Origin of the sequence: Vibrio sp. Of14-4 (assembly GCF_022347625.1) — a bacterium.
GTDB lineage: Bacteria > Pseudomonadota > Gammaproteobacteria > Enterobacterales > Vibrionaceae > Vibrio > Vibrio pristinus.
Map to the genome: position 1 here is coordinate 173,015 of NZ_JAKRGI010000007.1, position 46,139 is coordinate 219,153.

44 protein-coding genes and 4 tRNA genes (1 of these 48 cut by a window edge) are annotated in these 46,139 nt (G+C 44.1%); 32 read left to right on the plus strand and 16 right to left on the minus strand.

The annotated features are described in order from the left end of the window. From secB to cysE, 3 genes are all read left to right on the plus strand, one after another. Nucleotides 1-397, plus strand: partial view of a protein-export chaperone SecB gene (gene secB, locus MHN79_RS09500; protein WP_114785983.1) — the 3' portion only. The gene continues 71 nt to the left of window position 1, outside the view; only the last 397 of its 468 coding nucleotides appear in the window; its start codon lies off the left edge, out of view; the stop codon is at nucleotides 395-397. Nucleotides 398-601: 204 nt separating this feature from the next. Continuing rightward, complete coding sequence (gene gpsA / locus MHN79_RS09505) at nucleotides 602-1,636, plus strand: NAD(P)H-dependent glycerol-3-phosphate dehydrogenase (RefSeq protein WP_239172692.1); 1,035 nt, start codon at nucleotides 602-604, stop codon at nucleotides 1,634-1,636. Nucleotides 1,637-1,693: 57 nt separating this feature from the next. After that, complete coding sequence (cysE, locus tag MHN79_RS09510) at nucleotides 1,694-2,515, plus strand: serine O-acetyltransferase (protein ID WP_160931527.1); 822 nt, start codon at nucleotides 1,694-1,696, stop codon at nucleotides 2,513-2,515. Nucleotides 2,516-2,573: 58 nt separating this feature from the next. Here the strand turns inward: cysE and MHN79_RS09515 are convergent, their stop codons facing one another. The 3 genes from MHN79_RS09515 to argE all read right to left on the minus strand — a co-directional run bounded on the left by MHN79_RS09515 (nucleotide 2,574) and on the right by argE (nucleotide 7,481). Further along, complete coding sequence (locus MHN79_RS09515) at nucleotides 2,574-3,113, minus strand: PadR family transcriptional regulator (RefSeq protein ID WP_114785986.1); 540 nt, start codon at nucleotides 3,111-3,113, stop codon at nucleotides 2,574-2,576. A gap of 394 nt (nucleotides 3,114-3,507) precedes the next feature. After that, the gene (gene ppc, locus MHN79_RS09520; protein ID WP_239172693.1) at nucleotides 3,508-6,141 is read right to left on the minus strand and encodes a phosphoenolpyruvate carboxylase; all 2,634 of its coding nucleotides are present in this window, start codon (nucleotides 6,139-6,141) and stop codon (nucleotides 3,508-3,510) included. A 203-nt stretch (nucleotides 6,142-6,344) separates the two neighbouring features. Continuing rightward, nucleotides 6,345-7,481 carry an acetylornithine deacetylase gene (gene argE / locus MHN79_RS09525; RefSeq protein ID WP_239172694.1) on the minus strand — a complete coding sequence of 379 codons (1,137 nt, stop codon included), beginning with the start codon at nucleotides 7,479-7,481 and terminating at the stop codon, nucleotides 6,345-6,347. A 154-nt stretch (nucleotides 7,482-7,635) separates the two neighbouring features. Here argE and argC point away from each other — a divergent pair, with 154 nt between their 5' ends. From argC to argH, 4 genes are all read left to right on the plus strand, one after another. After that, nucleotides 7,636-8,640 (plus strand): N-acetyl-gamma-glutamyl-phosphate reductase, encoded by a 1,005-nt coding sequence (gene argC / locus MHN79_RS09530; protein ID WP_239172726.1) that lies wholly within the window; start codon nucleotides 7,636-7,638, stop codon nucleotides 8,638-8,640. 23 nt (nucleotides 8,641-8,663) lie between these two features. Continuing rightward, nucleotides 8,664-9,458, plus strand: coding sequence for an acetylglutamate kinase (argB, locus tag MHN79_RS09535; protein ID WP_239172695.1), 795 nt, complete (start codon nucleotides 8,664-8,666; stop codon nucleotides 9,456-9,458). A gap of 59 nt (nucleotides 9,459-9,517) precedes the next feature. After that, the gene (locus tag MHN79_RS09540) at nucleotides 9,518-10,732 is read left to right on the plus strand and encodes an argininosuccinate synthase (protein ID WP_239172696.1); all 1,215 of its coding nucleotides are present in this window, start codon (nucleotides 9,518-9,520) and stop codon (nucleotides 10,730-10,732) included. A 237-nt stretch (nucleotides 10,733-10,969) separates the two neighbouring features. After that, a complete protein-coding gene (gene argH, locus MHN79_RS09545; RefSeq protein ID WP_239172697.1) occupies nucleotides 10,970-12,844 on the plus strand; it encodes an argininosuccinate lyase in 1,875 nt (624 codons plus the stop codon). Between the two features lie 171 nt (nucleotides 12,845-13,015). Here argH and MHN79_RS09550 read toward each other — a convergent pair whose 3' ends face one another. From MHN79_RS09550 to MHN79_RS09560, 3 genes are all read right to left on the minus strand, one after another. Then, nucleotides 13,016-13,273: a DUF3624 domain-containing protein gene (locus tag MHN79_RS09550; RefSeq protein ID WP_239172698.1), complete on the minus strand. Its 258-nt coding sequence runs from the start codon at nucleotides 13,271-13,273 to the stop codon at nucleotides 13,016-13,018. Nucleotides 13,274-13,411: 138 nt separating this feature from the next. Further along, nucleotides 13,412-14,884: a dihydrolipoyl dehydrogenase gene (locus MHN79_RS09555; RefSeq protein WP_152429367.1), complete on the minus strand. Its 1,473-nt coding sequence runs from the start codon at nucleotides 14,882-14,884 to the stop codon at nucleotides 13,412-13,414. A 120-nt stretch (nucleotides 14,885-15,004) separates the two neighbouring features. Next, nucleotides 15,005-15,733 carry a glutathione peroxidase gene (locus MHN79_RS09560; RefSeq protein WP_239172699.1) on the minus strand — a complete coding sequence of 243 codons (729 nt, stop codon included), beginning with the start codon at nucleotides 15,731-15,733 and terminating at the stop codon, nucleotides 15,005-15,007. A gap of 151 nt (nucleotides 15,734-15,884) precedes the next feature. Here MHN79_RS09560 and oxyR point away from each other — a divergent pair, with 151 nt between their 5' ends. Further along, complete coding sequence (gene oxyR / locus MHN79_RS09565) at nucleotides 15,885-16,775, plus strand: DNA-binding transcriptional regulator OxyR (RefSeq protein WP_152429369.1); 891 nt, start codon at nucleotides 15,885-15,887, stop codon at nucleotides 16,773-16,775. Nucleotides 16,776-16,856: 81 nt separating this feature from the next. Here the strand turns inward: oxyR and MHN79_RS09570 are convergent, their stop codons facing one another. Continuing rightward, nucleotides 16,857-19,382 (minus strand): PBP1A family penicillin-binding protein, encoded by a 2,526-nt coding sequence (locus tag MHN79_RS09570; protein ID WP_239172700.1) that lies wholly within the window; start codon nucleotides 19,380-19,382, stop codon nucleotides 16,857-16,859. 141 nt (nucleotides 19,383-19,523) lie between these two features. Here MHN79_RS09570 and pilM point away from each other — a divergent pair, with 141 nt between their 5' ends. The 12 genes from pilM (at nucleotide 19,524) to trpS (ending at nucleotide 30,368) form a co-directional block, all read left to right on the plus strand. Next, nucleotides 19,524-20,447 (plus strand): pilus assembly protein PilM, encoded by a 924-nt coding sequence (pilM, locus tag MHN79_RS09575; RefSeq protein WP_239172701.1) that lies wholly within the window; start codon nucleotides 19,524-19,526, stop codon nucleotides 20,445-20,447. After that, entirely contained in the window at nucleotides 20,437-20,994 is a 558-nt protein-coding gene (locus tag MHN79_RS09580) for a PilN domain-containing protein (RefSeq protein WP_239172702.1), read from the plus strand. The genes pilM and MHN79_RS09580 overlap by 11 nt, the downstream gene beginning before the upstream one ends. Further along, complete coding sequence (gene pilO / locus MHN79_RS09585) at nucleotides 20,987-21,577, plus strand: type 4a pilus biogenesis protein PilO (RefSeq protein ID WP_239172703.1); 591 nt, start codon at nucleotides 20,987-20,989, stop codon at nucleotides 21,575-21,577. Before MHN79_RS09580 ends, pilO begins: the two co-directional genes overlap by 8 nt. Continuing rightward, nucleotides 21,561-22,079, plus strand: a complete 519-nt coding sequence (locus MHN79_RS09590) for a pilus assembly protein PilP (protein ID WP_239172704.1) — start codon at nucleotides 21,561-21,563, stop codon at nucleotides 22,077-22,079. The genes pilO and MHN79_RS09590 overlap by 17 nt, the downstream gene beginning before the upstream one ends. 10 nt (nucleotides 22,080-22,089) lie before the next feature. After that, nucleotides 22,090-23,448, plus strand: coding sequence for a type IV pilus secretin PilQ (gene pilQ, locus MHN79_RS09595; RefSeq protein WP_239172705.1), 1,359 nt, complete (start codon nucleotides 22,090-22,092; stop codon nucleotides 23,446-23,448). A 243-nt stretch (nucleotides 23,449-23,691) separates the two neighbouring features. After that, on the plus strand, nucleotides 23,692-24,210 hold the full coding sequence (aroK, locus tag MHN79_RS09600) for a shikimate kinase AroK (protein ID WP_152429376.1): 519 nt from the start codon (nucleotides 23,692-23,694) through the stop codon (nucleotides 24,208-24,210). Between the two features lie 31 nt (nucleotides 24,211-24,241). Beyond that, entirely contained in the window at nucleotides 24,242-25,330 is a 1,089-nt protein-coding gene (aroB, locus tag MHN79_RS09605; protein WP_239172706.1) for a 3-dehydroquinate synthase, read from the plus strand. A gap of 42 nt (nucleotides 25,331-25,372) precedes the next feature. Continuing rightward, nucleotides 25,373-26,866 carry an AAA family ATPase gene (locus MHN79_RS09610; protein ID WP_239172707.1) on the plus strand — a complete coding sequence of 498 codons (1,494 nt, stop codon included), beginning with the start codon at nucleotides 25,373-25,375 and terminating at the stop codon, nucleotides 26,864-26,866. Between the two features lie 71 nt (nucleotides 26,867-26,937). After that, nucleotides 26,938-27,765: a Dam family site-specific DNA-(adenine-N6)-methyltransferase gene (locus tag MHN79_RS09615; protein ID WP_239172708.1), complete on the plus strand. Its 828-nt coding sequence runs from the start codon at nucleotides 26,938-26,940 to the stop codon at nucleotides 27,763-27,765. Between the two features lie 114 nt (nucleotides 27,766-27,879). Then, nucleotides 27,880-28,551: a ribulose-phosphate 3-epimerase gene (rpe, locus tag MHN79_RS09620; RefSeq protein WP_239172709.1), complete on the plus strand. Its 672-nt coding sequence runs from the start codon at nucleotides 27,880-27,882 to the stop codon at nucleotides 28,549-28,551. 4 nt (nucleotides 28,552-28,555) lie between these two features. Beyond that, nucleotides 28,556-29,242 (plus strand): phosphoglycolate phosphatase, encoded by a 687-nt coding sequence (locus MHN79_RS09625; RefSeq protein WP_239172710.1) that lies wholly within the window; start codon nucleotides 28,556-28,558, stop codon nucleotides 29,240-29,242. A 109-nt stretch (nucleotides 29,243-29,351) separates the two neighbouring features. After that, nucleotides 29,352-30,368, plus strand: a complete 1,017-nt coding sequence (trpS, locus tag MHN79_RS09630) for a tryptophan--tRNA ligase (RefSeq protein WP_239172711.1) — start codon at nucleotides 29,352-29,354, stop codon at nucleotides 30,366-30,368. Nucleotides 30,369-30,437: 69 nt separating this feature from the next. Here trpS and trmL read toward each other — a convergent pair whose 3' ends face one another. The 4 genes from trmL to MHN79_RS09650 form a co-directional block, all read right to left on the minus strand. After that, on the minus strand, nucleotides 30,438-30,914 hold the full coding sequence (gene trmL, locus MHN79_RS09635; protein WP_239172712.1) for a tRNA (uridine(34)/cytosine(34)/5-carboxymethylaminomethyluridine(34)-2'-O)-methyltransferase TrmL: 477 nt from the start codon (nucleotides 30,912-30,914) through the stop codon (nucleotides 30,438-30,440). A gap of 81 nt (nucleotides 30,915-30,995) precedes the next feature. Beyond that, on the minus strand, nucleotides 30,996-31,613 hold the full coding sequence (locus tag MHN79_RS09640; RefSeq protein WP_239172713.1) for a superoxide dismutase: 618 nt from the start codon (nucleotides 31,611-31,613) through the stop codon (nucleotides 30,996-30,998). 74 nt (nucleotides 31,614-31,687) lie between these two features. Beyond that, on the minus strand, nucleotides 31,688-33,070 hold the full coding sequence (cpxA, locus tag MHN79_RS09645; protein ID WP_239172714.1) for an envelope stress sensor histidine kinase CpxA: 1,383 nt from the start codon (nucleotides 33,068-33,070) through the stop codon (nucleotides 31,688-31,690). Then, nucleotides 33,070-33,756 (minus strand): response regulator, encoded by a 687-nt coding sequence (locus MHN79_RS09650; protein WP_239172715.1) that lies wholly within the window; start codon nucleotides 33,754-33,756, stop codon nucleotides 33,070-33,072. Before MHN79_RS09650 ends, cpxA begins: the two co-directional genes overlap by 1 nt. Nucleotides 33,757-33,938: 182 nt before the next feature. Between MHN79_RS09650 and MHN79_RS09655 the strand changes: the two genes are divergently transcribed. The 3 genes from MHN79_RS09655 (at nucleotide 33,939) to pfkA (ending at nucleotide 36,706) form a co-directional block, all read left to right on the plus strand. After that, nucleotides 33,939-34,436 (plus strand): CpxP family protein, encoded by a 498-nt coding sequence (locus MHN79_RS09655; RefSeq protein WP_239172716.1) that lies wholly within the window; start codon nucleotides 33,939-33,941, stop codon nucleotides 34,434-34,436. A gap of 117 nt (nucleotides 34,437-34,553) precedes the next feature. Continuing rightward, nucleotides 34,554-35,462 carry a CDF family cation-efflux transporter FieF gene (gene fieF / locus MHN79_RS09660; RefSeq protein WP_239172717.1) on the plus strand — a complete coding sequence of 303 codons (909 nt, stop codon included), beginning with the start codon at nucleotides 34,554-34,556 and terminating at the stop codon, nucleotides 35,460-35,462. A gap of 281 nt (nucleotides 35,463-35,743) precedes the next feature. Further along, a complete protein-coding gene (gene pfkA, locus MHN79_RS09665; protein ID WP_152429388.1) occupies nucleotides 35,744-36,706 on the plus strand; it encodes a 6-phosphofructokinase in 963 nt (320 codons plus the stop codon). Between the two features lie 55 nt (nucleotides 36,707-36,761). On the opposite strand, the gene MHN79_RS09670 is transcribed toward pfkA, so the two are convergent. Together MHN79_RS09670 and epmB are read right to left on the minus strand one after the other, a co-directional pair. Then, nucleotides 36,762-38,084: an anaerobic C4-dicarboxylate transporter gene (locus tag MHN79_RS09670; RefSeq protein WP_239172718.1), complete on the minus strand. Its 1,323-nt coding sequence runs from the start codon at nucleotides 38,082-38,084 to the stop codon at nucleotides 36,762-36,764. Nucleotides 38,085-38,241: 157 nt separating this feature from the next. Then, a complete protein-coding gene (gene epmB / locus MHN79_RS09675; protein WP_239172719.1) occupies nucleotides 38,242-39,264 on the minus strand; it encodes an EF-P beta-lysylation protein EpmB in 1,023 nt (340 codons plus the stop codon). A 33-nt stretch (nucleotides 39,265-39,297) separates the two neighbouring features. Here epmB and efp point away from each other — a divergent pair, with 33 nt between their 5' ends. The 3 genes from efp (at nucleotide 39,298) to rraA (ending at nucleotide 41,493) form a co-directional block, all read left to right on the plus strand. Next, entirely contained in the window at nucleotides 39,298-39,864 is a 567-nt protein-coding gene (efp, locus tag MHN79_RS09680) for an elongation factor P (RefSeq protein ID WP_114788056.1), read from the plus strand. Nucleotides 39,865-39,980: 116 nt separating this feature from the next. Next, nucleotides 39,981-40,898, plus strand: a complete 918-nt coding sequence (locus MHN79_RS09685) for a 1,4-dihydroxy-2-naphthoate polyprenyltransferase (protein ID WP_239172720.1) — start codon at nucleotides 39,981-39,983, stop codon at nucleotides 40,896-40,898. A gap of 76 nt (nucleotides 40,899-40,974) precedes the next feature. Continuing rightward, nucleotides 40,975-41,493 (plus strand): ribonuclease E activity regulator RraA, encoded by a 519-nt coding sequence (gene rraA / locus MHN79_RS09690; RefSeq protein ID WP_152429393.1) that lies wholly within the window; start codon nucleotides 40,975-40,977, stop codon nucleotides 41,491-41,493. 12 nt (nucleotides 41,494-41,505) lie between these two features. Here the strand turns inward: rraA and MHN79_RS09695 are convergent, their stop codons facing one another. Then, nucleotides 41,506-42,858, minus strand: a complete 1,353-nt coding sequence (locus MHN79_RS09695; RefSeq protein WP_239172721.1) for an MATE family efflux transporter — start codon at nucleotides 42,856-42,858, stop codon at nucleotides 41,506-41,508. A gap of 107 nt (nucleotides 42,859-42,965) precedes the next feature. After that, complete coding sequence (tpiA, locus tag MHN79_RS09700; protein ID WP_239172722.1) at nucleotides 42,966-43,736, minus strand: triose-phosphate isomerase; 771 nt, start codon at nucleotides 43,734-43,736, stop codon at nucleotides 42,966-42,968. 250 nt (nucleotides 43,737-43,986) lie between these two features. Here tpiA and MHN79_RS09705 point away from each other — a divergent pair, with 250 nt between their 5' ends. Continuing rightward, entirely contained in the window at nucleotides 43,987-44,334 is a 348-nt protein-coding gene (locus MHN79_RS09705) for a 5-carboxymethyl-2-hydroxymuconate Delta-isomerase (RefSeq protein WP_239172723.1), read from the plus strand. A 38-nt stretch (nucleotides 44,335-44,372) separates the two neighbouring features. Here MHN79_RS09705 and coaA read toward each other — a convergent pair whose 3' ends face one another. After that, nucleotides 44,373-45,296: a type I pantothenate kinase gene (gene coaA / locus MHN79_RS09710; protein ID WP_114788062.1), complete on the minus strand. Its 924-nt coding sequence runs from the start codon at nucleotides 45,294-45,296 to the stop codon at nucleotides 44,373-44,375. A gap of 208 nt (nucleotides 45,297-45,504) precedes the next feature. Between coaA and MHN79_RS09715 the strand changes: the two genes are divergently transcribed. The 5 genes from MHN79_RS09715 to MHN79_RS09735 form a co-directional block, all read left to right on the plus strand. Then, nucleotides 45,505-45,580, plus strand: a tRNA-Thr gene (locus MHN79_RS09715). A gap of 35 nt (nucleotides 45,581-45,615) precedes the next feature. Next, nucleotides 45,616-45,700 (plus strand) — tRNA-Tyr (locus MHN79_RS09720). Nucleotides 45,701-45,735: 35 nt separating this feature from the next. After that, a tRNA-Gly gene (locus MHN79_RS09725) sits at nucleotides 45,736-45,810 on the plus strand. A 12-nt stretch (nucleotides 45,811-45,822) separates the two neighbouring features. Further along, nucleotides 45,823-45,898: transfer RNA gene (locus tag MHN79_RS09730), tRNA-Thr, on the plus strand. A 103-nt stretch (nucleotides 45,899-46,001) separates the two neighbouring features. Then, nucleotides 46,002-46,139 (plus strand): GTP-binding protein (locus MHN79_RS09735; protein ID WP_239172727.1); only part of this gene is annotated, 138 nt, incomplete at its 3' end.

Consider the following 46,139-nt stretch of genomic DNA (forward strand, 5'->3'; position numbering starts at 1 on the left):
TTTTGAAGCGCCTAACTCTCCAGGTATGTTTCAAAAAGATTGGCAGCCAGATGTAAAGCTTGACCTAGATACTCAAAGCCGTGAGCTTGGTGAGGGGGTGTACGAAGTGGTACTTCGCTTGACGGTGACAGTTAAAAATGCTGAAGAAACGGCATTTTTGTGTGAAGTTCAGCAGGGTGGTATCTTCACAGCAGAAAAAATGGAGTCAGGTCAGCTTGCTCACTGTTTAGGTGCGTTCTGCCCGAATATCCTTTTCCCATATGCGCGCGAAACTATTTCAAGCCTAGTGGTTAAAGGTACTTTCCCGCAGCTAAACCTTGCGCCTGTTAACTTTGACGCCTTGTTCATGAACTACTTGCAGCAGCAAGCTCAAGAAGAAGGTAAAGCGGAAGCTTAATCATCAAAAACGGTGACAGGGACAAAAAGCCCTAACGTTGAATTAAATGCACAGAGCAATCATGTCGATATGCACTGTGCATTTTTCATTTGCGACGTACAATATTGCTTAGCTTCTGATAACCTGTTTACTATCAGGATAAATATTTAACTTAACGACCCAAGTCTATGGCGTCATAGTCTTTAATAGGACTCAGGTACACTCATGACAGACACACACAGCATGAATAACGACAGTAAAAATATAGCCATGGCGGTACTTGGTGCGGGCTCTTATGGAACATCACTCGCGATATCATTGGCACGAAATGGTGCGCATGTGATGCTGTGGGGGCACGATCCTGAGCATATGGCACGCTTGCAATCTGATCGATCCAATCATGCCTTTTTGCCAGGAATAGAGTTCCCTTCGTCTCTGATAATAGAGCCTGATTTGGCAAAGGTGGTCAAAGCTAGTCGGGACTTGCTTGTTGTCGTACCAAGCCACGTATTTTCTGATGTACTAGCTAAAGTTCACCCTCACCTCCGCTCTGATTCTAGATTGTGCTGGGCGACCAAAGGACTTGAACCTGAGACAGGGCGTTTACTTCAAGATGTTGCCACAGAAATTATTGGCGATACCTATCCTTTAGCCGTTCTATCTGGGCCGACGTTTGCTAAAGAGTTAGCAATGGGTATGCCTACAGCAATATCCGTTGCTTCACCCGATCAAGACTTTGTTACTGATCTTCAAGACAAGATACATTGCAGTAAGACCTTTCGAGTGTATGCCAATAGCGATTTTATCGGCATGCAGCTTGGGGGTGCGGTTAAGAATGTGATTGCAATTGGAGCAGGCATGTCTGATGGGATAGGCTTTGGTGCCAATGCTCGCACCGCGCTGATCACCCGAGGGCTTGCTGAGATGACTCGACTTGGCACAGCACTTGGAGCTCAAGCGGAGACGTTTATGGGCATGGCTGGACTTGGTGATCTGGTTTTGACCTGTACCGACAACCAGTCTCGTAACCGCCGTTTTGGGCTGGCATTAGGAGAAGGTAAAGGTGTGCAAGTGGCACAGGATGAGATTGGTCAGGTAGTTGAAGGATATCGTAACACTAAAGAAGTATGGTTGCTGTCAAAAAGGGTAGGGGTTGAACTGCCAATCGTTGACCAAATATACCAAGTGTTGTATCAAGGTAAAGATGCGCACCTTGCTGCGAGAGATTTGCTTGCTCGTGATAAAAAAGCAGAAGCCTAAAGCTGGGCAATATTAAGCTTCAAGGCGCCTTGTAGTAGTCAGATGTAAGGTTTAGAAATGAAACATTGTGAGAAACAGAAAGTTTGGCAAGCGGTGGTAAGGGAGGCTCGTGACTTATCCGAGCAGGAGCCCATGCTAGCCAGCTTTTATCATGCAACCATCATTAAGCATGACAGTTTGGCTTCGGCGTTAAGTTACATCTTAGCCAATAAACTTAATACGGCTTCTATGCCTGCAATGGCTGTCCGTGAAGTGATTGAAGAAGCCTTCAGTGCTGATAGCACTATCATTGAAGCTGCCGCTTGTGATATTTGCGCGACGGTCAACCGTGATCCTGCTGTTTCCATGTATTCAATGCCTTTGCTTTATTTGAAAGGCTACCATGCACTGCAAGGGTATCGCGTGGCGAATTGGCTATGGAAACAAGGACGAGTTGCTCTAGCGACCTATTTGCAGAATCAAATTTCGGTGGCTTGTCAGGTGGATATTCATCCGGCGGCGCGCATAGGTCAGGGAATCATGCTCGATCACGCAACAGGCATTGTGATTGGCGAAACGGCTGTTGTCGAGAATGACGTATCAATCCTTCAAGATGTTACATTAGGTGGTACTGGTAAAGCTTGTGGTGATCGACACCCGAAAATACGTGAAGGCGTCATGATTGGTGCAGGGGCCAAAATTCTTGGTAATATTGAAGTTGGGGAAGGGGCTAAGATTGGTTCTTGCTCTGTGGTGCTACAACCTGTGCCGCCACATACAACTGCTGCTGGTGTGCCCGCTAAGATTGTGGGTAGGCCCAAAACCGATAAACCATCGCTTGATATGGACCAGCAATTTAATGGACGTTCACAAAGCTTTGTGGGTGGTGATGGTATCTAAACGACCATATTAATTCGATAAAAAAGGTTGGTGCTATGCCAACCTTTTTTAATCTTGCTTATGCTAGAGCTGTCAGCTCTGCAAGCACTTCTTCAGCCCACTCTACCCAAGCTTGGCGCACGAGTAGGTTACGACGAAGTGTTAAGCGCTCAAGACGCTGCTGTTTGTCGAGAGTTGCAGGTTTAGAATAGTAAGCGCTTTCAATCTCTTTGTAATGCGAGACAAGCTTGCGAGATTCCTCGACCAGCTCCGCAAGTTGTTGATGGTAAGGTGCTGAGGGCTGCACAGCGCATGCCATCAATTTGGCACAGAACTCATCGCGAACGGTTGGGTGAGCTGTTGGTTGATCGAACCATTCTCCGAGTGCGACTCGTCCCGCATCTGTGATTGAGTATACTTTGCGGTCGGGTTTGCCTTCTTGGGGCTCAAGTACGCAAGTAACGAGTTTGTTCTGAGCCATTTTGTTGAGCTCACGATAAACTTGTTGATGACTTGCTTTCCAAAAGTAGCCAATAGTGGCTGAAAATTCTTTGGTGATATCATATCCAGTGGCATCGCGTGTGCTTAGAACTGTTAGGATAACGTGTGGTAATGACATGTCTTTAATCCAAATGGTCAAATAAATACTAATAACTGCTTTGCTACTGTTGTGCTTCTTTGGCACTTATCATCAGTAGAGACACAAGCAGCGCCAACAATGTTGGCCATGTCACCTTAAAAGCCGTTTTATCACCTAGAGCGATCTGTAATTTTATTATTCATCGCAAAGGAGAAGTATTATATCTAAATAATAAGCATAAAGTAGAATAGAAGGGCCGATAATGGTAAAAAACTGATAATTAACTCAATAAATCTTTTTATCAGCATAATATTCTAAACCTTTGCTTTTTTAGTTTGTCTTTTGGTTTTTTGTTTTTATGTATTTGGTGTTTTTAGCATCAGATGCATTGGGGCTGTCGATTAAATCAGCCCCAAATCATAGTTCACTGCGACTATCCAGTGTTGCGCATTCCGGCTGCGATGCCCGCAATGGTTACCATTAAAGCCTCCTCTAGTTCAGGAGAAGCCGAGCTATTTTGGCGATTGCGGTACAGTAACTCCGCTTGGAGCATATTGAGAGGCTCAACATAGATGTTGCGTAAGCGAATGGACTCTTGCCCCCAAGGATCGCTTTGCATTAAATTTTCATTGTTTTCAACATTTAATACCGCTTTGATGTCCTTACTCAGCTGCTGGCGTAATTGTTCACCTAAAGGTTGCAATTTTTCTTCAACCAATCGCTCATCGTAATAGCGAGCGATCTCTAAATTACATTTGGTGTAGACCATTTCCAGCATACCAAGGCGGGTAGAAAAAAATGGCCACTCGCGACACATTTCTTCCAATAGAGTTTGATGTCCTTTGTCGACAGAGTGTTGAATCGCTTCACCAGCTCCTAGCCAAGCAGGTAGGACTAAGCGGTTCTGACTCCAAGAAAATATCCATGGTATTGCACGTAGGCTCTCGACTCCGCCGTTTGGATTGCGTTTTGCCGGGCGAGATCCAAGTGGTAATTTGCCTAGCTCAAGTTCTGGTGTTGCTTGACGAAAATATGGCACGAAGTCAGGCTTACCTCGAACGATATTTCTATACGCTTCACAACTGATTTTAGACAGAAGATTCATCTGATCACGCCATGCTTGCTTCGGCTCAGGTGGCGGTAGTAAGTTAGCCTCTAAAATTGCGCTTGCATAAAGATTAAAGCTATTTACCGCAACCTCTGGAAGTCCGAGTTTAAAGCGGATCATTTCACCTTGCTCCGTGACTCTTAATCCTCCTTTTAAGCTTTTAGGAGGTTGCGATAACAGAGCAGCGTGGGCTGGAGCACCGCCACGTCCAATAGTTCCCCCTCGGCCATGGAATAAGGTCAGTTCAACGCCTTCTTCTTCTGCAACTTTGACCAATGATTCCATAGCATGATATTGGGCCCAACCAGCAGACATGACGCCAGCATCTTTTGCTGAGTCTGAGTAGCCTATCATAACCATTTGATGGTTTTGGATAAAACCTCGGTATAAATCAATTCCCATCAGCTGTTTGACAACCGACTCAGCATTATTCAGATCATCAAGTGTCTCAAACAGCGGGCATACATCCATACGGTAGGGGCAACCTGCTTCTTGAAGTAATAAATGCACCGCGAGCACATCTGATGCCGTGCGAGCCATGGAAATCACATAGGCACCAAATGCTTCACGTGGCTGAGTGGCGATAATTTTACACGTATCAAGTACTTCTTTTACCGCTTCAGAAGGTTGCCAATCTCTTGGGAGCAAAGGTCTTTTAGAAGCTAGTTCATTGGTTAGAAAAGCGATTTTATCTTGCTCATTCCAATGATTGTAATCTCCAATCCCCAGATAGCGGGTTAACTCTGATAATGCATCCGAGTGGCGTGTACTTTCTTGGCGAATATCCAAACGAACCAAATGAACCCCAAAGGCTTTGATACGGCGCAGTGTATCTAGGAGAGAGCCTTCCGCTATGATGCCCATGCCGCATTGATGTAATGACTGATAGCAGGCATACAGAGGATCCCATAGCTGCTCCACTTGTTGCAGCGGCGCTTTAATAGCAATTTTTTGGCCTTTGATTTTTCCATCAAGGATGGCCTTGGTGTCGGTAAGTAGCGAACGAAGCTGTTTAAGAATGGCGCGATAAGGTTCATGTTCATCTTCACCAGCCAGTGATCGTACAGCTTCATTGCAGCGCGTCATGGAAAGCTCACTGATTAATTCATTGATATCATTGAGGTAGAGATCGGCTGCTTTCCAGCGAGATAGCAGCATGACTTCACGAGTAATGGTGTGTGTGACAAACGGATTACCGTCTCGGTCTCCCCCCATCCATGATGAAAAGTGAACGGGTCTCGCATCAATCGGCAAGCCTTCTTGTAGATACTCACGTACTTTCCCGTCTAATTCACGCAGAAAGTCTGGCACGGCTTCCCACAGTGAGTTCTCGACCACGGCGAAGCCCCATTTGGCTTCATCAAGAGGAGTAGGGCGCTGCTGACGTATCGTATCTGAGTGCCACCCCTGTGCGATTAATTGCTCAAGCCGACGTTCGGTTTTTAACCGCTCTTTACTGGAAAGTTCATTTAAATCGAGCTTTGATAAACACTTATTAATCTTGACCAGCTTGTTGATCATGGTACGACGTGTGATTTCTGTTGGATGCGCTGTGAGCACGAGTTCTATATTGAGATCACGAATAGCTTGGGCAGTATCTAGCTGACTAATACCATTTTGGTTGAGTTTTGAAAACAAAGCTTTAATGGCATCGGGTTCGTTGACATCTGTGTCGCAGTGGCGAGAAATGGTGTGATATTGCTCTGCCATGTTGGTGAGGTTGAGAAATTGATTAAAGGCGTGAGCAACAGGGGTAAGTTGGTCGTCAGGTAGGTTTTTTATTTCTTCTATTAAGCTTTCTCTGTCTGATTTATTACCGGAGAGAGCAGATTTGGAAAGCTTACGAATGGTTTCTACTTTTTCCAGAAGGGCATCACCATGAGCATCTTTGATGGTATTACCCAATAAATGCCCCAGCATGCTCACATTGCTTCTGAGAGCAGAGTATTTTTCGTTCATTATTATCCTACCTTGTAAAAAAATTACATCCATTGTTCCTTGTTGAATAGACAATCTAGCGAAAAATATCAATGAGAGTCAAATACTCTTGCATAGTAGTGCAAGGTTAACCTAGGCTCGCTAATTTCAGTATTAGGCTGCTTTTGCCCAATACTGAAAATTTATTACAAACTAGGGCCAGTGAAAAAGCGGCCTTTACTAAACTAGAAACAATATTTATGCATTGCTTTGGAGAGCACGTCTATGGTCGGTTCGATAAACTCAAAGCCAAGATACTCATCGGGTTGGTGCGCTTGTTCTATTGAACCTGGGCCGAGGACAAGTGTTGGGCAAAGCTGCTGCAAGAAAGGCGCTTCAGTGCAATAGTTAACTGTTTCACTGTCTGTTTCAGATATTTCTTCCATCCCTTTTATAAACGGATGATTATGCTGACATTCATAACCAGGAATAGGCTCATGGAGAGCGGTGATTTCAATTCTTCCGGGCCACTTTAGTTCAACTTCCTTTAACGCGCTGCGTAGCATATTGTCCAAACTATCTAAGCTAATTCCAGGTAATGGACGTACGTCGTAGTGCAGCTCACAACAGCCACAGATTCGATTAGCACTATCCCCTCCGTGTATATGACCAAGGTTGAGAGTGGGACTTGGAATGGCGAATCCTGGGTGGTGATAATCTTTAATAAGTCGGTCGCGCAGTTGCATCATGGCAAATAAGATTTCATGCATAATCTCAATCGCATTAACACCAAGAGCCGGATCAGATGAATGACCTGATTTGCCCGTCACCCGGATAGAGTTAGCCATATGTCCTTTGTGGCCACGGATTGGAACTAGGCTGGTAGGCTCACCAATAATACAGTAATCAGGTTCAATAGGACTGTTATCAGTAAAATGCCGTGCCCCGAGCATGGTTGTTTCTTCATCACATGTCGCCAGCACATATAAGGGCTTGGTTTGCTTGCTCCAGTCAACTTTTTTTACCGCTTCATAAATGAATGCGAAAAAGCCTTTCATGTCAGCAGTGCCAAGCCCATAAAAGCGATTGTCAGCTTGGGTCAGTTTATGTGGGTCGAAATTCCAACGCCCTTGGTCAAAAGGAACCGTATCACTGTGGCCAGCAAGTAGCAGTCCACCCTCGCCCGTTCCCTTTTTAGCCAGTAGATTGAATTTTCCTGCCGAGACTTTGATTACATCAGTTTCAAAGCCGAGTGATTGCATCCACGAGTCTAGTTTTTCAATCACACGTGCGTTTCCCTGATCCCAGCTTGGGTCAGTCGAACTGATTGATGAGGTGGATATCAGGCCTTGATAGACCTCGATAAAACTGGGTAGTTGCATAATTAGTTTCGCTTTGCCTGTTGACATAAATGATTAATGAAGGTAAAACACATAATAAATCAATTTAAATGAATAAAAAACCGATATTGATGGTTATTTTAAGATTTATAATCATTAGTAACTGTAATTTTTAAAGGTTAGTCGGATGTTCGATATGCTCAAAACCACAATTATTGGTGCCAGCGGTTATACAGGGGCTGAACTCGCCCTAATGGTGCATAAACACCCACAGCTTACACTATCGGGTTTATATGTTTCAGCCAAGAGTGTAGACGCAGGTAAATGTATTTCCCAATTGCATGGCAAGCTATCAGGTGTGGTGAACCATACAGTAGAAGCCTTGCACGACCCTGAGCTCGTGGCTGCTCAAAGTGATGTGGTATTTCTGGCAACCGATCACCAAGTCAGTCATGACTTAGCACCTATTTTCCTTGCCAAAGGTTGCCAAGTTTTTGATTTGTCGGGTGCATTTAGAGTTAAGCAAGAAGGTTTTTATGAGCAATTTTATGGCTTTGAGCATCAGCATCAAAATTGGTTAGAGACTGCGGCTTACGGTTTGGCAGAGTGGAACAGCGATAGCATTAAGCAAGCTCAGTTGATTGCTGTACCTGGGTGTTATCCCACAGCTTCACAGCTTGCGATAAAGCCGCTGGTTGAGGCGAAGCTTTTAGATGTTAGACAGTGGCCAGTAATTAACGCAACCAGCGGTGTGTCAGGAGCTGGTCGTAAAGCATCCATGACCAACAGCTATTGTGAAGTTAGTTTGACGCCTTACGGCGTATTTTCTCATCGTCACCAACCTGAGATTGCGACCCACCTTGGTGCAGACATTATATTTACTCCTCATCTTGGTAACTTTAAACGCGGTATTTTGGCGACAATAACCATGAAGTTAGCTCAAGGTGTGACTCAAGAATGCGTCGAAAAGGCATTTCAAATCGCCTACCAAGATAAACCTGCGGTGCGCTTACTATCTGCAGAATTACCTAGTATTCAGAATGTGGAGAATTCGCCATTTTGCGATATCAACTGGAAGGTTCAGGGCGAGCACATCATTGTTGTTTCTGCGATAGATAACTTACTTAAGGGTGCTTCGAGTCAGGCGATGCAATGCCTCAATATCCACTATGGATTTGCAGAATTAACTGCCCTTGTATAAACAAGCAGGCAAAAGGAAAAGTAATGACAGAGAACGAACAAACCCCATTAGTGATAAAGCTCGGCGGCGCTGCATTGTCGTGTTCTAAGACATTGAGTCAGGTTTTTGGTGCGATTGCAGATTATCAAAGTTCGGCTCAGCGACCGATCGTCATTGTTCACGGAGGCGGCTGCTTGGTGGATGAACTTATGGACAAGTTTCAGCTGGAAACAGTCAAAAAAGATGGCTTGCGTGTAACACCCTATGAACAAATCCCTTTGATTACAGGCGCTTTGGCTGGGACCGCGAACAAAATGTTGCAAGGCCAAGCGATCAAGGATGGTTTGAATGCGATTGGTTTAAGCCTTGCCGATGGTGGTTTGTGTCAGGTTGAAGAGTTGGATCCCGAGCTTGGCGCAGTTGGTACAGCAACACCGGGAAGCTCAACCCTATTACAAGCGGTTCTCGATAGTGGCGCTTTACCAATTATTAGCTCAATTGGCATCACGGCTAATGGACAAATGATGAATGTCAACGCCGATCAGGCAGCCGTCGCGGTTGCTGGAGCCTTGGACGCTGACCTTGTATTGCTATCGGATGTGAGTGGTGTGCTCGATGGTAAAGGGCATCTTATAAATAGCCTTGATGATAAAGAAGCTCAAAGCCTTATCAATGGCCATGTGATCACCGATGGCATGATTGTCAAAGTCAAGGCGGCATTGGAAGCTGCCAATACGCTCGGACGCTCTATTGAGGTAGCAACTTGGCGCTATCCAGAGAAGCTCGCGCAGCTATTTGCTGGGGAAAGTATCGGCACCCAGTTTTTACCGAATAATTAAAGAATTACCTACAGCACTGACCGCCATGTGCAGGGCTGAAATTTTGGAGAGAAGTAGAAATGAGTAAAGTAAAAGTCAGTAAAGTTGTTGTCGCATACTCTGGCGGTCTTGATACCTCGGTAATTATCCCGTGGCTTAAAGAAAACTATGATTGTGAAGTGGTCGCTTTTGTTGCTGATGTGGGACAAGGTGCTGAAGAGTTAGAAGGCATTGAAGCTAAAGCCAAAGCATCAGGGGCCTCTGAATGTTATGTTGCGGATCTTAAAGAAGCCATGGTTGCGGATTACATCTATCCAACCTTAAAAACAGGGGCTTGTTATGAAGGTAAATATTTACTCGGCACTTCAATGGCTCGTCCTATTATTGCAAAAGCGCAGGTAGAGGTTGCACGTAAAGTGGGTGCGGATGCTTTGTGTCATGGATGTACTGGCAAGGGTAACGATCAAGTGCGTTTTGAAGGTGCATTTGCAGCCTTAGCTCCCGATCTGCATGTTATTGCTCCGTGGCGCGAATGGGATCTTGTCAGCCGTGAAGAGTGTCTTGATTACCTTGCTGAGCGTAATATCCCATGTACTGCTTCTCTAACTAAAATCTATTCAAGAGATGCGAATGCTTGGCATATTTCAACGGAAGGCGGCGTACTTGAAGATACTTGGAATCAGCCTAATGAAGATTGCTGGGTTTGGACTGTTGACCCTGAACAAGCGCCAAATGAAGCCGAGTATGTCACCTTAAAAATTGAGAAAGGTGAAGTTGTAACGGTCGATGGTGAAAATATGACGCCATACAATACGCTTGTCTACCTGAATCAAAAAGGGGCTAAGCACGGTATTGGCCGCATTGATATTGTCGAAAACCGTTTGGTTGGCATGAAGTCTCGCGGCTGTTATGAGACCCCTGGGGGCACCATAATGATGGAAGCGCTGCGTGCAGTGGAGCAATTGGTGCTTGATAAAACCGCTTTTGAATTCCGCGAAGAGCTCGGGGTAAAAGCTTCACATCTAGTATATGACGGACGCTGGTTTACGCCTTTATGCAAATCAATTTTGGCAGCATCAGAAGAGTTGGCTCAGGATGTTAGTGGTGAAGTGGTGATCAAACTGTACAAAGGCCAAGCCACAGTAACGCAGAAACGTTCTCAAAACAGCTTATACTGTGAAGAGTTTGCAACTTTTGGTGAGGATGAAGTGTATGATCAGAGCCATGCTGAGGGCTTTATTCGCCTCTATTCTTTGTCCAGCCGTATTCGGACACTTAAACATCAGAATAAGTAATAGCAGATAATTCAAACGAGCCCATTTGCATTGCGAATGGGTTTTTTTGTTTACTTTATCTCGGCTCAAAATAAATTAACTTGAATAAATATGTATAAATAATGAATTTATACTTTATTTTTTGTTCAAATTGCCGTAACTTTGCAGCATAAGATTAAAACTGGGTTGAACCCAGAGTGACGTAGAAAACGAAGCTGTTCATCGAGCAAATGAGCACTGGTAATCAGGAGAGACGCAATGGCATTATGGGGCGGAAGATTTACCCAAGCAGCAGACACAAGATTCAAGGAATTTAACGATTCATTGCGTTTTGATTACCGATTAGCAGAGCAAGATATCGTTGGCTCTATTGCTTGGTCTAAAGCATTGCTATCTGTCGGTGTGTTATCTGAGCAAGAGCAACAAAAGCTAGAGTTAGCCTTGAATGAGCTAAAACTGGCGGTTATGGAAGATCCGCATCAGATCCTAAGCTCTGATGCAGAAGATATCCATTCTTGGGTTGAGCAGCAGTTAATTGGCAAGGTCGGAGACCTAGGCAAAAAGCTTCATACCGGCCGTTCTCGTAATGATCAGGTGGCGACTGACCTCAAATTATGGTGTCGTCAACAAGGCCAGCAGCTACTTATGGCTTTGGACCGTCTGCAATCACAAATGGTTTCTGTGGCTAAGGTGCACCAAGCGACTGTGTTGCCTGGTTACACGCATCTGCAACGTGCTCAGCCTGTCACTTTTGCACACTGGTGCCTGGCTTATGTCGAAATGTTTGAAAGAGACTATTCACGCCTGCAAGATGCAATTGAACGTTTAGATACCTGCCCTCTAGGTTCTGGCGCGTTGGCTGGAACTGCGTATCCGATTGACAGGGAAAAACTGGCTCACAACTTAGGTTTTCATCGTGCAACTCGTAATTCACTTGATTCAGTATCTGATCGTGATCACGTGATGGAGCTGATGTCAGTGGCCTCCATTTCTATGCTGCACTTATCTCGTCTGGCCGAAGATATGATCTTTTATAATTCTGGTGAGTCTAACTTTATCGAGCTTGCAGATACAGTAACCTCAGGCTCATCTTTGATGCCACAAAAGAAAAATCCAGACGCATTAGAACTGATCCGTGGCAAGACTGGCCGCGTCTACGGTTCACTTGCTGGCATGATGATGACAGTAAAAGCGCTTCCTCTTGCCTACAACAAGGACATGCAAGAAGACAAGGAAGGATTGTTTGACGCTTTAGATACTTGGAATGATTGCATGGAGATGGCTGCTCTGTGTTTTGATGGGATAAAAGTTAACGAGCAGCGCACGTTAGAAGCGGCTAAACAAGGGTATGCGAATGCGACTGAGTTGGCGGATTATCTCGTAGCTAAAGGTATTCCGTTTCGCGAGGCTCATCATATTGTCGGTGTTGCTGTCGTCGGCGCAATTGCTAAAGGATGTGCACTTGAAGAGTTATCAATCTCAGAGCTGAAAGAATTTTCTTCTGTCATCGAACACGATGTCTATGAGATCTTAACCATTGATTCATGTTTGGAAAAACGCAGTGCGTTAGGCGGAGTATCACCAAAGCAGGTCGCTCATGCTGTTGAACAAGCAGAAGGTCGTTTGATCGCCCGTGATGCCTACGCTGTGAATGTTCGTCCAGCGCGTTTGACGGATATAGAATCTTTGGAAGGTATGGTGGCGTATTGGGCAAACATGGGAGAAAACCTGCCACGTTCTCGTAGCGAGTTGATTCGTGATATTGGGTCATTTGCGGTAGCCGAGCATCACGGTGAAGTGACAGGATGTGCTTCTCTTTATGTGTATGATTCCGGATTGGCAGAAATACGCTCATTGGGTGTTGAGGCTGGCTGGCAGGGCCAAGGCCAAGGGAGTGCCATTGTGCATTACTTGGTTGAGAAAGCCCGCCAAATGGCGATTAAGAAAGTATTTGTCCTTACCCGAACCCCAGAGTTCTTTATGAAGATACAATTTTTGCCAACCTCTAAATCTTTGTTGCCTGAAAAAGTCTTGAAAGACTGCGAGCAGTGTCCTCGTCAGCATGCGTGTGATGAAGTCGCGCTGGAGATTAACCTGGTGGAGAAATCGATAGCGCGAGCGAATGTTGCATAATAAGTCGCGTAGTTTTTAAAAAGATCAAAAAAGATCGCATTTTTGTGGAACCTTATCCAAAAAGCAGGGTCTATTAAAATACCACTGCTTTTTCTTAGAATTATCTAAGAGAGCCCCAAGACCGAAATTGGTTTTGGGGCTTTTTTTCGCTTGTTGCTTCGAAAAATGAGCTCAAGTTTTGATCTTATATTTGCTTCTTCGCCAAGGGAGAATAACAAAGCGCATCCAGAGATGAAGAAAGAGTAGGGAGTGAAAAGCAAATCCTGCTACCAGTATCGATATAGATTCGATGGATTTAGGGCTGTGCTTTCCTAGATACCACCAGAGTACCCAAGTTATTATCGAAAGACAGGCTAGCTGGATCATGCAGCGCTGACATCGCCCCACCTTTTTCCAAAACCAAGGTTTCTCACAGTATTTGCATGCCATAAGGTAGATTGCTTACCAGTTTCACTAAAATCATGTGTTAGCTTAGTTGAAAGCGATTTTTGAGTAAATTTTTACCTGTGTAAGATAAAAATAAAGCGAGCCATGTGGCTCGCTAAAAATGCATTGGTTATACGAGTTCTAACAACCAGGCCCACAGTCAAGGCAGTGCTTGATCATCTCTGGCCCTAGGTGCAGTTTCGCATTGAGATCACGTAACGCAGTCCTAACACCTTCTTCTATCACTGGGTGATAAAAGGGCATATCCAGCATTTCGGATATCGTCATTTTGTTTTGGTGTGCCCAAGCGAGTAGGTGGGCTAAATGTTCGGCGTTTGGCCCAATCATCTCTGCTCCAAGGAAGCGTCCCGTCCCTTGTTCACCATAAACATGTAATAGACCTTGATTGCGCAGCATGACTCGCGAGCGGCCTTGGTTTTCAAAAGATACCGCACCGGTCGCAAAGCAGCCGCAGTTTCCTAGCCGAGTTTCAAGCTGCTTGAAACTTTCTCCTACCATAGCGATTTGAGGGTCGGAGAACACAGCCGAAATGGATGAACGGCGAAGTCCTGCGCGGATGTCTGGGTAGCGTCCGGCGTTATCGCCTGCTATGCGTCCTTGATCGGCGGCTTCGTGTAACAAAGGGATTTGGTTACTTGCATCACCAGCAATAAATATATTGTCTGCCGAGGTTTGCAGTGTGTAGTGGTCAGCCGTAGGTACACCACGTTCATCTAACTCAATGGATGTATTTTCGAGTCCAAGCTTATCCACATTTGGTCGACGACCTGTTGCGGCAAGAACGTAATCAACGATAAAGGTCTCAAGTTCACCATCATGGTTGATAAATTGGATTTCAACTTTATCTTCTTTCGAACCATCGGAAGCTGCGATACGCTTCATTTGTTCCACTTTGACGTCGGCATCCAAATAAAACTCTTGTTTAAATGCTTTATCAGCATAGCTCATCACTTCTGGGTCAGTCAGCGGACCAACTTGGCCGCCGAGACCAAACAACTTAATCTCAACACCGAGGCGGTGTAAAGCTTGGCCAAGCTCCAATCCAATAACACCAGGACCAAATACAGCAACAGATTTTGGTAAGTCATCCCAGTCAAAAACATCATCGTTAATGACTAGGCGATCTCCCAGCTCATTCCAAACATTTGGGTAAGCAGGTCGAGAACCTGTTGCAATTACAATACGCTTGGCGGTTACTTGAGTGTGTCCATCGATATTTAGCGTGTTGTTATCAACAAACTGAGCATAACCAACAATTTTGTCTTGGGCGGGTATTTCATCGACCCCTTCTAGAACAAAGCCAACGAAACGATCGCGTTCTCTTTTGACCCTGTCCATCACTTCACGGCCATTGATAGTAATATTGCCTTGTGGATGAACACCAAACTGTGGTGCTTTCTCAATTTGGTGCACACTTTCGGCTGCTGCTATCAGAAGTTTCGATGGCATACAACCGACTCTAGCGCAAGTGGTGCCGTATGGGCCACCTTCAATCATAACCACGCTTGAGGTATGCGCTTTGGCCGCGCGATAGGCACCTAAACCAGCAGTTCCACCGCCAATCACTGCAACATCGACATTAAGCTGTTTCATTTTCTATTCCTGTCAGATAAACCACCGAAGCAACTTATTGCTTCGGTGATGATATTGAGTATCGCGCTTGGCACTGGAGCTCAGAGCGCAAAAGTAGTGAGGTATACCCCCAATAGATTGTTAGCCTAGGTAAGACTCAAGCTCTTCACTGCCGCCTATATGTTTTCCACCAATGAAAACTTGTGGTACGGTTGCGCGACCTGAGATAGCACGTAAGCTGACCGTAGTAGCATCTTTGCCCAAGATAACTTCTTCGTATTGAAGATTATGGTCGATCAAACTCTGTTTTGCTTTAGCGCAGAAAGGACAGCCAGGTTTACTGAAAACAGTAATAGATTCTTGAGTCTTGTGATCAGGGGCAATATAGCCAAGCATGGTATCTGCGTCAGAGACTTTGAATGGGTCGCCAGGCTCATTCGGTTCAATGAACATTTTTTCAACCACGCCATTTTTGACTAGCATGCTATAGCGCCATGAGCGTTTGCCAAAGCCGATGTCATTTTTCTCAACAAGCATTCCCATGCCATCAGTGAATTCGCCATTACCATCTGGTAAGAAGGTGATATTGGTCGCTTCTTGATCGGCTTTCCAAGCATTCATTACAAAGGTGTCATTGACAGAAACACACAAGATTTCATCTACGCCATGCTCTTTGAACACTGGGAATAATTCATTGTAGCGTGGCAGGTGGCTTGAAGAACAAGTAGGAGTGAAGGCACCTGGTAGACTAAATACAATCACAGTCTTGTCTTTAAAAATATCGTCACTGGTGACGTTTACCCAAGCATCGCCTTGACGAGTTGGGAATGTGACTTGTGGTACTTCATGGCCTTCTTTCGATGTAAACATTACTGATTCCTTTGAAAAGATTAAAAATTGTATCAGCAGCTGATGTGCTTGATGTCGATGGAGCTATTATTTGAAATTTACTTTGATAGCTCCAATCGTTAGATGCTATGGTATCGATAGGTTTTTTCTATTTTTATGGGTAAATGAAAAAATGAATATCCGTGATTTCGAGTATTTGGTGGCTCTGGCAGAACATAATCATTTCCGTAAAGCCGCGGAAGCGTGCTTTGTCAGTCAACCGACCTTGAGTGGCCAAATTCGTAAATTGGAGGATGAGATAGGCACGGCCTTATTAGAGCGAAGCAGTCGGCGCGTTTTATTCACTGATGCTGGCCTTCAGTTGGTTGGGCAAGCCAAGCGAGTTTTATCTGAGGTGAAGACCTTCCGTGATATGGCGAGCGGCCAAGGAAAAGCCATGACAGGCCCTATGCATATCGGCTTTATCCCAACCGTTGGTCCTTACTTACTGCCTAAAATTGTCCCTGTACTAAAAGAGCAATTTCCTGAGCTTGAATTGTTTTTACATGAGGCTCAGACTAATCAACTGGTTAGGCAGTTAGAAGATGGTAAGTTAGATTGTTTAGTTTTGGCTTCTGTAGCTGAAACCGAGCCATTTAAGGAAATTGAAGTTTATGAAGAGCCACTGAGTATTGCCGTTCCTTGTGATCATCCATGGGCAAAGCTAGATAAAGTCGATATGTTGGAGTTGAATGGTAAAACGGTATTAGCTTTAGGTGATGGGCATTGTCTTAGAGATCAAGCACTAGGCTTTTGTTTTGCTGCTGGAGCAAAAGATGATGAGCGTTTTAAAGCGACCAGCCTTGAAACATTGCGTAACATGGTCGCTGCAGGTGCGGGTATTACCTTGTTACCTGAATTATCTTTACCCAAAGAAAAATATAAAGATGGGGTTTGTTATGTGAAAGCGACAAACCCAGTGCCTTCTCGAAGCATTGTCGTCGCTTATCGCCCTGGCTCTCCACTACGAGCTCGTTTTGAACAATTAGCTGAAGCTATAAAGCAGCAGTTAGAGAAGAAATAATCTCTAGGCGTGAAAAGATACTAATCTTTTTAACGCGGCTTGTTGGAATACTCCCGATAGTTTTATATCGGGAGATATCACTTAGAAGAGTTCTTCGTTTTCTGCTGAGGTATAGATACTGTCTGTCACTTCATCGCTGACAAAGTCTTTTGGCTCTGTACCTTCCAGGAAATACTCAAACATCGAACTTGCATCAAACTTATTAGTCAATAAGCCTGAGTTACGATCGATTCTCACCCTGACAATATTGGCAGGAATTTCTTTTTCCTGAGATGGAACGCCAGCCAAAGCGACTTTCATAAAATCGACCCAAGCGGGCTGGGCTGTTCTGGCGCCAGCTTCTACGCCCGAATTTTGATCTTTACCAAGATTGCTGTTGGGTACAGTGCGGCCTAGCTTACGAGTATGATCGTCAAAGCCTACCCAAGAAATTGCCACCATACCGGGACCATAGCCATTATACCAAGTGTCCTTGGAATCGTTGGTAGTACCGGTTTTACCACCAATATCTCGGCGTTTGAGCGCTTGCGCTCTCCATCCAGTTCCGTTCCAGCCCGTACCTTCACTCCAGTTGCCTCCTCCCCATATGTTGCTGTACATCATTTCGCGTACCAAAAATGCGGTTTGCTCTGAAATGACTTGAGGGGCATATTGGGCACTCTGCTCAACATCAATGGGATCAATGTCCTGCTCTAAAAACTCATTACTTTGCTCATCTGAGCCTTCAGAAAGGCATGAATCACGACAAATTATTTTGGGCTTCGCCTCAAACTCTAAATCACCAAAAGGGCCTTCGACTTTACTGATGTAATAGGGCTCGACATAGTAGCCACCGTTGGCAAATACCGAGTATCCTTGCGCCATTTTCATCGGAGTTAAGCTGCCTGCCCCCAGCGCTATAGTCTCAGAGCGAGGTAACTGATCAATGTCAAAGCCAAAGCGAGTCAAATATTGGCGTGTTTCATCGAGTCCAACCTCTCGTAGCACTCGAACAGCCATGACATTTTTGGATTGAGCGAGGCCAATTCGTAAGCGGGTCGGTCCTATATAAGTTGGCGGGGAGTTTTTCGGGCGCCACGCTGTACCTTGGCTTTTATCCCACTGGTTAATCGGGGCATCGTTCACTAAGGTTGCGAGGGTTAACCCTTTATCTATAGCTGCGGAGTAAATAAAAGGTTTAATACTTGAACCAACTTGTCTTACTGATTGAGTGGCACGATTAAACTTATTGTGGACAAAGTTGAATCCACCAATAAGAGACATAACAGCACCATTTTCAGGGTTCATTGCGACAAAGGCAGTATTCGCATTAGGCACTTGGCCCAGATGCCAGGTTGTACTTTGCTCTTGGTTATCAGTAAGTGTCTCAATCGGGCGCACCCAAATCTGTTCTCCTGCCGTAAGTACTTCAGTGGCTGAGCTTGGGGCTGGTCCTTGTCGCTCATCAGTCAAAAACTTACGAGCCCACTTGATACCGTCCCAACCTAGGGTTTGAGCGCCTTGATTTTTTACCCAAACTTTAGCTTGCTGAGCTGTGACACTGGTTACTATCGCAGGAGTTAGCTCACCGTATGTGGGAACTTTGGATAGTATTTTATCCATTTCTTGAGTGTTTAGTGGTGTCTGACTTTCTTGCCAAAGAACTTTTTCTGCACCTCGGTAGCCGTGTCTTTCATCGTAGGCAATTAAGTTGTTGATACTGGCCTCATTCGCGGCTGACTGCAGCTTAGAATCGACGGTAGTATAAACATTCATGCCTGATGTATATGCTTCTTCTCCATATCGAGACACCATCCAAGCGCGCGCGAGTTCGGCAACATAAGGTGCATTAAGCTCTATTTCTGCGCCGTGATAACGGGAAATAATGACCTCATTTCGTGCTTGGTCGTATTCGGCTTGAGTGATGTATTCTTCATTCAACATGCGCTGGAGGACAACATTTCTGCGATTGGTTGCACGCTCAATGGAGTAGATCGGGTTCATAGTCGAAGGTGCTTTTGGCATGCCTGCAAGAGTTGCAACTTCGCTCAGGGTGAGATCCTTTAAATCTTTGCCAAAGTACGTTTGTGCTGCTGCGCCAAAACCATAAGAACGGTAACCCAAGAAAATTTTATTGACATACAACTCCATAATTTCTTGTTTACTGAGTAGTTGTTCAATGTGAATGGCAATAAAAATCTCTTTAATCTTACGCATAATCTTCTTCTCGTTTGAGAGGAAAAAATTACGTGCCAGCTGCTGAGTAATAGTACTTGCGCCCTGTTTCGCTGAGCCTGAAACGGCGACGACAAGTGCAGCACGGGTAATACCAATTGGATCAATGCCCGGGTGTTCGTAGAAGCGACTGTCTTCAGTTGCTATCAGTGCTTCGATTAGGTGAGGTGGAATTTCGTCATAAGTGACAGGTATGCGTCGCTTTTCCCCAAACTGAGAGATGAGTTTGCCGTCTTGACTAAATATCTGCATAGGCGTTTGCAGTTTTACATCTCTTAATGTTGCAACATCGGGCAACTCAGGTTTGACATAAAGATAGAAACCAAAAATGGTTCCAATCCCAAGCAGTGTGCAAACCAATACGAAAATAAACAATCGCTTTATGAACTTCACCGGAGAATCCCTGATTAATTACGCTTACGTTATGCAAACTCTTACAGTTTAAGCTAAAAACGTAGCTCATATGTGTTTATGTTCCCACAAAATCAATGATTTAAATTAGTGGGTGACGCTAACCTGACGGAGCTGAGCTGCATGAGTCAATCATTCATTACGGGCGTTGATATTGGCCACAAGTTTATTAAAGCTGTGGTTTTAAAGCCCGGAAAAAACACTTGCAAACTTGTTGGTTGTTATCAAGTGTCGGTTGACGCGGACATTCTTACTGATAATGACAGGTCAAATTATCAGGAAATTGTAAAGAAACTCAAAGAACTAAGAAAGGCTTTACCATTATTTAGTCGTAAAGTTTGTCTGAGCATTCCAGATAATATGGTAATAACTAAGCAATTACAGTTAGATAGCCGATTAAATCAAGATGAATTTCAATTTGCTATCAAGCAGGCGCTCTCTGAGCATTTAGTGATAGACCCAAACCAACTCTACTTTGATTTTGTAGCTTTGCCCAGTCATAGCGAAACGCATAGCAGGGCTTATCAAGTATACGCCGCTCATAAACGTAATATTGATGACTTGATGTCCGTTTGTTCTCAAGCAAGATTGAAACCTTTGTTCATTAACCCATGTTCGTTCAATCTGATGCAAATTTGGCGAAATGCGGTTGCTCACTATCAACAAGATAGCTGGTTACTTATTGAGTTGAATAGTTCCCAGTTGGCAGTTTACTTTGAATCTGAGCTGCAAGGTTGTGTGTATCATGCGTTTGAGTCTGGTAGCACGAAAGTCACACTGAGTAATGGGCTTAGAAGTTTATATCTGCATATACATCTATTGAACATCAAGCCTGAAGGCATATGGCTGACAGGTGAATCTCGCTTGAATCCTGAGTTAGTACTGGAGTCGATTCCTGAGTGGAAGCTTACCTGTATCGTTCTGCCTTTGTTGAAATTGCTGGAATCTAATATCAACAACCAACCCCTATTATTCGGTGAATTTTCTCGAGCTTTGGGGCTGGCGCTTAGCGGTAAGCAATGGTTGGAGAGCCTTGATGACACATAACATCAACCTTGTCCCGTGGAGAGAGAGGCATCATAGAGAACAATTGCGCCAGCTGCTCCTTGGTTTGTGTTTGGTTACTGCGTTGGGCATTTTTATCAGTTGTGAACTGACATATTACCTTGCATCACAAGTCGCCATTCAGCAGTTAAGGGTGTTGAAGCTGAATGAGCGAATTCAATGGCTTGAGCAAAGAAAAAAGCAAGTCTATTCGCTGCGTCAGGATATAGACACAATTAAATCTAACATTAATCACTTGGCGAGATTAGATGCTAAGCGCACTTATCCTCTTATTACTATGCATACTCTAGCTGAGTTGATACCAGAAGACGTCTATTTCAATCATATTAGTTTGAGCGGCGCACGAGTTGATGTTCAAGGGGTTGCTACAACCGTGAAGGGAATTGACACGCTTCTTACCAATCTTAGTGAATCTTCTCAAACGCATTCGGTACGGATGTCAGAGCTGCGTTCTTATCAGCAAGATGCTCAACTCGGCTATCAATCATTTTCGCTGCAATTTTCTTTGGTTGAAGATGCTTATGATTGAGTCAAACTACTTTGCCTCTCTTTCGATTACTAAGCTTAGCCGAGTAGTCCGAGTCTGTTTGCTTGGTGGCTATCTAGCCTTTGTCTTAATGGTTGGTTTTTTGCTTTATATGCGGCCGCATATGGTCTTACTCGACTCTTTGCTAAGTAAAGAGCGCCTATTAAAGCAAACGCTAGAGTTAACCAGTAGCACAGTGTTGCCCGATAAAAAACTACAGAGTGAGCTAAGAGCACTGCAAAAAATAGAAAGCCAATTTAAGGAGCAATTATCGTCTCCTGCAAGGTTGCCAAAAGTGGTTAAAGATTTAAGCGCGTTAGCAAAGCAAAATTCTTTGCAGATATCGAGCATAATTCAAATCGGCACAGAAAAAGCCAATGATAGGTCTAATCCAGAACTTGAAATTGAGCTTTATGGTGAGTATCGAGAACTCGTCGCCTTTTTTCATTTTGTCTCTAATGCCCCTTCTTTTATTCAGTTTAAAAGTGTTGATTGGACTAGACGTAAAGGAAAAGGTGATGGCCTGCGTATGAAGGGGACACTTACTCTTGGTATGGGGAGTTTTGAACTTGATAACAAGAGCTAAAATTGTTGCGTTGTTGTGTGGTTTTTTATTTGGCTGCAAAGCGAATCAAGACCCTTTGTTATTAGAAGTCAGTGATACACCGAGAGATGTATCTGAAACTATTAGTGACTTTGCGCAGCTTCATAGTGGCTTTTCCCAATATAGTTTGGATGAATCCTTTGAATTAAAACGCGATCCTTTTTCTATTCCAGAGTCGATTAATAAAGCCACCCACTCAAGTAATCAATGCCCGCAGTCTAATAACGTTTCAAATAACAATTTGATCAATCTGCCACTGGATGATTTGAGACTGGCTGGGATTATCGGGCGAAACACAGACTATATCGCTTTAATTGAGCTTCCTGGCGGGGAGGTAATAAGAGGAGTTATTGGACAGAGGATTGGTCTTGAACAGAACATAATAACCGACATTAGTTCCAAGGTACTCACGATAAGACGATGGACTCTGGAGGATGGGCAATGTCAATTGGTAGCAGACACTAGATTGAAAATCTCACGTTAGGATTAACTAAATGGAGAAAAACAGAATTGGTAAAAGTTGGCCCTTATTGATTGGCTTATTTTTCTATTGTCAGTTTGTCCACGCTGAGGAACATTCCCCTTCTTATCAAGATAACATTCAAAAAGTGGATATGAGTGACCGCAGGTTATCGGTTAACTTTGAAGATATTCCTGTACGGAGTGTGTTGCAGCATATAGCTGATTACGGCGACTTTAATATCGTGGTGTCTGATTCTGTATCTGGGTCTGTGACGTTAAGGCTCAACGATGTTTACTGGTCGCAATTGCTCGATATGATTCTGTTGGTTAAGGGTCTTGATAAGCGCCAGATTGGTGATGGTTTGTTGGTATTTAAAAAATCAGATGCAAACTTCATTGATGATGCTTTAGTGTCTGAACCGCAATCATTGCAGTCTGCAATTATTGCCATGCGGTTTGCCAATGCCACAGAGATCGCCGCAATATTAGGAGGTGATGCGGCAACCTCCATGCTGTCAGAGCACGGTGCTATTTCTGTAGATACAAGAACCAATGCGCTCTTGATTCGCGATCAAGCTACTTATATTGAGGCGATGAAAGTCATTATCTCAGCACTCGATGTGCCTGTAAAACAAGTACAAATAGAAGCGCGTATTGTGAGTTTGAGTGAAGGTGATGTTCAAGAACTGGGTGTTCGTTGGGGACTCAATGCGATAAAGGGCAATTATACTCTTGGCGGTTCGATAGAAAATAATTTATCAAACATAAGCTTATATTCAGAAGGTGAATCCAGCATTGATGACTTCCTTAATGTTGATCTTTCAGTTGCATCTAACACTGCCTCGACAATTGCTTTTCAAGTCGCTAAATTGAGTAGTGGAGTCTTGCTTGATCTTGAGTTATCTGCGCTGCAAAGAGAGTCAAGAGCTGAGGTTATTTCTAGCCCACGTTTGATTACTACCAACAAGCAGGCTGCGTACATAGAACAAGGTACAGAAATTCCTTATTTGGAAGCAGCTTCGAGTGGTGCTACCAGCGTTAACTTTAAAAAGGCGGTATTAAGCCTCAAGGTAACGCCTCAGATAACCGCCGATAATCGCCTAATCCTTGACCTTAAGGTTACGCAAGATAGGCCGGGCCAAGTTGTGAAAACAGGCACAGGAGAAGCTGTCGCCATAGATACTCAACGCATTGGTACTCAGGTACTAGTTAATGATGGCGAGACGATAGTGTTGGGCGGCATTTATCAACATAGTGTGTCAGATGCCCTTGATAAAGTGCCACTTTTGGGCGACATTCCGTTATTAGGAGGGCTTTTTCGTCGGAGTTATCAGCAAATGGGAAAAAGTGAACTGCTTATTTTTGTCACACCGACTTTGATTACTCCGTAAGACAATAGAGCAAATTAATAGGGTGTTAATTGCATGAAACTTAAGCATAAATAATAATTATCCCCTAACAAATCCAAAATGAGATGAAAATAAATTTGCAATAGTGTCACCTTACCTAGATAATTTCGGGTCTTATCACGAATTATCTGTGAGGAATTGGTGCCACAGGCATATCTTGGGCTGGATTTATCTGGCTTTCTTGTGGCGATGTCATTGAATTAACGTTGTAAATTACTGCTAAACATGGCTGAAAAACGCAATATTTTTCTTGTTGGACCTATGGGTGCTGGCAAAAGTACAATTGGTAGACATCTCGCTCAACAGCTTCATATGGAGTTTGTGGATTCGGATACCGTAATTGAAGAACGCACAGGCGCTGATATCGCTTGGGTATTTGACGTTGAAGGTGAAGACGGCTTTCGTGTGCGCGAAGAAAGGGTGATCAACGATCTGACCGAAGAGCAAGGTATTGTTCTGGCGACAGGCGGTGGTTCAATCAATAGCAAAGAAAACCGCAATCGTCTTTCTGCGCGCGGAATTGTTGTTTATCTGGAAACAACAATAGAAAAGCAACTTGCACGTACTAATCGTGACAAAAAACGTCCCTTATTACAGACGGATAACCCGCGAGATGTGCTAGAGTCGCTAGCTGGTGAACGTAACCCTCTTTATGAGGAAATTGCGGACTACACAGTGCGAACTGACGATCAAAGTGCAAAAGTGGTAGCCAACCAGATTGTAAAAATGCTAGAAGAACGTTAATACGTTAAATATTAGCAACTGGAGAATACCCATGGAAAGGATTACGGTCAGCTTAGGTGAGCGTAGCTATCCAATTTCAATTGGCGCCGGATTATTTAGTGATCCGGCCCACCTTTCATTTTTATCTGCCAAACAAAAAGTGGTTGTGATCACTAACGTCACGGTTGCACCATTATATGCACATAAAATACTAACTCTTCTTGAACACCTTGGCTGTGAGGCATCAGTGCTTGAATTGCCTGATGGTGAGCAATATAAATCACTGGATACCTTCAATACTGTCATGAGCTATTTGCTCGAAGGTAATTATGCTCGTGACGTGGTGGTAATTGCTCTTGGTGGTGGGGTTATTGGTGATCTTGTTGGATTTTCGGCAGCCTGTTATCAACGTGGCGTTGATTTTATCCAGATCCCGACGACTCTGCTATCTCAAGTCGATTCATCTGTTGGCGGCAAAACTGCAGTCAATCATAAGTTAGGCAAAAATATGATAGGTGCTTTCTATCAGCCTAAATCCGTTATTATAGATACTGATTGTCTGAAGACTTTACCAGCGAGAGAGTTTGCTGCAGGTATTGCTGAAGTGATTAAATACGGGATTATCTACGACGAGGCATTTTTTGTCTGGTTGGAAGATAACCTTGACGACTTATATGCGTTAGATGAGCAAGCTCTGACCTATGCGATTTCACGTTGTTGCCAAATCAAAGCTGAGGTGGTTGCAAAGGACGAAAAAGAATCCGGTATTCGCGCCTTGCTTAATCTTGGCCATACATTTGGCCATGCGATTGAGGCTGAATTAGGTTATGGTAAGTGGCTCCATGGTGAGGCGGTGTCTTCCGGTACCTTGATGGCGGCGAAAACAGCTGAGCTGCAAGGGCTTATTACACCACAGCAAGTGGAGCGAATTCTCTCTATACTAGAAAAAGCACAATTACCTGTGCATACACCAGACACCATGACTTTTGACGACTTCATGAAACACATGATGCGTGACAAGAAAGTACTTTCTGGTGAGCTGCGTTTAGTGTTACCTACTGGAATTGGTAGCGCCGAAGTTGTGAAAGGTGTGCCTGAATCGATTATTCGACAAGCGATCGATTTTTGTCGCGATATTTGAGTTGTTTGCTTTAGACAGTAGGCTGTCATTAGGATGGTTTGAATGAGTTTGACGCATGAATCCCGTGTGTTGGAGTTAGATACTCAAGTAGAATTGCTTGAGCGCATGCAATTGCTAACCAATTTTGGTTCTAATTTGGTCACGGTTGGTGGTGTGCCTGGTGCAGGTAAATCATGGTTAGCCCAACGTTATTTGGAAGCTTGGGCGTCGGATAAAAACCAATCTTTGTTGATGTGTCATCCTAATCAGGATGACCAGCAACGCAGAACCATGGTTTTGACTCAGCTTTTTTCTGAGCCGATGTTTGACCCTACTGACCCTTTAACTGATAGCTTTTCTCGCCAAATAGGCGAAGAGGGCTGTGATGTTGTTATCGTTATCGATGACGCTCAGCAGTTGAAGGAGTCGTTTGTTTCAGAGTTATGGATGTTGGTTCTTGAGGCACAGGACAAACCCAGTTGGACAATCAATGTGGTATTGTTTGCTCAATCTAATTCGCTTGACGTACTGTTGACGCGTTTGAGTTATGGCCAAGATCACAAGCCCATAGATTTAGAAATAGATCCATTGACTCAGGATGAAGCCGACCGCTTTTTTGAACACCTTGTGATTCGTTTTGTCGAAGATGAAAGGGAAAAGCGTGTACGTAACGCATATCGGACTGTTGCCCTTCGGCCGGGCGACATTATGGCTTTAGGGGACCATAAAGTGGAAAAAAGGATTATTATCCGTTCAATCATTGGCTCACCAATGAATATCGCTCTGTTAGTCATCACTCTATTTCTTCTCATTGGAGGAGGATATTGGTGGCTTATGATACAGCCTTCGCCCGAAGATAAGATGCATCAAGTTGAAGACAATCAGGATAAGACAGTACTTCCAGCCTCGCCTGTTAATACTGAAGCTGATACATCATTGTCTAATATTGATACCGATAAGAGCAGTGACGTGGACAGCGCAGTAATTTCTGCAGAGGATGATTCTCAGGCGCTACCGCCTAAAGTGACAGAGCAAACCTCTAGTGTCGGTAGTGGTCAAGATGGGCAACAGCGTGTTGTGATCACATCAGATGTGGTTGATGCTCTGATAGAAGGTAAACCTGAAAAGGCCAGCACAGCTGAAAATCAAAATGTGGTGAGTAAATCTGGTATTCGTATTTTGCCAGCCCAAACAGAAAATGCTCCTGTTGCTATTGTATCTGAACCAGAAAAGCCCGTTAAACCTGCTGTTTCCTTTTCATTTACTAAGGATGAGCTAAAGAATTTTTCTGTGCGCAGCTACACATTGCAACTAGCCGCTGTTCAGTCTTTAGAAGAAGTACAAGAATTTCTGGATAAACATAAGCTAGCAGGGAGTGTATATATCTATCCAACAGTGCGAAACGGCGCGGATTGGTACATCATCACTTACCAAAACTACCCAACAATTCAAGTTGCTAGAGATGCCGTGGAGTCCTTGCCTGCCGATATACAGCAGCTAGATCCTTGGGCTAAGTCACTTAGTCAGGTACATAGAGAAATCGATCGAGTGAAATAACGCTGAGCCGAGATGGAAAATATGTTACATTTCGCAGCCTTAATTTTTGTTTGATTGATTTAGAGCATTAGATGAAGAAGCAGCGCGCCTTTCTCAAATGGGCTGGTGGAAAATACGGTTTAGTTGAAGATATCCAGCGGTACTTACCAGAAGGTCGTAAGCTAGTGGAACCTTTTGTTGGAGCAGGGTCAGTGTTTCTTAACACTGACTATGACCACTATTTTCTTGCCGATATCAATCCAGACCTGATTAACCTTTACAACTTGTTGAAAGAGAGGCCACAAGAGTATATCTCAGAAGCTAAGCGCTGGTTCGTGGCTGAAAACAATCGCAAAGATGCGTATCTGTCGATACGAGCTGAGTTTAATGGTACAGATGATGTTATGTATCGTTCCTTGGCTTTTTTATACATGAATCGATTCGGTTTTAATGGTTTGTGCCGCTACAACAAAAAAGGCGGTTTTAATGTCCCGTTTGGCTCGTATAAAAAACCATATTTTCCCGAAGCGGAATTGGAGTTTTTTGCTAGTAAATCGAAAAAAGCCACCTTCGTTTGTGAAAGCTATCCAGAGACATTTAGGCGTGCCCGTAAGGGAAGTGTAGTTTATTGTGATCCACCTTACGCGCCGCTATCGACCACAGCAAACTTCACTTCTTATGCTGGAAATGGATTCACTCTGGATGATCAAGCTGCTCTGGCTGATGTGGCGGAAAAAGCGGCCGAAGAACGTCATATTCCAGTATTAATCTCCAATCACGATACAACCTTAACTCGTCGTCTCTACCATGGGGCAGAGCTCAATGTCGTCAAAGTGAAGCGTACGATTAGCCGTAATGGAGCAGGACGAAATAAAGTCGACGAGCTACTGGCTTTGTTTAAACCCAGTGATCCTGATTAAATCCAATCACCTTGAGAACATTTCTCTCATCTAAGCTATCTTATGTATCTTTGCTTGGGTAGAATGTGCTCAAATGGTCTTTTGGGTTTACCTACATTCAAACAGAGGTCTGGTATGAAAGATTTTCTTATTGCTCCCTCCATTTTATCTGCTGATATGGCACGTCTTGGTGAGGACGTTGACAAAGTCCTCGCTGCAGGGGCAGATGTGGTTCACTTTGATGTGATGGATAATCATTACGTACCTAACCTAACTTTTGGCGCCCCTATTTGCCAAGCATTGCGTGATTACGGTATTACTGCGCCCATCGATGTGCATTTGATGGTAAAGCCTGTTGACCGCATTATTCCAGATTTTGCCAAAGCAGGAGCTTCTATGATTACCTTTCATGTCGAAGCTTCTGAGCATGTTGACCGCACCTTACAGCTTATCAAAGAGCATGGATGTAAAGCAGGGGTTGTGCTAAACCCAGCCACACCACTTTCTCACCTGGAATATATCATGGATAAGCTGGATATGATTTTGCTTATGTCAGTTAATCCTGGTTTTGGTGGGCAATCATTTATCCCGAAAACGCTTGATAAACTCAAAGCGGTGCGTCGCCTAATCGATCAGTCTGGACGCGATATTCGGTTAGAAATTGATGGTGGGGTTAAGGTCGAAAATATCAAAGAAATTGCTCAAGCGGGCGCGGACATGTTTGTTGCAGGTTCGGCGATTTTTAATCAACCAGATTATAAGCAAGTGATTGATCAAATGCGTGAAGAGTTAGCAAAGGTAAGATAGTTAGATGAGTAATATAAAATTGATCGCGTTTGATCTTGATGGCACTTTACTTGATAGTGTGCCAGATCTTGCTGTAGCAGCTGATCAGACCGTGCAAGCCCTTGGTTTTCCTCGTGTTACCGAAGAGCAAGTGCGTGACTACGTTGGTAATGGTGCCGATGTGCTTATCGCGAGAGCCTTGAGCGCTAGTATTGAAGTTAACCCCGATTTAGATCCTGATCTCCAAACTAAGGCTCGTCAGCTATTTGATGATTATTATGAGAAAACTGGACATCAACTGAGTCACTTGTACGCAAAAGTTAGCCAAACCCTCGAGCAGCTTCATCAAGCAGGGTTTGTAATGGCTTTAGTGACCAATAAGCCGTCTAAGTTTGTTCCTGAGGTGCTTAACAAGCATAAAATTGATATGTTTTTTGCTGAGATCATTGGTGGTGACACTTTCCCAGATAAGAAGCCCAATCCCATGGCTCTTAACTGGTTACTTGAGAAGTATGAGTTACAGCCAGAGCAGATGTTGATGGTCGGAGATTCAAAAAATGATATTTTGGCCGCAAAAAATGCTGGCTGCTTATCATTTGGACTTACCTATGGTTACAATCATGGTGAGCCAATCTCGGACTCAAAGCCTGACTTTGTATCTGATTGCATTGCTGATTTGCTCGATGTTGCTCAGGTTTGTCCGCAGTTGTAACAAAAGATCTTCCAAAATACTCGTTAATGAGTACACTGAGTACGCCGCGTGGTAGACAAGCTATGCGGTTTTTTCATTTTTTAGATTAAGAAGTCAAGGAATCATTCTCATGAGCAAGCCCATTGTATTGAGTGGTGTTCAACCCTCAGGTGAACTAAGTATCGGTAACTACTTGGGTGCTCTACGTCAGTGGCAACAGATGCAAGACGATTATGATTGCCAATACTGTGTGGTTGACCTTCATGCGATTACGGTTCGCCAGGACCCTAAAGCACTGCATGAAGCGACTCTAGATGCATTGGCGATTTGTCTGGCTGTTGGTGTTGATCCACAAAAGAGCACGCTATTTGTTCAATCTCATGTACCAGAGCATGCGCAATTGGGCTGGCTTCTTAATTGTTACACCCAGATGGGAGAGCTGAGCCGAATGACTCAGTTTAAAGACAAATCTGCTCGATATGCCAATGATGTTAATGCGGGTTTATTTGGTTATCCTGTTCTGATGGCGGCAGACATTTTACTGTATGGTGCCCACCAAGTACCTGTGGGTAACGATCAGAAGCAGCACCTAGAGTTGGCCCGTGATATCGCAACTCGCTTTAACAACATTTATGCGCCAGATGCGCCGATTTTCACTGTACCTGAGCCTTATATTCCCACAGTGAATGCACGTGTTATGAGTTTGCAAGATGCCACCAAGAAAATGTCTAAATCAGACGATAACCGCAAAAATGTCATCACTCTTTTAGAAGAGCCTAAATCGATCCTCAAAAAGATAAATAAGGCTCAAACCGACACGGAAACGCCGCCACGTATTGTGCATGATTGGGATAACAAAGCGGGTATCTCTAACCTAATGGGACTATACTCAGCGGCAACGGGTATGAGCTTTGAAGAAATTGAAGCGCAATATAAAGGCGTTGAAATGTATGGTCCGTTCAAGAAAGATGTTGGTGAAGCCATTGTCGCTATGCTTGAGCCTATTCAGGCTGAATACCGACGCATTCGTGAAGATCGCGCTTATATGGATAGTGTGATGAAGCAAGGAGCAGAAAAGGCTTCGGCTCGTGCGGCGCAAACTTTAAGTAAGGTCTATCAAGCCGTCGGTTTTGTTGCTCGTCCATAATAGGATGAGTTAACACTCAATTTGCAAACGGACTCTTATGAGTCCGTTTTTTATTCTGGTGATGTGAGTTTATTGGGCGCCTGCAAAGTCCATTTGACGCCAAGCTTCAAAGGCTATGATAGCAACCGCGTTAGATAAGTTTAAGCTACGAGCATCTGGCATCATGGGAATGCGGATCCTTTGTTCCATTGGCATGCTTTCGATGAGCTGTGCAGGTAAGCCCCGAGTCTCAGGGCCAAACAACAGCACATCACCTTTGATAAATTGTGCATCGACATGGTGACCCGTTGTTTTTGTTGTACAGGCAAAAATACGGTAGGTGTCACGTGTTGTTTCAAGATAATCAACGAACGCTTGATAATCTTTATGTCGGGTCACACGTGCAAGGTCGTGGTAGTCTAAGCCGGCGCGACGTACTTTTTTTTCGTCCAAATCAAAACCAAGCGGCTCAATAAGATGAAGGTTAGCACCACAATTGGCACATAAGCGGATGATGTTACCAGTATTTGGAGCAATTTCTGGTTCATAGAGAGCGATGTCAAACATGTTCTTGGTTGTGTTCTTGGTGATTGAGGAGAGAAATTATAAGGCGGCTTATCATCGCCGCCAAGTGCGCAGAGAGTTTTGCTATTTATTCTCGGCAAGAGCTAGGGCGTAATTTTCGCTAACAGCATTCCAATTGACGACATTCCACCATGCATCAATGTACTCTGGTCGGCGGTTTTGGTAACTGATGTAGTAGGCATGCTCCCACACATCGAGGGCTAAAATAGGCTCACCTTGTTCAACTGCTACATCCATTAGAGGATTATCCTGATTGCTCGTTGACGTGATCTTCAGTTTTCCATCTTTTACGATCAACCAAGCAAACCCTGACCCAAAAGTATTGATAGCGGCTTGCGCAAACAATTGCTGGAAGTTTTCAAAGCTATCAAAGGTTGAATTGATGTCATCGGCCAGTTTACCGCTAGGCTTTCCACCACCGTTTGGCGCCATGCAATTCCAATATAAGATGTGATTGTAGTAGCCGCCACCATTATTACGAACTGCTGGAGAATGCTGGGAGATATTAGCAAAGATATCATCCAATTTTGTTGACTCCAATTCAGTCCCTGATACTGCGGTAACAAACTTGTCGAAATATGTTCTGTGATGCTTGCTGTAATGCACTTCCATGGTTTTGGCGTCTATGTAAGGTTCGAGTGAATCATAAGCGTAGGGAAGTTCTGGAAAAGTGTGGGACATAGTCAATTCTCCTTAATTGGGAGTGTATAGACTAAATGATAATGAGATTCATTATCAACTATGATTTTGTAGGGTTATTTCCCCTCGAGCGGCAGAATGATTTCCATACACAACCCGCCAAGACTGCTGCGTTTCGCCGTTATACTGCCACTGTGCTGGCGAATAGCACTCTCTGTAATGGCAAGACCAAGTCCGGTCCCGCCACTGTGGCGATCTCGTGCAGTAGAAACACGATAAAAGGGCCGGAATATTGCTTCTAACTCATGTTCAGCAACGCCTTCTCCATTGTCATCAACAATAATCGTTAGCTGGTCATTGTCGAGTTTGAAGGCCACTTTTATTAAGTCCTGACTGTAGTGAATGGCATTTCGCACTATATTATCGAGCGCACTCATCAAAAGTTTAGGGTTGCCTGAGATATGCCTCTCAGGAATGTGAGTGTAAGTAAGAGACTTATTCATTTGCTCGGCTTCAAACTGAGCATCTGATAGGATAGCCTCCCATAAACTGCTAAGAGGCTGAACTTCTCGCGCCACATGGCTGTCTAGCTGCATGCGTGATAGATCCAATAGTTCGCCTATCATTTGTTCGAGCCGCTGAGCTTCCGTATCAATGCGATTAAGCTCAGGACTATCCCCTTGTTTTCGTGACACTAAAGCGCTTGCCATTCTCAGACGTGTGAGAGGAGAGCGTAATTCATGCGAGATATCAGACAGCAGCCTCTGTTGCCCCGAAACCATTTGATTCACCGCTTCCACCATTTGGTTGAAGCTTTTGCCCGCTTGTCGAAACTCAGTTGTACCTTTCTCAAGCTCTGGGTCGACACAAAACTCACCTTTGGCAACGCGTTTAGCTGCTCGTTCAAGCTTTCGTGCCGGTTGACTGAGTGCCCATGCTAACCAAAGTAGTAAAGGTGTGCTGACGAGCATGACGGCAAACAATAATTGGAAGGGTTTGTCGAATAGCCGCAGCATAAAGGGTGGCGGTTGATTCCATTTGACGCCGACATAAAGTAGGAGATCATTCTCAGCCAGTGTTATGGGCAAAGGCCCCGCGACCATATAATGGCCATATAGCCGTTGCTTGGGCTTTGCGGGATCTTCAATACTGGTAATGAAATTTTGCACTGCTTTTAGCTTAAAATCTTTACGATTTTGAGTGGTTAAAATATTGCCATCGAGATCGGTGAGCACGAAACGCGGTCTAGGTTCTCGATTAGAGCGGCGTGGTCTTTCTAGTTGAAAAATAATTTGCCTAAGATCTCTCTCATTAGCAAAGCGCTGTTCAATTTTTTGTTTCGCTTCGATGAGCTTTGCATAATGCGCCGCTGGGATATCTCTTGAACGCCTAGGATCTAAGTGAGGCAGAGAGAGCACCGCTACGAGCACCAAAAACATGGTGAACCAGAAGATAGCGAAAATACGCCCGTAAAGGCTAGTGATCCTAGGTAAACGCATCAGTCTTCCTCAACAAAAAGATAACCACGTCCTCGCAGCGTTTTGATGCGCGGTTTCCCATTTTGCTTTTCGGGAAGTTTTTTGCGTAGGTTGGATACATGCATATCGATGGCACGATCAAAAGCTGCGAGACGTTTTCCAAGTACATCTAAACTCAGCGTTTCTTTGGTGAGTGTTTCCCCTGGGTGCTGAACAAAATGGCTTAGAAGAGCAAACTCGGTGGTGGTGAGCTCAAGGTAGGCTTCCTGACAATAAGCTTCCTGTTTTCCGGGAAATACTTTGATATCTTGATACTCAATGCAGTCAATATTTTTGCTACTGGACTTTGATTGGGTGCGACGCAAAATAGCGCGTATGCGCGCGAGAAGTTCGCGATCACTAAACGGCTTTGGTAGATAGTCGTCGGCGCCAAGTTCAAGACCTATCACTCTGTCTATCTCGTCTCCTTTAGCGGTTAGCATTAACACTGGCGTTTCCCAGTGTTCGCGCAGACGCTTGAGTGTCTCGACGCCATTGAGCTTGGGCATCATCACATCCAAAAGTACCAAATCCACATCTTTGTCGATGGCCTCGAGTCCTGCTTCACCATCATTAGCTTCAGATACGTGATAGCCTTCTAGTGTTAAGACCTCTTTTAGTAAGCCAGTAAGCTCAGTGTCATCATCAATCAACAAAATATGTGTCATGCAACCAGCCTCAGTTATCCCCTTTCCTTAATAGTACTGATTAATTGAGTTGAGATTTAGTTTAATCTTGCCTCTTTACGATTTTTTACTCTACCTAGACGTCACTTTACGTTGTGCTTTCTATGCTAGATGTAGCGCTGTCAGACAGCAGAGTTTACTTCTTTAGTCGGAAAGGTTTGAATATGAAAAAAGTAACAAAGATAGTTTTAGCCACGATTGTGCTGCCATTAACGCTTAGCTCGGCCAATGTTCTTGCTAGCGGCGGCAAAGAGCATGGTAGACAAGATCATAAAGCGTCGCTACTTGATCGGAGCTTGATACGTAAACTGGATTTAACCCAAGAACAGCAAGCTCAGCTTAAGCAATTGCGCGAAACAATGAAAAAGGACTTAAAAGGCCAATATCAAGAAAGTTTTGCTGAGCACCAAGCTGAAAGACAAGCTAATAGAGAAAAAATGCAAGCTTTGGTACTGGCAGAATCATTTGATAAAGATGCTGCCAATGAATTGGCTAGAGCCATGATTGAGCAACAGACCGAGCATAAAGTGAACATGCTGGAAAAACAGCATCAAATGTTAAGTGTTTTGACGCCAGAGCAAAAAGCCAAATACGCAGAGCTGTTAAAAGAGCGTGATAACACGCGTGCTCAAAAGCGTCAGGAGCGCTTAACGAAAAATTGATCCTGATTTTTATATTGAGTACTCATATCGGCGGCCGTTGGCCGTCTTTTTTGTTTCATTTTTATTCAACTCATGACGCGTTATACTTAAGACAATGTTTTTTCGAGTCTTTACTTTATGAAACACGAATACGCACGTTTAGTAACCCTAGCTGCTTGGACGGCAACAATCGTTGCGACTCTGTTACTTATTGTCAAGCTGGCGGCATGGTGGGTAACGGGGTCGGTAAGTTTGTTGGCTTCTTTGATTGATTCCATGCTTGATATAGCGGCTTCTTTAGTTAATTTAGTGGTGGTGAGATACTCACTTCAACCTGCTGACCGGGAGCATACTTTCGGCCATGGTAAGGCCGAGTCCCTGGCTGCGCTTGCTCAATCTATGTTTATTTCAGGATCTGCAGTGTTTCTCATCCTTAATGGTGTCGATCGCTTTTTCAGGCCTCATGCTCTCCAGTCCCCAGAGTATGGCGTTTATGTGAGTTTGTTTGCGATTGTGGTGACATTTGCATTAGTTCTTTTTCAAAAACATGTGGTTAAGAAAACAGGCAGCCAAGCTATAGCGGCAGATTCGCTTCATTACCAATCCGATTTATACATGAATGCGGCGATCATGTTAGCTTTAACCTTGAGTTGGTTTGGTGTTACTCAGGCAGACGCTGTGTTTGCAATTGGAATCGGTTTATACATTTTATATAGCGCAGTGCAGATGGTACGAGAAGCGACTCAAACCTTGTTAGATCGCAAACTACCGGATGATGAGCTTGAAGAGATAAAGCACCAGTGCCTCTCTGTGGAGGGCGTTTTAGGTGTGCATCAACTGCGAACTCGTATGTCTGGTCCCACGAGATTTATCCAGCTCCACCTTGAACTTGAGGATCAAATCCCCTTGATAGAAGCGCACCGAATTTCAGATACGGTTGAACACAAGTTGCTGGAGTGTTTTCCTCATGCCGATGTGTTGATCCATCAAGATCCATATTCTGTAGTGCTTGGGCCTGAAAAAGAGCAAAAAGTTCGCGACTGGTAACAATCGCTTCTTGAATAGGTGTGGTTTATTTTGCATGCTGATTATCTTTTCAGCACAGAGATAATTTGCAGCTATCCTGATATGTATCAAATCTTTGTTCGAGTCAAACTGTAATACTTTTACATAAGTAGAAAACTTACCTATTTTAGTGCAAATAAAAGTAGTATTCCTTGGGCTTCAAGGTAACATATTGCGCAAATAAACGGGTCTTGTCAGTAATGACTAATGAAATTTGCTGACGTAAAAGTTGAAATAAGATTCCCAAAAAATTGAGGGTGAGCATGATTAAAAAGATCGGTGTTTTGACAAGCGGCGGTGATGCACCGGGCATGAACGCAGCAGTTCGTGGTGTGGTGCGCACAGCGCTATCGGAAGGTTTAGAGGTCTATGGTGTTCAAGACGGTTATCTTGGTCTGTATGAGAACAGAATTGAGAAACTTGATCGTTCTAGTGTCTCTGATGTGATCAATAAAGGCGGAACTTTCCTCGGCTCTGCACGTTTCCCTGAGTTTAAAGAAGTTGCTGTTAGAGAGAAAGCCATAGAAAACCTGCAAAAACATGGCATAGAAGCTCTCGTAGTTGTTGGTGGTGATGGCTCTTATATGGGCGCTAAAAAGCTTACCGAAATGGGATACCCATGTGTCGGCTTACCAGGAACAATCGATAATGATATAGCAGGAACGGATTACACGATCGGTTATCTAACCGCACTCAATACTGTTATTGATGCTATTGATCGTCTTCGTGATACATCTTCATCACACCAACGTATTTCAATAGTTGAAATCATGGGACGCCACTGTGGTGATCTGACTCTAATGTCTGCTATTGCTGGTGGATGCGAATACATCATTACACCAGAAACGGGCTTGGACAAAGAAAAGCTCATCAACAACATTCAAGATGGCATTAAGAAGGGCAAGAAGCACGCAATTATTGCCTTGACTGAGCTTATGATGGACGCAAATGAGTTAGCTAAAGAGATTGAGCAAGCCACGGGACGAGAGACTAGAGCGACTGTTCTTGGTCACATTCAACGTGGTGGTCGCCCAACAGCCTTTGATCGCGTTTTAGCGTCACGTATGGGTAACTATGCTGTGCACTTATTGATGGAAGGACAGGGCGGACGTTGTGTTGGTATCCAAAAAGAGCAGCTTGTTCATCATGATATCATTGACGCAATTGAAAATATGAAGCGCCCAGTTCGTGAAGACCTTTATCAGGTCGCTGAAGAGTTATTCTAAGCTTTCATAAGCGTTTATAAAGGCCAGTGTTAGTCACTGGCCTCTTTTATTGCGCTTAGTTTACAACCATGGTTGAGAGAATATAAGCTACTGTTGTCGCTGTACTCACGCCGATGAAACCAGGCAAGAGGAAGCTATGGTTTAAAACGTACTTGCCTATTCGAGTCGTGCCTGAGCGATCAAAGGTAATGGCGGCTAAATCGCTGGGGTAAAAAGGGAAGAAGAAATACGCATAACATGCGGGTAACACACCAACGAGGACTGGGGTCGGAATGCCCATCGAAAATCCTAAAGGCAGCATTATGGTGAGTACCGCAGCCTGACTTTTTAAAAATATGGACACCACAAACATGGCAATTGCAAAGGTCCAAGGGTGCGCTGCGACTATTTCACTGACTAGGCTGATCAGATAAGGTTTATGGAAGCTAATTATGGTGTCACTCATCCAAGCGATACCAAAAATTATCACCACAGCCGTCATACCAGCGATAAAGACGTTGCAGTGAACAATTTTTTTTGGCTCAGCTTTGGTTGCCAGTAAAATAATAGCGCCAATTGACAGCATTAAAAACTGGATAGCGACTGACATTTTCACGCCTTCAGGCAGCAGGGAAAGGTCATGACCAAACATGGCCACAAAGACAACCACCACAATACCCGCTAAGAAAATAGTTAGGCCTCTTTTCGCTTGTTTACCAATTTCGCTTTGATTGTCTTGTTGATCGCTATCGATAAGTTGTGCTTTAAACTCAGGATCGCTGCAGCGCTGGATAAACTCGTTATCTTGGTCGAGATCTTTGCCGCGTTTTAGACTCCATGAACAACCAGCTAATACACCGATAAGAGTAGCGGGAATGGTGACAGCGAGGACATGACCAAGGCTGATTGCTAGGTGATTATCTGCGGCGGTAGCCATGACAACGGCAGCAGCTGCTGCAATAGGGCTAGCAGTAATGCCCATTTGTGACGCAACGGAAGCCATAGCCATAGGGCGCTCGGGACGAATGCCCTTTTTATATGCAACATCATAGATGACAGGAAGAAGGGGATAAACGGAATGTCCTGTTCCAACCAAAACCGTTAGCGAGTAGGTGCAGAGCGGGCCCAAGAAGACAATTTGGTTGGGATGTTTTCTAAGTAAGCGCTCGGCAAATCTTACAAGTAGTTGTAACCCTCCTGTTGCCTCAAGCGTGGCCGATGCAGCAACGACGGCTAGTATGATTAACATTACGCTAATTGGCGGTGTACCCGGAGCAATACCAAACACAAATGCGAGTATTGAAACGCCAAGCCCACCGAGTAGACCAAAGGCAATTCCTCCGTGGCGTATACCAATGAAGATAATGGTTAACAACAGGATCATGTGAAAGTAAAACATAATCATTCCTAATGGGTTGTTGAAATTTTCTTCAATGCTAATCAAAATTCTCGACTCAAAAAAGTGAATTGACACCTTTGTCAGACTCCGCAAGGTATCAATACTCTTTTCTTTGTTTCGAATCAAAATAGTGGTTAAAAACTCACCTTGAGTTCATCTATTCAAGGTGGAGGTCAAGAGGTGTTTTACTGGTTCTTCCGCCAATTTCTCTGGTTAATTTCGGCACCAAGTAGCCAGATACTTTTTCAATCACGCCGGACATGATAGCTCTTGCTTTATCATCAGAGATATAGAAGTGCGCAGCCCCTTGAACTTTATCCAGAACATGCATGTAGTATGGAAGTACGCCAGCATCGAAAAGTGTTTCGCTTAATGACACTTGGGTTTCAATCTCATCATTGACTCCTTTGAGCATCACGCCTTGGTTGAGCAAAGTCACCCCAGCACTGCGTAGGTCATTGAGTGCTAATTTTAAATCCTGATTTATTTCATTAGGGTGATTAATATGGGTGACCAAAATAACCTGTAAGCGTGTCGCTGAGAGAGTTTCTCTTAGCGCAAGGGTTATTCGCTCTGGGATCACAACAGGTAAACGAGTATGAATACGTAGTCGTTTGATGTGCGAAATAGCGCTAATATTTTCAATCAGCCAATCTAGTTCTTGGTCTTTTGCCATCAGAGGATCGCCGCCAGATAGGATCACCTCGTTCAGCTCTGGGTGATCTTGGATATAGGCCAGACTTTGCATCCAAACTGATTTACTGCCTTTGTTTTCATCATAGGGAAAATGGCGCCGGAAACAGTAACGACAGTTAATCGCGCAGCCTCCTTTGAGGATCATTAGAACCCGATTGCGATATTTGTGCAACAGCCCGGGTACGGCGTTATCTTGCTCTTTGAGCGGATCATTTGAGTAATCTGAGTGAATTTCAAATTCTTCCTCTAAAGGTAAAACTTGGCGCAGCAGAGGATCAAAGGGATTTCCTTTTTCCATTCTATCAACAAAGCTAAGCGGTACCCGCTGCGCAAAGAGCTTTCGAGCGGCAAAACCCTTCTGCCACGGAGAGGGATCAATCTCAAGAATCTTAAGCAGTTTTTCGGGATCTGAGATCCCATTCGCTAGTTGTTTGATCCAGTTTTGCTCAACAGAATCAAGTTTTCGGGTTATGATGTGCGACATTAAATTTAACTCGAAGAATGGTAAGAGGAAAAAATGGCTACTGTTAGCACAAATGAATTCAAAGGCGGTCTTAAAATTATGCTTGATAATGAGCCTTGTGTCATTCTCGAAAACGAGTATGTCAAACCAGGTAAAGGTCAAGCATTTAACCGTGTTAAAATCCGTAAACTGCTTTCAGGTAAAGTTCTAGAGAAAACATTTAAATCTGGCGACACGGTTGAAGTCGCTGATGTCATGGATATTGATCTAGATTACTTGTACAACGATGGTGAATTCTACCACTTTATGAACAACGAAACATTCGAACAGCTAGCCGCAGATAAAAAAGCGGTCGGCGATAACGCGAAATGGCTGGTTGAGAATGACACTTGTATGCTAACCCTTTGGAACAGCAACCCGATTGTCGTTACTCCACCAAACTTTGTTGAACTTGAAGTGACAGATACTGATCCTGGTCTAAAGGGTGATACTCAAGGTACTGGAGGTAAACCTGCTACTTTGTCTACAGGCGCTGTAGTTCGAGTTCCTCTGTTTATTTCTATTGGTGAAGTGATTAAAGTAGACACTCGTTCTGGTGAATACGTAGGCCGCGTTAAGTAACCCTATCCAGTTCATTGAACCTATGTAAAGGCCACGATGAGTGGCCTTTATTGTATTTACTTAAACTTTGATGTATCACAATTGTTGTTATTCACAATGACGATAAACTAGTGAGCATGAAACAGTCTTTATCTATATGGCTAGACGCCGCTCGTCCGAAAACGCTCCCACTTGCGTTAGTGTCTATATTAACGGGAAGTGTACTTGCGTATTCTACTCATCAAGCTTCCATTTTGATCACCATACTTGCGTTTATCACTGCAACCTTATTGCAAATATTGTCCAACTTGGCTAATGACTATGGTGATGCCCAAAAAGGAACCGATAATGCCAAGCGCCTTGGTCCGGTTCGCGCTATTCAATCTGGTGCCGTCACATCAGAAAGTATGAAAAAAGCGATTGTTATTAATCTCGTGATGACGATAGTGTCCGGTTTGACTCTGGTTTTATACGCCTTAGACAATTTGCATAATATTCTTCTATTCCTTGGTCTAGGTGTGCTGGCAATGGTTGCCGCAATCGCTTATACGGTCGGTAACAAACCGTATGGTTACGTGGGTTTGGGTGATATTTCTGTATTTATCTTTTTTGGTTTGCTTGGTGTAATGGGTACTTTCTTTCTGCATACAGGAACTATTACTCCCGCTTTGATATTGCCTGCAGTAGGTTGTGGCCTAATGGCAGTGGCAGTTTTAAATGTAAACAATATGCGTGACATAGAAAATGATCAGCAGTGTGGGAAAAAAACCATTGCGGTGAGGCTAGGTTGTCGAAAAGCCAAGCATTACCATGTCTTACTTTTGTCAGGTGCTTTTCTAGCATTTACCCTCTATCTGGTGCGCCAGCCAGTCTCTATCTGGCTGACACTGCCGTTTTTGTTAAGCGCAATGTTTGTATATAAGCATGGTAAGTTGATCTGGCTGGCACGACAGCCGATGCATATTGCACCTATGATGCCCATGATTGTGAAATGTTCACTAATTACTAATTTATTGTTTGCAGGAGTGGTTATAGCTCAAACTCTGGTCAGTTAATTGAGACTTGTCATTGCAATGACTTAATGTCGCTATATACTCGTTTGTGATGACTAACCGTATGGGAAGGAACACTATGGAATACAATACGTCGGCTTTATGTGACATTTACTCAGAACAAGTGGATGTGCTTGAGCCCATGTTTAGCAACTTTGGTGGCAGCGCTTCATTTGCAGGCCAGATCACTACAGTTAAGTGTTTTGAGGATAACGGTCTGATTCGAGAAGTATTAGAGCAAGATGGTTTAGGTCGTATTTTGCTCATTGATGGTGGTGGTTCGCTACGACGCGCACTCATTGACGCAGAGCTTGCCTCGATAGCAGAAGAAAATGAATGGGAAGGTATTCTTGTTTATGGCTGTGTACGCGAAGTTGACGAACTAGAAGATATGAGCCTAGGTATTCAAGCTTTAGCTTCAATCCCTGTTGGAGCAACATCTCAAGGTGTTGGTGAGGTAGACGTCGCGGTCAATTTTGGTGGCGTCACCTTCCTTCCAGAAGACTACCTTTATGCAGATAACACGGGCGTGATTATTTCTCAGGAGAGACTTGATGTTGATCTTGAGGTAGAGGAAGATGATTTACTAGCTAAGTAATCGTTTCTTTTATTACTGCTCTTGTATGGCCAATTGCAGATGCTGTCGCCTTAGCTGTAAGGCGTACAGGTACCCCAGTATTCCACCGATGATATTGCCAAGTGCAATCCCAATAAATATTCCCTCACTCCCCAGCCAATGACTTCCTAACCAAGCACTGGGTAGGACGAACACAAATAAACGCATAAAGCTCCATTGAAACGCTTTCAAGGGCTTGTGTAGAGCGTTGAGTCCGGAAATAAGTATCATGGCTATTCCCTGAAAGCCATAGCTAAATGGTACGACAAGTAAGTAGTGCCAGAGCAGATCTCTGACAGGCTGCTCTTGGGAAAAAAGCGATGACAGAGGAATGCTAAGCGGGATCATGGCGATGAATACGCCCATTTGAAAAACTAATGCAAAACGCATACTAATAAACACCCCAGCAAAGCTACGCTGATGTTTTTCTGCGCCTATATTTTGTGCGATGAAAGGAGTTAGGGCGGAAGAAAGTGCCATCAATACGATAATTAAAATAGACTCTAGCCGCTGAGCAGCTCCATAAGCAGCAACGGCAGCTGTCCCCTGACTGGAAATTAAAATCATCAATAGCGCGCCAGAAAGAGGGATCATAGCATTAGAGAGCGCCGCGGGAGTACCAATCTTCAGAATAAGCCTCACATCTTCAACAAGATATCCCATGTTTGGAAGTATGAGCATGCGTTCTCGCAGAGTAAGAATATACAAGGACCAAACACAGGCACCTAACCAACTGAGAGCGCTCGCGATGGCAGCGCCTTGGATGCCTAGCTCTGGGAAAGGTCCCCAGCCAAATATCAGTAGCGGATCCAATACACCGTTGATGATGCCGGCCAGTATCATAATTTTGGCAGGTGTTCTTGTGTCTCCTGTTGCGCGGATCACACTGTTACCTGCCATAGGAATGACGAGTAATGGAATGCTCAGATACCAGACAGTCATATATTTGTCTATTAGAGGCAATAGGTTATCAGAAGCACCTAAGAGTGAAAATAGAGGGTGAAGCGTTGCCAGCCCGATAGCGGATACTAGGGTAATTAGCGTGACTGCGAGCAAAAGACCGTGCGCTGCGAACCGTGCTGCATGAACAGTTTTTCCTTGTCCGAGTAAGTGGGCGATATTGGTTGATAAACCTACACCTATGCCCATGGTGATACAGTTAAGCGCGAATGTAACTGGGAAGGTATAGCTGATTGAAGCGAGTGCCTCAGTGCCTATTAAAGAAATGAAGAAAGTGTCCACAAGATTGAACATGAGAATCGACACCAGACCGAAGACCATCGGAATGGTCATTTGCCTGAGTACTTGGGGTATAGGGGCTGTTAAAAGGCCATACTTATCCTGCATCTCGAACAACGGCTCTAATGGACGAAAAGGCTAGGATACTTGATCGGCGGACAAGACACAAAAAAGGTCAGCAATCGCTGACCTTCATGCTCAAAATTAAGGCATTATTATGCTTTTGCTGCGGCGGCTGCTTTTGCAATCGCGGCGAAACTTTTAGCGTCAAGAGAGGCACCACCAACGAGAGCGCCATCAATGTCTGGCTGAGAGAAGTAAGCTTGGGCGTTCTCTGGTTTAACGCTACCACCGTATTGAATGATTACTTGTTCAGCAACAGCGGCACTTTTCTCTGCAATTAAAGCTCGGATTGAAGCATGGATACGCTGGGCATCTTCAGCCGTAGCTGCTTTGCCTGTACCGATAGCCCAGATTGGTTCATATGCGATAATCGCACCATTGAGCGCTTCAACGCCATAAGTGTCAATAACCGCATTGATTTGGCGAGCACAAACCGCTTCTGTTTCACCTGCTTCATTTTGAGCTTCTGACTCGCCAATACAAAATACTGGCTTGAGACCATTTTCTTTCAAAAAGTTAAACTTCTTGGCAATGAATTGATCAGACTCATTGTGATAATCACGTCGCTCAGAGTGACCGATAATGATGTGCGTTGCTCCAAAATCTTTGAGCATTTCAGGAGACATATCGCCTGTAAATGCGCCGCTGTTATTTAGGTCCGTATTTTGAGCACCTAGGATAATTTTGTTACCACCTTCTGCGATGAGCTTTTCCGCTAGGTCGATATAAAGTGCTGGTGGAGCGACGGCTACATCTACGCCTTCAAGACCGTTAAGTTCGGTGTTAAGGCCAGTCAGTAGCTCCTTTACCATAGCTTTGCTACCGTTAAGCTTCCAGTTACCCATGACTACAGGTCGACGCATAGGAATATCTCCGTATTTAATCAATTAATGTAAAAAATCTTCGTAAGAATATAACAGATAAACAGAGCGAGATCATGATTAGCATCATGTCTGTTCGTATTAGCTAAGTGATCTATCAGGCAGTTTGTATGCAACCAGATAGGAGTTTAGCGCATAACCTGCTAGGTTGAGCTGACCTTTGTAACAAGAGACAGCTCATGTGTTGATTCATTGCGCTGTCTCATGTTTGCATTATTTGCTAAGGAGCACCATGCCTAATTTAATCATGGAATATTCTCATCCTGTTGAGGATTTGGTTGATGTCAATCGACTTCTTAAAGCACTACATCAAGTGGCGCTTGAGTGTGACCTGTTTGAGCCAAACTCTGTAAAGTCACGTTCTCTTTGCTACCAGAATTGGCTTGTTGGGCAAACAGGAAGTAGTGCTGACTTTATACATATAAATTTTGATTTACTTGATGGTCGAACTCAGGAACAAAAAAAGCGCTTGTCGTGCGAGCTAATGAAGGTTTTGCAGCAAGAGGCCGGGCAAGTTCACAGCCTAACCATTAATATCCGTGATATGGATAAAGAGTGCTTTCTAAAAGTACTTAACTAGGGTTGTATCAATCTCAACCCCAGTAGAAAGCGGATGAGTTATTTACGCAATAGAATTTCTTCAACAGTGTGGTCTTGACCTTTCTTAAGGATAAGCTGAGCACGGCCTTTGGTTGGCAAAATATTCTCATCAAGATTAATGCCGTTAATTGAACGCCAAATTCTATGAGCTTCTTTTTCCGCTTCTTGTACACTTAGTTTGGTGTAATGACTGAAGAAAGAGCCTTGCTCAGTAAAGGCGCCTAAACGGAAATTGAGGAAACGCTCTACGTACCACTGCTCAATCACATCACTCTTAGCATCGACATAAAGAGAAAAATCAAGGAAGTCAGAAACAAACACTCTGTGCGGAGCATGCGGATAGTCCATTCCACTTTGCAGTACATTGAGGCCTTCAATAATAAGCACATCAGGGCGATCAACGACTTTTACATCTTCGGTGATGTCGTAGGTAATGTGCGAGTAGATAGGGACTTCTAGATTGGGTTTGCCAGCTTTAACGTCAGAAACGAATTCAATCAGGCGTTTAATGTCATAGGATTCAGGAAAACCTTTACGATGTAAAATCCCGTTTTCTTCGAGTACTTTTGTTGGGTAAAGGAAGCCATCGGTTGTCACAAGCTCGACTTTGGGGTGATTATCCCAACGCGAGAGCAACTCTTTGAGTAACCGGGCTGTGGTACTTTTCCCTACCGCGACACTTCCCGCGACACCAATAATAAAAGGCGGCGCTTTTTCTGAATTATCAAGAAAATTATTCAGAACAGAGTTACGACTTTGTCTTGCTGCAACGTAAAGATTCAGTAGACGAGAAAGTGGCAGGTATATCTCTACCGCCTCTTTCATGGATAACTTTTCGTTTACGCCTTGCAGCTCTATGAGATCACTCTCGGAAAGCGTCATCGGAACAGAGTTACGCAATTCTGCCCAATGTTGGCGAGTAAAAGAGAGATATGGCGACATAGTCTTCCTAACTGAGGTTCGCGATAAGGAGCTGCGAAAATACAACAAGCGAGCCTAATTGCCAAATATCAGGAGTAAAAATAATCTAACGACCTCATCTGGCTGTTTGATTTTTAGGCAAACAATCGCAAACCCAGTAAAAAACCATTTTTTTTTGATTTAGCTATTGCAAGCTTGCGTTTCCTTCAATAGAATGCGCACCACTTATGCCGACTTAGCTCAGTAGGTAGAGCAACTGACTTGTAATCAGTAGGTCACCAGTTCGATTCCGGTAGTCGGCACCATTTTAACTTTGATAGTTATTGTGGTTTGAAAATTTGGGGGGGTTCCCGAGTGGCCAAAGGGAGCAGACTGTAAATCTGCCGGCACTGCCTTCGATGGTTCGAATCCGTCCCCCCCCACCATATTCTTTAGGGAATAGCTCACAGAGTTACGTGTTGCGGGCATCGTATAATGGCTATTACCTCAGCCTTCCAAGCTGATGATGCGGGTTCGATTCCCGCTGCCCGCTCCACTCTTTTTGAGTGCTGATATAGCTCAGGTGGTAGAGCGCATCCTTGGTAAGGATGAGGTCGGCAGTTCGAGTCTGCCTATCAGCACCAGATCTGAAAGCAAACATTTCCTTTTGATATATACTTTATCACCAATACTTTTTGGTTGCGTGGTCATCAAAGCCACCTAAATCCGTACCTAGAGGGACAACTCATGTCTAAAGAAAAATTTGAACGTACGAAACCGCACGTAAACGTTGGTACTATCGGCCACGTTGACCACGGTAAAACAACTCTAACTGCTGCAATCTGTACTACTCTATCTAAAGTGTACGGCGGTGAAGCGAAAGAC

Bases quoted from the DNA above. Each gene is read 5' to 3' on its own strand.
- gpsA (WP_239172692.1), top strand. From the start codon at position 602: ATGACAGACACACACAGCATGAATAACGACAGTAAAAATATAGCCATG.
- cysE (WP_160931527.1), top strand. From the start codon at position 1,694: ATGAAACATTGTGAGAAACAGAAAGTTTGGCAAGCGGTGGTAAGGGAG.
- MHN79_RS09515 (WP_114785986.1), bottom strand. From the start codon at position 3,113: ATGTCATTACCACACGTTATCCTAACAGTTCTAAGCACACGCGATGCC.
- ppc (WP_239172693.1), bottom strand. From the start codon at position 6,141: ATGAACGAAAAATACTCTGCTCTCAGAAGCAATGTGAGCATGCTGGGG.
- argE (WP_239172694.1), bottom strand. From the start codon at position 7,481: ATGCAACTACCCAGTTTTATCGAGGTCTATCAAGGCCTGATATCCACC.
- argC (WP_239172726.1), top strand. From the start codon at position 7,636: ATGCTCAAAACCACAATTATTGGTGCCAGCGGTTATACAGGGGCTGAA.
- argB (WP_239172695.1), top strand. From the start codon at position 8,664: ATGACAGAGAACGAACAAACCCCATTAGTGATAAAGCTCGGCGGCGCT.
- MHN79_RS09540 (WP_239172696.1), top strand. From the start codon at position 9,518: ATGAGTAAAGTAAAAGTCAGTAAAGTTGTTGTCGCATACTCTGGCGGT.
- argH (WP_239172697.1), top strand. From the start codon at position 10,970: ATGGCATTATGGGGCGGAAGATTTACCCAAGCAGCAGACACAAGATTC.
- MHN79_RS09550 (WP_239172698.1), bottom strand. From the start codon at position 13,273: ATGGCATGCAAATACTGTGAGAAACCTTGGTTTTGGAAAAAGGTGGGG.
- MHN79_RS09555 (WP_152429367.1), bottom strand. From the start codon at position 14,884: ATGAAACAGCTTAATGTCGATGTTGCAGTGATTGGCGGTGGAACTGCT.
- MHN79_RS09560 (WP_239172699.1), bottom strand. From the start codon at position 15,733: ATGTTTACATCGAAAGAAGGCCATGAAGTACCACAAGTCACATTCCCA.
- oxyR (WP_152429369.1), top strand. From the start codon at position 15,885: ATGAATATCCGTGATTTCGAGTATTTGGTGGCTCTGGCAGAACATAAT.
- pilM (WP_239172701.1), top strand. From the start codon at position 19,524: ATGAGTCAATCATTCATTACGGGCGTTGATATTGGCCACAAGTTTATT.
- MHN79_RS09580 (WP_239172702.1), top strand. From the start codon at position 20,437: ATGACACATAACATCAACCTTGTCCCGTGGAGAGAGAGGCATCATAGA.
- pilO (WP_239172703.1), top strand. From the start codon at position 20,987: ATGATTGAGTCAAACTACTTTGCCTCTCTTTCGATTACTAAGCTTAGC.
- pilQ (WP_239172705.1), top strand. From the start codon at position 22,090: ATGGAGAAAAACAGAATTGGTAAAAGTTGGCCCTTATTGATTGGCTTA.
- aroK (WP_152429376.1), top strand. From the start codon at position 23,692: ATGGCTGAAAAACGCAATATTTTTCTTGTTGGACCTATGGGTGCTGGC.
- aroB (WP_239172706.1), top strand. From the start codon at position 24,242: ATGGAAAGGATTACGGTCAGCTTAGGTGAGCGTAGCTATCCAATTTCA.
- MHN79_RS09610 (WP_239172707.1), top strand. From the start codon at position 25,373: ATGAGTTTGACGCATGAATCCCGTGTGTTGGAGTTAGATACTCAAGTA.
- MHN79_RS09615 (WP_239172708.1), top strand. From the start codon at position 26,938: ATGAAGAAGCAGCGCGCCTTTCTCAAATGGGCTGGTGGAAAATACGGT.
- rpe (WP_239172709.1), top strand. From the start codon at position 27,880: ATGAAAGATTTTCTTATTGCTCCCTCCATTTTATCTGCTGATATGGCA.
- MHN79_RS09625 (WP_239172710.1), top strand. From the start codon at position 28,556: ATGAGTAATATAAAATTGATCGCGTTTGATCTTGATGGCACTTTACTT.
- trpS (WP_239172711.1), top strand. From the start codon at position 29,352: ATGAGCAAGCCCATTGTATTGAGTGGTGTTCAACCCTCAGGTGAACTA.
- trmL (WP_239172712.1), bottom strand. From the start codon at position 30,914: ATGTTTGACATCGCTCTCTATGAACCAGAAATTGCTCCAAATACTGGT.
- MHN79_RS09640 (WP_239172713.1), bottom strand. From the start codon at position 31,613: ATGTCCCACACTTTTCCAGAACTTCCCTACGCTTATGATTCACTCGAA.
- cpxA (WP_239172714.1), bottom strand. From the start codon at position 33,070: ATGCGTTTACCTAGGATCACTAGCCTTTACGGGCGTATTTTCGCTATC.
- MHN79_RS09650 (WP_239172715.1), bottom strand. From the start codon at position 33,756: ATGACACATATTTTGTTGATTGATGATGACACTGAGCTTACTGGCTTA.
- MHN79_RS09655 (WP_239172716.1), top strand. From the start codon at position 33,939: ATGAAAAAAGTAACAAAGATAGTTTTAGCCACGATTGTGCTGCCATTA.
- fieF (WP_239172717.1), top strand. From the start codon at position 34,554: ATGAAACACGAATACGCACGTTTAGTAACCCTAGCTGCTTGGACGGCA.
- pfkA (WP_152429388.1), top strand. From the start codon at position 35,744: ATGATTAAAAAGATCGGTGTTTTGACAAGCGGCGGTGATGCACCGGGC.
- MHN79_RS09670 (WP_239172718.1), bottom strand. From the start codon at position 38,084: ATGTTTTACTTTCACATGATCCTGTTGTTAACCATTATCTTCATTGGT.
- epmB (WP_239172719.1), bottom strand. From the start codon at position 39,264: ATGTCGCACATCATAACCCGAAAACTTGATTCTGTTGAGCAAAACTGG.
- efp (WP_114788056.1), top strand. From the start codon at position 39,298: ATGGCTACTGTTAGCACAAATGAATTCAAAGGCGGTCTTAAAATTATG.
- MHN79_RS09685 (WP_239172720.1), top strand. From the start codon at position 39,981: ATGAAACAGTCTTTATCTATATGGCTAGACGCCGCTCGTCCGAAAACG.
- rraA (WP_152429393.1), top strand. From the start codon at position 40,975: ATGGAATACAATACGTCGGCTTTATGTGACATTTACTCAGAACAAGTG.
- MHN79_RS09695 (WP_239172721.1), bottom strand. From the start codon at position 42,858: ATGCAGGATAAGTATGGCCTTTTAACAGCCCCTATACCCCAAGTACTC.
- tpiA (WP_239172722.1), bottom strand. From the start codon at position 43,736: ATGCGTCGACCTGTAGTCATGGGTAACTGGAAGCTTAACGGTAGCAAA.
- MHN79_RS09705 (WP_239172723.1), top strand. From the start codon at position 43,987: ATGCCTAATTTAATCATGGAATATTCTCATCCTGTTGAGGATTTGGTT.
- coaA (WP_114788062.1), bottom strand. From the start codon at position 45,296: ATGTCGCCATATCTCTCTTTTACTCGCCAACATTGGGCAGAATTGCGT.